This is a genomic window from Bacillus testis, assembly GCF_001243895.1.
GTDB classification, from domain to species: domain Bacteria; phylum Bacillota; class Bacilli; order Bacillales; family DSM-1321; genus Bacillus_AD; species Bacillus_AD testis.
This window is the reverse complement of sequence record NZ_LN851186.1, coordinates 3,570,078-3,627,748: the sequence shown is the minus strand read 5'-3', so window position 1 is coordinate 3,627,748 and position 57,671 is coordinate 3,570,078. Positions and strand designations below refer to the sequence as shown.

General features: G+C 44.0%; 57 protein-coding genes, 2 tRNA genes, 1 other RNA gene and 1 pseudogene (1 of these 61 only partly in view). 47 read left to right on the top strand and 14 right to left on the bottom strand.

Annotated elements, in window-relative coordinates; genetic code table 11:
• A protein-coding gene (gene uvrB / locus BN1765_RS18055; protein ID WP_050616420.1) for an excinuclease ABC subunit UvrB crosses the window boundary here: on the top strand, positions 1-248 show its final stretch. The gene continues 1,729 nt to the left of window position 1, outside the view; the window shows 248 of its 1,977 coding nt (coding positions 1,730-1,977); its start codon lies off the left edge, out of view; the stop codon is at positions 246-248.
• A 7-nt stretch (positions 249-255) separates the two neighbouring features.
• Positions 256-3,123 (top strand): excinuclease ABC subunit UvrA, encoded by a 2,868-nt coding sequence (gene uvrA, locus BN1765_RS18050; protein ID WP_050616419.1) that lies wholly within the window; start codon positions 256-258, stop codon positions 3,121-3,123.
• Positions 3,124-3,246: 123 nt separating this feature from the next.
• On the opposite strand, the gene BN1765_RS18045 is transcribed toward uvrA, so the two are convergent.
• Positions 3,247-3,429 carry a hypothetical protein gene (locus BN1765_RS18045; protein ID WP_050616418.1) on the bottom strand — a complete coding sequence of 61 codons (183 nt, stop codon included), beginning with the start codon at positions 3,427-3,429 and terminating at the stop codon, positions 3,247-3,249.
• Positions 3,430-3,678: 249 nt separating this feature from the next.
• On the opposite strand from BN1765_RS18045, the gene BN1765_RS18040 reads away from it, so the two are divergent.
• From BN1765_RS18040 to BN1765_RS18030, 3 genes are read left to right on the top strand one after another with little or no spacing between them, the layout of a single operon-like run.
• A complete protein-coding gene (locus BN1765_RS18040; RefSeq protein WP_050616417.1) occupies positions 3,679-3,993 on the top strand; it encodes a magnetosome magnetite crystal formation protein family in 315 nt (104 codons plus the stop codon).
• Positions 3,994-4,011: 18 nt separating this feature from the next.
• The gene (locus tag BN1765_RS18035; protein WP_050616416.1) at positions 4,012-5,103 is read left to right on the top strand and encodes a DUF4097 family beta strand repeat-containing protein; all 1,092 of its coding nucleotides are present in this window, start codon (positions 4,012-4,014) and stop codon (positions 5,101-5,103) included.
• Positions 5,104-5,119: 16 nt separating this feature from the next.
• Complete coding sequence (locus BN1765_RS18030; protein ID WP_050616415.1) at positions 5,120-5,311, top strand: PspC domain-containing protein; 192 nt, start codon at positions 5,120-5,122, stop codon at positions 5,309-5,311.
• Between the two features lie 38 nt (positions 5,312-5,349).
• Here the strand turns inward: BN1765_RS18030 and BN1765_RS18025 are convergent, their stop codons facing one another.
• From BN1765_RS18025 to nagA, 4 genes are all read right to left on the bottom strand, one after another.
• Positions 5,350-6,057, bottom strand: a complete 708-nt coding sequence (locus tag BN1765_RS18025) for an N-acetylmuramoyl-L-alanine amidase (protein WP_050616414.1) — start codon at positions 6,055-6,057, stop codon at positions 5,350-5,352.
• Positions 6,058-6,301: 244 nt separating this feature from the next.
• Positions 6,302-7,024, bottom strand: coding sequence for a GntR family transcriptional regulator (locus BN1765_RS18020; protein WP_050616413.1), 723 nt, complete (start codon positions 7,022-7,024; stop codon positions 6,302-6,304).
• A 30-nt stretch (positions 7,025-7,054) separates the two neighbouring features.
• Entirely contained in the window at positions 7,055-7,825 is a 771-nt protein-coding gene (gene nagB / locus BN1765_RS18015; protein WP_082195520.1) for a glucosamine-6-phosphate deaminase, read from the bottom strand.
• Positions 7,826-7,829: 4 nt separating this feature from the next.
• A complete protein-coding gene (gene nagA, locus BN1765_RS18010) occupies positions 7,830-9,011 on the bottom strand; it encodes an N-acetylglucosamine-6-phosphate deacetylase (RefSeq protein WP_050616411.1) in 1,182 nt (393 codons plus the stop codon).
• A 412-nt stretch (positions 9,012-9,423) separates the two neighbouring features.
• On the opposite strand from nagA, the gene hprK reads away from it, so the two are divergent.
• The 4 genes from hprK (at position 9,424) to BN1765_RS17990 (ending at position 12,532) form a co-directional block, all read left to right on the top strand.
• Complete coding sequence (gene hprK, locus BN1765_RS18005; RefSeq protein WP_050616410.1) at positions 9,424-10,353, top strand: HPr(Ser) kinase/phosphatase; 930 nt, start codon at positions 9,424-9,426, stop codon at positions 10,351-10,353.
• 45 nt (positions 10,354-10,398) lie between these two features.
• Positions 10,399-11,211, top strand: coding sequence for a prolipoprotein diacylglyceryl transferase (lgt, locus tag BN1765_RS18000; protein WP_050616409.1), 813 nt, complete (start codon positions 10,399-10,401; stop codon positions 11,209-11,211).
• A 122-nt stretch (positions 11,212-11,333) separates the two neighbouring features.
• On the top strand, positions 11,334-11,987 hold the full coding sequence (ppaX, locus tag BN1765_RS17995) for a pyrophosphatase PpaX (RefSeq protein WP_050616408.1): 654 nt from the start codon (positions 11,334-11,336) through the stop codon (positions 11,985-11,987).
• Positions 11,984-12,532 (top strand): acyltransferase, encoded by a 549-nt coding sequence (locus BN1765_RS17990; protein ID WP_050616407.1) that lies wholly within the window; start codon positions 11,984-11,986, stop codon positions 12,530-12,532. Before ppaX ends, BN1765_RS17990 begins: the two co-directional genes overlap by 4 nt.
• Positions 12,533-12,622: 90 nt before the next feature.
• On the opposite strand, the gene BN1765_RS17985 is transcribed toward BN1765_RS17990, so the two are convergent.
• Complete coding sequence (locus tag BN1765_RS17985) at positions 12,623-12,985, bottom strand: hypothetical protein (protein WP_050616406.1); 363 nt, start codon at positions 12,983-12,985, stop codon at positions 12,623-12,625.
• A gap of 17 nt (positions 12,986-13,002) precedes the next feature.
• Positions 13,003-13,134: pseudogene (locus BN1765_RS20845) on the bottom strand (hypothetical protein); the annotation flags it as partial.
• A gap of 443 nt (positions 13,135-13,577) precedes the next feature.
• On the opposite strand from BN1765_RS20845, the gene BN1765_RS17980 reads away from it, so the two are divergent.
• The 15 genes from BN1765_RS17980 to BN1765_RS17910 all read left to right on the top strand — a co-directional run bounded on the left by BN1765_RS17980 (position 13,578) and on the right by BN1765_RS17910 (position 26,783).
• On the top strand, positions 13,578-14,762 hold the full coding sequence (locus tag BN1765_RS17980) for an ATP phosphoribosyltransferase regulatory subunit (protein ID WP_050616405.1): 1,185 nt from the start codon (positions 13,578-13,580) through the stop codon (positions 14,760-14,762).
• Positions 14,759-15,382: an ATP phosphoribosyltransferase gene (gene hisG / locus BN1765_RS17975; protein WP_050616404.1), complete on the top strand. Its 624-nt coding sequence runs from the start codon at positions 14,759-14,761 to the stop codon at positions 15,380-15,382. Before BN1765_RS17980 ends, hisG begins: the two co-directional genes overlap by 4 nt.
• Positions 15,383-15,399: 17 nt before the next feature.
• Complete coding sequence (gene hisD, locus BN1765_RS17970; RefSeq protein ID WP_050616403.1) at positions 15,400-16,668, top strand: histidinol dehydrogenase; 1,269 nt, start codon at positions 15,400-15,402, stop codon at positions 16,666-16,668.
• A 17-nt stretch (positions 16,669-16,685) separates the two neighbouring features.
• Complete coding sequence (gene hisB / locus BN1765_RS17965; RefSeq protein ID WP_050616402.1) at positions 16,686-17,273, top strand: imidazoleglycerol-phosphate dehydratase HisB; 588 nt, start codon at positions 16,686-16,688, stop codon at positions 17,271-17,273.
• A 1-nt stretch (position 17,274) separates the two neighbouring features.
• On the top strand, positions 17,275-17,910 hold the full coding sequence (gene hisH, locus BN1765_RS17960; protein ID WP_050616401.1) for an imidazole glycerol phosphate synthase subunit HisH: 636 nt from the start codon (positions 17,275-17,277) through the stop codon (positions 17,908-17,910).
• Positions 17,907-18,650, top strand: a complete 744-nt coding sequence (hisA, locus tag BN1765_RS17955) for a 1-(5-phosphoribosyl)-5-[(5-phosphoribosylamino)methylideneamino]imidazole-4-carboxamide isomerase (RefSeq protein WP_050616400.1) — start codon at positions 17,907-17,909, stop codon at positions 18,648-18,650. The genes hisH and hisA overlap by 4 nt, the downstream gene beginning before the upstream one ends.
• Entirely contained in the window at positions 18,647-19,405 is a 759-nt protein-coding gene (gene hisF / locus BN1765_RS17950) for an imidazole glycerol phosphate synthase subunit HisF (RefSeq protein WP_050616399.1), read from the top strand. The genes hisA and hisF overlap by 4 nt, the downstream gene beginning before the upstream one ends.
• Complete coding sequence (gene hisIE / locus BN1765_RS17945; protein WP_050616398.1) at positions 19,402-20,031, top strand: bifunctional phosphoribosyl-AMP cyclohydrolase/phosphoribosyl-ATP diphosphatase HisIE; 630 nt, start codon at positions 19,402-19,404, stop codon at positions 20,029-20,031. The genes hisF and hisIE overlap by 4 nt, the downstream gene beginning before the upstream one ends.
• 184 nt (positions 20,032-20,215) lie before the next feature.
• A complete protein-coding gene (locus BN1765_RS17940) occupies positions 20,216-21,712 on the top strand; it encodes a tetratricopeptide repeat protein (protein ID WP_050616397.1) in 1,497 nt (498 codons plus the stop codon).
• 117 nt (positions 21,713-21,829) lie between these two features.
• Entirely contained in the window at positions 21,830-22,777 is a 948-nt protein-coding gene (gene trxB / locus BN1765_RS17935; RefSeq protein ID WP_050616396.1) for a thioredoxin-disulfide reductase, read from the top strand.
• 311 nt (positions 22,778-23,088) lie between these two features.
• The gene (locus BN1765_RS17930) at positions 23,089-23,547 is read left to right on the top strand and encodes an 8-oxo-dGTP diphosphatase (protein WP_050616395.1); all 459 of its coding nucleotides are present in this window, start codon (positions 23,089-23,091) and stop codon (positions 23,545-23,547) included.
• Between the two features lie 51 nt (positions 23,548-23,598).
• Entirely contained in the window at positions 23,599-24,492 is an 894-nt protein-coding gene (rapZ, locus tag BN1765_RS17925) for an RNase adapter RapZ (protein WP_050616394.1), read from the top strand.
• Positions 24,489-25,475, top strand: coding sequence for a gluconeogenesis factor YvcK family protein (locus tag BN1765_RS17920; RefSeq protein ID WP_050616393.1), 987 nt, complete (start codon positions 24,489-24,491; stop codon positions 25,473-25,475). The genes rapZ and BN1765_RS17920 overlap by 4 nt, the downstream gene beginning before the upstream one ends.
• A 72-nt stretch (positions 25,476-25,547) precedes the next feature.
• Positions 25,548-26,492: a DNA-binding protein WhiA gene (gene whiA, locus BN1765_RS17915; protein ID WP_050616392.1), complete on the top strand. Its 945-nt coding sequence runs from the start codon at positions 25,548-25,550 to the stop codon at positions 26,490-26,492.
• A gap of 30 nt (positions 26,493-26,522) precedes the next feature.
• A complete protein-coding gene (locus BN1765_RS17910; protein ID WP_050616391.1) occupies positions 26,523-26,783 on the top strand; it encodes an HPr family phosphocarrier protein in 261 nt (86 codons plus the stop codon).
• 216 nt (positions 26,784-26,999) lie between these two features.
• Here the strand turns inward: BN1765_RS17910 and clpP are convergent, their stop codons facing one another.
• Positions 27,000-27,593, bottom strand: coding sequence for an ATP-dependent Clp endopeptidase proteolytic subunit ClpP (clpP, locus tag BN1765_RS17905; RefSeq protein WP_050616390.1), 594 nt, complete (start codon positions 27,591-27,593; stop codon positions 27,000-27,002).
• Positions 27,594-27,855: 262 nt separating this feature from the next.
• On the opposite strand from clpP, the gene BN1765_RS17900 reads away from it, so the two are divergent.
• From BN1765_RS17900 to BN1765_RS17850, 11 genes are all read left to right on the top strand, one after another.
• Positions 27,856-27,927 (top strand) — tRNA-Arg (locus tag BN1765_RS17900).
• Between the two features lie 262 nt (positions 27,928-28,189).
• On the top strand, positions 28,190-29,503 hold the full coding sequence (rpoN, locus tag BN1765_RS17895) for an RNA polymerase factor sigma-54 (protein WP_050616389.1): 1,314 nt from the start codon (positions 28,190-28,192) through the stop codon (positions 29,501-29,503).
• Between the two features lie 21 nt (positions 29,504-29,524).
• Positions 29,525-29,770 carry a glutaredoxin family protein gene (locus tag BN1765_RS17890; protein ID WP_050616388.1) on the top strand — a complete coding sequence of 82 codons (246 nt, stop codon included), beginning with the start codon at positions 29,525-29,527 and terminating at the stop codon, positions 29,768-29,770.
• 150 nt (positions 29,771-29,920) lie between these two features.
• Positions 29,921-30,943 (top strand): sugar-binding transcriptional regulator, encoded by a 1,023-nt coding sequence (locus BN1765_RS17885; protein ID WP_050616387.1) that lies wholly within the window; start codon positions 29,921-29,923, stop codon positions 30,941-30,943.
• Between the two features lie 52 nt (positions 30,944-30,995).
• Positions 30,996-32,003, top strand: a complete 1,008-nt coding sequence (gene gap, locus BN1765_RS17880; RefSeq protein WP_050616386.1) for a type I glyceraldehyde-3-phosphate dehydrogenase — start codon at positions 30,996-30,998, stop codon at positions 32,001-32,003.
• Positions 32,004-32,307: 304 nt separating this feature from the next.
• Positions 32,308-33,489: a phosphoglycerate kinase gene (locus BN1765_RS17875; RefSeq protein ID WP_050616385.1), complete on the top strand. Its 1,182-nt coding sequence runs from the start codon at positions 32,308-32,310 to the stop codon at positions 33,487-33,489.
• Between the two features lie 99 nt (positions 33,490-33,588).
• The gene (gene tpiA / locus BN1765_RS17870) at positions 33,589-34,350 is read left to right on the top strand and encodes a triose-phosphate isomerase (protein ID WP_050616384.1); all 762 of its coding nucleotides are present in this window, start codon (positions 33,589-33,591) and stop codon (positions 34,348-34,350) included.
• Positions 34,343-35,878, top strand: a complete 1,536-nt coding sequence (gpmI, locus tag BN1765_RS17865; RefSeq protein ID WP_050616383.1) for a 2,3-bisphosphoglycerate-independent phosphoglycerate mutase — start codon at positions 34,343-34,345, stop codon at positions 35,876-35,878. The genes tpiA and gpmI overlap by 8 nt, the downstream gene beginning before the upstream one ends.
• A gap of 29 nt (positions 35,879-35,907) precedes the next feature.
• Positions 35,908-37,203 (top strand): phosphopyruvate hydratase, encoded by a 1,296-nt coding sequence (eno, locus tag BN1765_RS17860; RefSeq protein ID WP_050616382.1) that lies wholly within the window; start codon positions 35,908-35,910, stop codon positions 37,201-37,203.
• A gap of 160 nt (positions 37,204-37,363) precedes the next feature.
• Entirely contained in the window at positions 37,364-37,798 is a 435-nt protein-coding gene (locus BN1765_RS17855) for a hypothetical protein (protein WP_069203048.1), read from the top strand.
• Between the two features lie 151 nt (positions 37,799-37,949).
• A complete protein-coding gene (locus BN1765_RS17850; protein ID WP_050616380.1) occupies positions 37,950-38,300 on the top strand; it encodes a hypothetical protein in 351 nt (116 codons plus the stop codon).
• Between the two features lie 75 nt (positions 38,301-38,375).
• Here the strand turns inward: BN1765_RS17850 and manA are convergent, their stop codons facing one another.
• The gene (manA, locus tag BN1765_RS17845; RefSeq protein WP_050616379.1) at positions 38,376-39,317 is read right to left on the bottom strand and encodes a mannose-6-phosphate isomerase, class I; all 942 of its coding nucleotides are present in this window, start codon (positions 39,315-39,317) and stop codon (positions 38,376-38,378) included.
• Positions 39,318-39,842: 525 nt separating this feature from the next.
• Here manA and BN1765_RS17840 point away from each other — a divergent pair.
• The gene (locus BN1765_RS17840; RefSeq protein WP_050616378.1) at positions 39,843-40,625 is read left to right on the top strand and encodes an HAD family hydrolase; all 783 of its coding nucleotides are present in this window, start codon (positions 39,843-39,845) and stop codon (positions 40,623-40,625) included.
• Between the two features lie 112 nt (positions 40,626-40,737).
• On the opposite strand, the gene BN1765_RS17835 is transcribed toward BN1765_RS17840, so the two are convergent.
• Together BN1765_RS17835 and BN1765_RS17830 are read right to left on the bottom strand one after the other, a co-directional pair.
• The gene (locus tag BN1765_RS17835) at positions 40,738-41,244 is read right to left on the bottom strand and encodes a DinB family protein (protein WP_050616377.1); all 507 of its coding nucleotides are present in this window, start codon (positions 41,242-41,244) and stop codon (positions 40,738-40,740) included.
• Between the two features lie 534 nt (positions 41,245-41,778).
• Complete coding sequence (locus BN1765_RS17830) at positions 41,779-42,498, bottom strand: YebC/PmpR family DNA-binding transcriptional regulator (RefSeq protein ID WP_050616376.1); 720 nt, start codon at positions 42,496-42,498, stop codon at positions 41,779-41,781.
• 447 nt (positions 42,499-42,945) lie between these two features.
• Here BN1765_RS17830 and BN1765_RS17825 point away from each other — a divergent pair, with 447 nt between their 5' ends.
• A complete protein-coding gene (locus tag BN1765_RS17825) occupies positions 42,946-43,203 on the top strand; it encodes a DUF2164 domain-containing protein (RefSeq protein ID WP_050616375.1) in 258 nt (85 codons plus the stop codon).
• Positions 43,204-43,282: 79 nt separating this feature from the next.
• On the opposite strand, the gene BN1765_RS17820 is transcribed toward BN1765_RS17825, so the two are convergent.
• Positions 43,283-43,828 carry a hypothetical protein gene (locus BN1765_RS17820; RefSeq protein WP_050616374.1) on the bottom strand — a complete coding sequence of 182 codons (546 nt, stop codon included), beginning with the start codon at positions 43,826-43,828 and terminating at the stop codon, positions 43,283-43,285.
• Between the two features lie 196 nt (positions 43,829-44,024).
• Here BN1765_RS17820 and secG point away from each other — a divergent pair, with 196 nt between their 5' ends.
• The 10 genes from secG (at position 44,025) to BN1765_RS17775 (ending at position 55,968) form a co-directional block, all read left to right on the top strand.
• On the top strand, positions 44,025-44,258 hold the full coding sequence (gene secG / locus BN1765_RS17815; RefSeq protein WP_050616373.1) for a preprotein translocase subunit SecG: 234 nt from the start codon (positions 44,025-44,027) through the stop codon (positions 44,256-44,258).
• A gap of 400 nt (positions 44,259-44,658) precedes the next feature.
• Complete coding sequence (locus BN1765_RS17810; protein WP_050616372.1) at positions 44,659-45,618, top strand: c-type cytochrome; 960 nt, start codon at positions 44,659-44,661, stop codon at positions 45,616-45,618.
• A 119-nt stretch (positions 45,619-45,737) separates the two neighbouring features.
• On the top strand, positions 45,738-46,430 hold the full coding sequence (locus tag BN1765_RS17805) for a response regulator transcription factor (protein ID WP_050616371.1): 693 nt from the start codon (positions 45,738-45,740) through the stop codon (positions 46,428-46,430).
• A gap of 118 nt (positions 46,431-46,548) precedes the next feature.
• Complete coding sequence (locus BN1765_RS17800; RefSeq protein WP_050616370.1) at positions 46,549-47,289, top strand: alpha/beta hydrolase; 741 nt, start codon at positions 46,549-46,551, stop codon at positions 47,287-47,289.
• Positions 47,290-47,322: 33 nt separating this feature from the next.
• Positions 47,323-49,713, top strand: coding sequence for a ribonuclease R (gene rnr / locus BN1765_RS17795; RefSeq protein WP_050616369.1), 2,391 nt, complete (start codon positions 47,323-47,325; stop codon positions 49,711-49,713).
• 145 nt (positions 49,714-49,858) lie between these two features.
• Entirely contained in the window at positions 49,859-50,326 is a 468-nt protein-coding gene (gene smpB, locus BN1765_RS17790; RefSeq protein ID WP_050616368.1) for an SsrA-binding protein SmpB, read from the top strand.
• A 195-nt stretch (positions 50,327-50,521) separates the two neighbouring features.
• Positions 50,522-50,883, top strand: a transfer-messenger RNA (tmRNA) gene (gene ssrA, locus BN1765_RS19385).
• 303 nt (positions 50,884-51,186) lie between these two features.
• Positions 51,187-52,152, top strand: a complete 966-nt coding sequence (locus BN1765_RS17785) for a S8 family peptidase (RefSeq protein ID WP_050616367.1) — start codon at positions 51,187-51,189, stop codon at positions 52,150-52,152.
• 517 nt (positions 52,153-52,669) lie between these two features.
• A complete protein-coding gene (locus tag BN1765_RS17780; RefSeq protein ID WP_050616366.1) occupies positions 52,670-53,527 on the top strand; it encodes a C39 family peptidase in 858 nt (285 codons plus the stop codon).
• Between the two features lie 617 nt (positions 53,528-54,144).
• Entirely contained in the window at positions 54,145-55,968 is a 1,824-nt protein-coding gene (locus tag BN1765_RS17775; RefSeq protein ID WP_050616834.1) for an LTA synthase family protein, read from the top strand.
• A gap of 192 nt (positions 55,969-56,160) precedes the next feature.
• On the opposite strand, the gene BN1765_RS17770 is transcribed toward BN1765_RS17775, so the two are convergent.
• Positions 56,161-57,393, bottom strand: coding sequence for a trypsin-like peptidase domain-containing protein (locus BN1765_RS17770; protein WP_050616365.1), 1,233 nt, complete (start codon positions 57,391-57,393; stop codon positions 56,161-56,163).
• Between the two features lie 193 nt (positions 57,394-57,586).
• A tRNA-Lys gene (locus BN1765_RS17765) sits at positions 57,587-57,659 on the bottom strand.
• Positions 57,660-57,671: the final 12 nt, after the last annotated feature.

Genomic DNA, 57,671 nt, shown 5'->3' with positions numbered 1-57,671 from the left:
ATGAGAAACACCATATTAAGCCAATGACCATCCAGAAAGAAATTCGCGATAGCATCAGGGCCACCCATGCTGCAGAAGAACAGGAGAGCTATGATGCTGGACTGAAATTGGATCAATTAGATAAAAAACAACGGGAACAAGTAATTGCGGATATGGAAAAAGAAATGAAAGAAGCGGCAAAAGCCTTGAATTTTGAACGTGCCGCCGAATTGCGCGATCTTATTCTCGAGTTGAAATTGGAAGGGTGACGAACACATGGCGATGGAACGAATTGAAATCAAAGGAGCAAGGGTCAATAATCTGCAAAATATTGATGTAACGATCCCGCGGGATAAGCTGGTTGTCTTGACCGGATTATCCGGTTCGGGGAAATCTTCCCTTGCCTTTGACACCATTTATGCAGAAGGGCAGCGCCGCTATGTTGAGTCGTTATCAGCTTATGCGCGCCAATTCTTAGGCCAAATGGATAAGCCGGATGTGGATGCAATCGAAGGGTTGTCTCCCGCCATTTCCATTGACCAAAAGACGACGAGCCGGAATCCGCGTTCAACAGTAGGGACCGTAACGGAAATCTATGACTATTTGCGTCTGCTGTATGCGCGCGTCGGCCGGCCGACATGCCCGATTCACCATATTGAAATATCTTCGCAGACGATCGAGCAAATGGTCGACCGTATTATGGAATATCCGGAGAGAACAAAGCTGCAAGTATTGGCGCCTGTCATCTCCGGAAGAAAAGGGACGCATGCCAAAGTCTTTGAAGATATCAAAAAGCAAGGCTATGTACGCGTCCGTGTAGACGGGGATATATACGATGTCTCAGATGATATTGAGCTCGAAAAGAACAAAAAGCACGACATCGAGGTCATTATTGACCGTGTTGTACTCAAGGAAGGCGTAGAAGCCCGGCTTTCCGATTCATTGGAAAGTGCGCTTAAACTAGGCGGAGGAAGGGTCATCATTGATGTCATCGGCCAGGAAGAGCTGCTGTTCAGCGAACACCATGCCTGTCCGATCTGCGGTTTTTCGATAGATGAATTGGAGCCGCGCCTGTTTTCTTTTAATAGCCCATTCGGCGCCTGCCCAAGCTGTGACGGCCTGGGATCCAAGATGGAAGTCGATGTTGACCTTGTTATTCCGGATAAGAGCCTGAGCCTAAGGGAAAATGCCATTGCGCCTTGGGAACCGACAAGCTCGCAATACTATCCGACGCTGTTGGAAACCGTAGCGAACCATTACGGCATTGATATGGACACGCCTATAAAGGACCTCTCCCAGGATGAACTCGATAAGATCCTCTATGGATCGGGAAAGGATAAAATCTATTTCCGTTATGAAAATGAATTCGGCCAGGTAAGGGAGAATTACATGCAATTCGAAGGGGTCATCCACAATGTCGAACGCCGCTTCAAAGAAACAAGTTCGGATTATGTGCGAGAGCAGATGGAAAAGTATATGGCTGAACATAAATGCCCGACTTGCAAAGGATACCGCCTAAAGCAAGAAGCGCTTGCCGTACTGATCAATGGTGAGCATATTGGCAAAATTACGGCTCTTTCCATTGAGGATGCATTGGAATGGTTCGGGCATCTTGACCTCACAGAGAAGGAAGAGAAAATAGCTAAGCTGATCTTGCGGGAAATCAAAGAACGGCTAGGATTCCTTTCAAATGTCGGGCTGGAATACCTGACGCTGTCCCGTGCTGCCGGCACATTGTCGGGCGGGGAAGCACAGCGAATCCGCCTTGCCACTCAAATAGGATCGCGGTTAACGGGTGTTCTGTATATCCTCGATGAACCATCAATCGGCCTTCATCAGAGGGATAATGACCGGCTAATCAGCACCCTGCAAAATATGAGGGATATCGGCAACACATTGATTGTGGTCGAGCATGATGAGGATACGATGATGGCTGCGGATTATCTAATAGACGTTGGTCCGGGAGCTGGTATCCACGGAGGCCGGATCATTTCGGAAGGAACACCTGAACAAGTCATGAAGGATCCACATTCGCTTACCGGGCAATATCTGTCAGGCAAGAAGTTCATCCCTCTCCCTGAGGAAAGACGCAAACCGGACGGAAGATATATTGAAGTGCGCGGGGCAAAAGAGAATAACTTGAAGAATGTGAACGTGAAATTTCCATTGGGGACTTTTACAGCAGTCACTGGGGTTTCAGGTTCCGGCAAAAGTACGCTCGTAAATGAAATTCTCCATAAATCCCTTGCCCAAAAATTGAACCGTGCGAAAATCAAGCCGGGTGAACATAAAGAAATTAAAGGCATGGAGCATCTGGATAAAGTCATTGATATCGACCAATCGCCAATCGGCCGCACGCCAAGGTCCAATCCGGCCACTTATACCGGTGTGTTTGATGATATCCGCGATGTATATGCTTCCACCAATGAAGCCAAAGTCCGCGGGTATAAAAAAGGGCGTTTTTCTTTCAATGTCAAAGGCGGACGCTGTGAAGCATGCCGTGGCGACGGGATTATCAAGATCGAAATGCACTTTCTTCCCGATGTATATGTCCCATGCGAAGTCTGCCATGGAAAGAGATATAACCGGGAAACGCTTGAAGTGAAATATAAAGGAAAAAGCATTGCGGATGTATTGGATATGACTGTAGAAGACGCGGTGGTATTCTTTGAAAATATTCCGAAGATCAGCCGCAAGCTGCAGACCATTTATGATGTGGGCCTCGGGTATATCAAATTAGGACAACCCGCCACCACACTTTCCGGAGGGGAAGCGCAGCGTGTGAAGTTGGCTTCGGAACTCCACCGCCGTTCAACCGGCCGATCTTTCTATATATTGGATGAGCCGACAACAGGTCTGCATGTGGATGATATTTCCCGCTTATTGGTTGTCTTGCAGCGTTTGGTGGAAAACGGGGATACAGTCCTTGTTATCGAACATAATCTCGACGTCATTAAAGCGGCAGATTATATTATCGACTTAGGGCCGGAAGGCGGAGCAAAAGGCGGAACCATCATCGCCACTGGAACGCCTGAGGAAATAGTAAAAGTGAAAGAATCCTATACGGGTAAATATCTCAAGCCTATATTGGAACGTGACCGCAAGCGAATGAAGGATGCTGTCCGTGAAAAAACAAACGTATGATTGTATAAAGTGTTGATAGTAGGGGTCTTCATTCCCACACCTCTCATTAGTCTTCGTGCCAGTTCAAAGTGAGGATAACAAACAAAAAGCCGGATCCAAGCTGGATCCGGCTTTTTAACTCTTTTAAAAATCGCCGTTCACCTTATTCAGGCATTCTTTCATCATATCCATAAAGGCAACTCGATGCTCTTGGTCTGTAGAAATAACTCGATTAAGAACTTCTCCTTCAATAATCGTTAAATCACGGCCCAATGCTTTAGTGAACATATCCCGCAACTCAATTCTTGTTTCAACCTGTCCATCCATGTCCAAATCCTCCTTCGTTTCATTCATACTATACTCTAACCAATATGTGCCAAAGTAAAACAACTTCCCCTCAATTGTCGAAAAACTGTTCAGAAAAGCTGTGAAAAAAGGTTAGTGGAGATATTTCTTAGGAAATAATGTAGATAGGAACAACAATTTGTCAGGAAGCAGAGAACTTTGCGCGATGAAACTTTTCATGTATTTATACGTAGGTAGACATATAAGATGTTGGAAAGGAGGATAAACAAAGTGGAGACAAGAAAGATATTGGCAGCCCTCAGCTATTTTAGCGTTTTAGTAGCGCCGGTCATCATTCCTGTCATCATATGGTTGGCCAGTGACGATGGATTTGTCAAAAAACATGCCAAGTCAAGTTTGCTTTCGCATATTATTCCCTTGATTTTTATCCCTTTTCTAATAATGGGCATGTATTGGGACAGTTCCCATCCAGCAGATTTTCCTTGGTTTATCCTGGCGGTGGCGGTTATTGGCGGTCTTGTCAGTCTCGGGCTTTTAATCTGGAATCTGGTGCGAGGGGTTAAGCTGCTTCTATCAGAAAAATAATGGATGGAGGAATTAAACATGAATGAAGAAAAGAAACGGATCCTTAAACTGGTTGAAGAGGGAAAACTAACTTCGGCTGAGGCGCTAACATTGTTGGAATTATTGGACAAAGAGCAAAAACAATCAGAAGACAAGGAAAAAGAGATTATGAATGACGTTTCCACCTTTGTCATTCTCGATGAAGAAGAAAAAGAGCAGCAGCATACACAAAAGAAAGTAGCCTCGGCAAAAGACATGATTTTTGACTTTGTGGATCATCTATTCGCCAAAGTGAAGGATCTGGATATCAATTTTTCTAAAAATGTTGAAGTCTCACATATTTTTCATCAGACCGATGCACATTTCAAGGAATTTAATGTGGAAGTAGCCAATGGAAATGTGGAATTTATGTCTTGGGACCAGCCCGATGTCAAAGTGGAAGTAGAGGCGAAGGTGTATCGCACCGACGACCCTGCTGAAGCTAGAAAGACGCTTCTGGAGGAAATTTCGTTTGATGTAAAAGATTCGAAGATGTATTTTGTCGTTGGCCAAAAATGGATGAAAGTCAATAGCAGGATTTTCCTGCCGAAAGAAACATATGAAAAAGGGCGCATCCGGCTCTTTAATGGTTCAATCACTGGCGAATCCATAGCTGTTGAGAATCTAAAGGCTAAAACAGCCAACGGCAAAATCATTTTGTCCGCGGTAGAAGGAGAAGAAGCGGATCTCGAGACTGCCAACGGAAATATCGAATTGAACGGCAGCCATATTCGAAAAGTCAGCGGCGAAACACTGAACGGAGTCATCAAAAGCTCTGGTCGCTTCGTGTATGCCGGATTTGAAACATTCAACGGTGCGATCAATATTGATGGGTTCAATGAAGAGGCACAGTCCTTGCAAGTCAAATCGACAACCGGTTCCATCCAAGTTACCGTACCTGAAAAGTTGCCTGTAGAAGGAGAAGCCCGCGCTAATCTTGGCAGTTTACATGTTGATCTAAGGGGTATGAATATAGTAAACGAAAAATCAGAAGTCATTCAGAAAAACCTAAAATTCACTAATGATCAACCAGCAGAATTGACTATTTTTGCCGATTCCAAGACAGGAGGCATTTCCATTCTGCATGGATAGGAAGGGATGAAGGATTATGGCGCAAAAGAGGCTGAAGAGATCCCAAGAGAACAAGGTATTTCTAGGAGTACTCGGCGGCCTAGCCGAATATACAGGCATTCAAGCAACCGTTCTACGTATCCTTTTTGTGATTCTTTTATTTCCAAGCGGATTCACAGCGATTCTCATATACTTTTTGGCAGCTTTTCTAATGAAAAACGAAGAATGAATAAAGCAGGCGACCCCATTAACGGAGGTCGCCTGCTTTTATGATTGTTCGAAGATGATATAGGCCGGGTAGCCTTGTTTGGTTAATTTTTGGGCTAAGGCATCAGCGTTTTGCCGATTCCCGTATGCTCCAACCTGTACTTTATAAAGGCCTTTCGCCGCAGCTTTTTTTGGCAGGTTCATCTGTTGGGGACGGCTTAATGAAAAGGTACGGGCTATACCGGATGCAATGGCCTCTCCACATGTTTTTTGAAAAAGCGGGGAGCCGAGCAATTGCCGGTCGCCCTGGTTTGTCATGAATCCGCACTCCACTAACACTGCTGGCATCACCGTTTCGCGGAGCATATGAAAATCAGCTGTCTTGATCCCGCGATCCGGCAATCCAGCAGTAGCAATCAACTGATGGTGGATGTGTTCTGCCAGGGTCTTCGTTGCTGGACTATGCTTCAAGTAAACATAGGTTTCAATGCCGGTGGCCGGGTGCCACGCCTTGCCATTGCCGGCCGCATTCGAATGAATGGAAACCAAGCAATCCCCCTTGGCGGCATTTGCTTGCTTTGTGCGCGTCTGCAGAGGGACGTCCACTTTGTCATTATGCGTGAAAAGGATCTGTGTGTTGGCATACTGGGATAAAGCATCACGGGCATAATTGGCTATTGCGCGGTTGATGATATACTCCTTTAATCCATCGGGGCTCCTTTTTCCCGGCGTATCCATGCCATGCCCTGCATCCAAAATTATTTTCATGGGTTCCCTCCTTACACTTGTCCTACTAGTATATGCCTCTTTTTCCATAAAGGAGCGCGGGTTTTACATAAATCAGTTGAAAGAGCACAAAACCAACTGATATCCTTCAAGCCGCTCGCTTAGTAATGGATATGCAGGGGAATAAGGATATAATTTACTCTGCTTTTATTATCCTATTCCGCTAAAACTCCGGTGTTGGAGAGCGGTTAGAATAGACAAAAACCCCGCTTGGACAAGCGGGGTTTTAACGTTTTAACAGGTTATAAAAGCGGTAGCGGTCTGCCCTGAAGGAAGATTTAACATACTCGAACGGTTCGCCGTTTGTTAAGTAAGTGACCTGCATGATCCGCAGTACGGGGCTGCCTTCTTTAATCTGCAAATATTTCGCTTCATGTTTGCTGGCCGCTATTGCTTCTAGTTCCTGTCTTGCTTCATCGATTTTTAATTGTAATTCTTCTTCCACATAATGATAAATGGAATCTTTCGCTTGCTCTTCATCCAATCCCTTTGTCAGGGAACTCGGCATATAGGCTGTCTCAAGGGCCATAGGAACACCATCGGCCAGGCGGATCCGCTCGATTTTCAGAACGGTGCTGGTCGATGGGATATTCAATTTCCCGGCCACCAACTTGCCTGCGGGCACATGCTCATAGGAAAGAATTTTTGAACTGGGAGTGAAGCCTCTTTCCAGCATATGTTCGGAAAAGCTAGTCAATCCCTGTAAAACCTGGCTGACCTTTTGTTTGCTAACAAATGTGCCTGTTCCTTTTTTTCGGTAAAGGAATCCTTCATTCACAAGATTGGTCAGTGCTTGTCTGACTGTCATCCGGCTGATTTCGTATCGTTCAGCGAATTCCCGTTCGGAAGGAATAGCTTGATCAGGCTTTAAAAGCCCTGTTTCGATTTGTGTCTTGATTAGTTCCTCTAGCTGGTGATAAATAGGTACAGGTGATTTTTTATCAATCATTTGTTTCTGTAGCTCCTTGCATGTGACAGCTTATATTAATTGCAGAGCGTCCTTGTCGGCAATAATCGTCACTTTTTTGTGCAGTCTTAGAGCAGAAGCAGGGAAGTCCTCTGTAATTTCACCATAGACTAGTTTTTTCATAGCTTCCGCTTTTCCGGCGCCGGAAGCGAGCAGGATGATTTCCTTGCTGTCCATGATGCTTTGGATACCCATTGTGATGGCATGCGTAGGTACTTCATCGATTGAATGGAAGTATCTGGAGTTTGCTTCACGTGTGCTTTCTGCCAATTCAATCACGTGGGTCCGGCTATCGAAAGAAGTTCCAGGCTCATTGAACCCGATGTGGCCATTGTGCCCGATTCCAAGAATCTGAAGATCGATGCCGCCGATTTCCTTAATATGCTCTTCATATCGCTTAGCTTCTGCTTCCATATCGGAAACCATTCCATTAGGTACATTCGTGTTTTCTAAGTCGATATCAATGTGATTGAACAGTTTTTCTCTCATGAAAGTAAAATAACTGTTTTTGTCATTTCTGTCCAGCCCCATATATTCATCAAGGTTGACTGTGTTCACTTTTTCATATGAAGTGCCGTTTTCTTTGTGATCCTTGATAAATTCTTTATAAAGGCCTTCCGGTGTACTGCCTGTAGCTAACCCTAGTACGGCATCAGGCTTTTGCTGAACTTTCCCGATCACACGTTTAGCTGCAATCTTGCTCATGTCTTCGTAGTTTTCTGTACGGATGATTTCAAATAGCATAGTGTTCACCCTTTGTTGGTTTATTTTATTTGGTTTCATGTTGTTACTCACCCTTTTTATATGCGATTCGGCCGCGGCAAATAGTCATATCAATATCATTTTCTTTATCTAAAACAACCAGATCGGCATCTTTTCCGGAGGCGATGCTTCCCTTGCTGTCGAACATGCGGATTTGCTTCGCCGGATTTACAGACGCAAGCTTAATGACTTCCTGAAGATCCAATGATGTGAATTTCAACATGTTCTTCACGGAGTCAATCATTTTCAGGATGCTGCCTGCCAATGTTCCGTCATGCAATGTCGCTTTGCCGTCTTCGACAATGACCGGTTGGCCGCCTAATTCGTAATTGCCGTTTTTTAGGCATTTGGCACGCATGGAGTCAGTAATAAGCAAAGCGCCGTCTGTGCCCTTTAGGCGAACGGCCAGGTCGATCATTTCCGGACGGACATGGATGCCATCAGAAATCAGTTCCACTTTTAGTTCGTCAAATAACAGGGCAGCCCCGGCAGTTCCCGGCTCGCGGTGGTGCATGCCTTGCATGCCGTTGAACAGGTGGGTCACTTGAGTAGCGCCTGCTTCAACCGCTTCCTTCACTTGCTCATAATTAGCGCTTGTGTGGCCAATGCTGGCTGTCACATTGTTTTCAGCTAAATATTTGACGAATTCCATGCCATTTGGCATTTCAGGAGCGACCGTTACAAGCTTGATGCTATTGCCTGCTTCTTTTTGCCATTCTTTGAAGACTTCGATGCTTGGTTCAAGGATGTGCTCCTCTGGTTGAGCGCCTTTTTTGCTTGGGTTGATGAATGGGCCTTCCAGATGGACGCCGATTACTTGAGCCTCTGCTCTGCCGTTGTCTTTTTCCTGATAGGCGGCAGCGTTGCGGAGAGCTTGGACAATATTGCCTTTTTCCTGGGTCATGGTAGTGGCAAGAAAGCTTGTTGTGCCTTCTTTGGGCAGGTAGTGTGCCATGGTTTGAAGCGCTTCAGGCGTTCCATCCATCGTATCGGCACCGCCGGCTCCATGGATATGGACATCCACAAATCCGGGAACAATCTTAGTGCCTGCTTCCAATTCAATGACTTCCACATCTTGCAGTTTATGCTCATCAAGTTGGTCTAAGGGGCCAACTTCTGTTATTTTACCATCGGCAGTTAATACATAACCGTTCTGAATGATTTCGTTTTCCAAATATACATCTGCATTTTTTAAAAGGATACTCATGATGAACCTCCTTGGGGTTTCGATCTGTTTGTTTATATTCTATCTCTATCTTAACAGTACATACAACTAGTTGTCTATACCAGTGACTCGGAAAGGGCGAGAAAGTTAATCTCCATTCATCTGACTGGTGCTAGGATTTCCCTTTTCAAGCAAGAGTGAGGGCAATGCAGCTTAAGAGAAGTTCGGGCGATAGGAAGAATCCGATTCTTTCTATTTATAATGAACATTTCCGCCCCGTAAATATTCATTATCCACATCTACACGACCGAGCGTCCCGCTCTTTTTTCTGCAAACCCCCTATTTCTGCCTGTTTTTTTGTTTATACTAAAAGAAGCGCATGAACAGTATTTCAGTTCTTGCATAAAGCGTGATAAACTGAATGCAGCATCCTATATATGAAGGAGGACTTCTTTTGGCTAAGGTTCGTACAAAAGATATTTTAGAAAAATTCAATTTAGAGTTAATAAGTGGAGAAGAAGGAATTAATAGACCAATCTCAACGAGCGATCTTTCTAGACCAGGTATTGAAATGGCTGGTTTCTATGAATATTATCCAGCAGAGAGAATGCAATTACTGGGCAAAACAGAGTTGTCTTTTTTTGAAAAACTAAGCCCTCCAGAGCGGAAAACTCGTATGGACATGCTCTGCACAGATATAACTCCAGCGATTATCGTGACGCGGGACCAGGAAGTGCCTGAAGAATTAATTGAAGCTTCCAACCGGGAGGCTGTCCCTGTTTTACGATCTCCAATGAAGACAACCAGGCTGTTCAGCCGCCTGACAAATTATCTGGAGAGCAAGCTGGCGCCGACGACTGCCGTTCACGGGGTTCTTGTGGACATTTACGGCGTAGGTGTTTTGATCACTGGGAAAAGCGGAGTCGGGAAAAGTGAAACAGCGCTTGAATTGGTCAAACGCGGCCACCGGCTTGTAGCGGACGATTTGGTGGAAATCCGCCAAGAAGACCAAGATACCCTTGTAGGGGGAGCACCGGGATTGATCGAGCATTTATTGGAAATTAGAGGGCTGGGCATCATTAATGTCATGACTTTATTCGGTGCCGGCGCTGTATTGAGCCATAAGAAGATTTCATTGATCATTTCGCTTGAGCTCTGGGAAAAGAATAAACAATATGACCGTTTGGGGCTTGATGATGAAAAGCAGAAGATTATCGATACGGAGATTCCTCGTTTGACGATCCCAGTACGCCCAGGCCGGAATCTGGCTGTTATTATTGAAGTTGCTTCTATGAACTTCCGTTTGAAACGGATGGGATTGAATGCGGCTAAGCAATTTTCCAATAAGCTTTCCGAAGTCATTGTAGAAGGCGACCACTCCTGACGGGAAATGTGAGGAGAAAAAGGGGACAGGAAGAGAGGGAATAGAATGGAAACACAAATACAACCTATTAATCCGATAGCCTTGGATTTAGGGCCGATTGCTATCCATTGGTATGGAGTGATCATCGGCGTTGGTTTATTGCTTGGGCTATGGCTGGCACTTCGCGAATCGGATCGTCGGGGCCTGACGAAAGAAGTCTTTCTCGATATGATCTTGTTTGCTGTGCCGATCTCCATCATCTGCGCACGTATTTATTATGTGATTTTTGAATGGGATTATTATTCTGCCCATCCAGGCGATATCATCAAGATTTGGAATGGCGGCATCGCTATTCATGGCGCACTGATCGGTGCGGTGCTGACCGCAGTCGTTTTTTGCCGTATTCGAAAGATTTCTTTCTGGAAAATGGCCGATATAGCGGCGCCAAGCCTCCTGCTCGGACAAGCAATCGGCAGATGGGGGAATTTCATCAACCAAGAGGCGTTCGGCGGAGAGGTGTCCCGCAAATTCCTGGAAAATTTGATGATTCCCGATTGGATCATCAATCAGATGTATATTGATGGTGCTTATCACCATCCGACATTCTTGTATGAGTCTATATGGAATATCATCGGTGTCATTTTATTGCTATCGCTGCGCAAGGTAAACCTGCGCAGGGGAGAGATGTTCCTAACCTATTTAATTTGGTACAGCATCGGCCGTTACTTTATTGAAGGAATGCGGACGGACAGCCTGATGTTGACCAGCAATTTGCGCATGGCCCAGGTGATTTCGATCACACTGATCCTAGTAGCTGTTTTTACTTGGATTTTCAGAAGAGTGAAAGGATACAGCAATAAGCATTATTTAGACGAATAGGCACGATTGAAAGAAGAGAAAAGGCGGCTTTTCTCTTCTTTGTGCAGAGCGGGAAATTGAATAAGACTGCCAATTTAGCAGTATGGAATCCGAACAAATTGAAAGGACATAGGATGACCTGAATGAATACGAAGATTACGACACTTTTATTTGATTTAGATGGAACACTCATCAATACGAATGAGCTTATTATTGACTCTTTTTTACATACATTGGACAACTACTATCCAGGAAAATATACGCGCGAGGATGTGCTGCCTTTTATCGGTCCTCCGCTGTATGATACATTCCATTCAATCTCCCCTGAAAAAACCGAAGAGATGATTCTCCGTTACCGTTCATATAATCTGGAGCAGCATGATGTGCTGGTCAAAGAATATGATGGTGTCTATGAGGCGGTTAGGGCATTGAAGGATGCCGGCTTTAAGATGGGGATCGTCACCACTAAAGTGCGCAGGGTGGTTGAGAAGGGGATTGAGCTATGCCGCTTGGAGGGAATATTCGATTGCATCGTGACCCTGGATGATGTGCAACATGCTAAGCCGCATCCTGAGCCGATTCTGAAAGCGTTGCAAACGCTCAATTCCAAGCCGGAGGAAACCATTATGATCGGCGATAATCCGCAAGATATAATGGCCGCTAAAAATGCAGGCACCACAAGTGCAGGCGTCGAGTGGACAATCAAAGGCAAGGAGTATCTTCAGGGCTTTTCTCCTGATTATATGCTCCATGATATGAGAGACTTGATTGAGATTCTGAAAGTGAAGCAGCCATGAGGAACACCAAACGTTACCCTGTCGAAGGCGCTAATTCATTGTGGCATGTCTATAAGACTGTTCCGTTTTGGAAAGTGGTGCGGAATTTCATAGTGATCCAATTGGCGCGTTATACGCCTTTCCTTTCTGTGAAAAACTGGCTGTACCGCACATTTCTCGGAATGAAGGTTGGGGACCAGACTTCCTTTGCGCTGATGGTGATGCTTGATGTCATGTTCCCCGAAAAAATATCGGTGGGCACGAATACAGTGATTGGCTACAATACGACAATCCTGGCGCATGAGTATCTGATAAAAGAGTACAGGCTTGGCGAGGTGTACATCGGTAATGAAGTCATGATCGGGGCGAATTCCACCATTCTTCCCGGCATAACCATTGGTGATGGAGCCATTGTGGCAGCGGGCACCGTTGTCCATAAAAATGTGGCTCCAGGTACATTTGTCGGCGGGAATCCTATGAAACTCATTTATACAAAAGAAGAAATGATCGATAGGCAGAAAAATGATCCCCTATATGGAGCAGACAAGCAAAAGGCTGGGCAATAGCATGTCCAGCCTTTTCGTATAAAATTGTCTATTTCCTTGCCCGCAGGACACTATAATCCTTATCAGTTGCCATGCCAGCACGTTTTCCTCTTAACGCCTAGCCGATTTAATCAGAAGAATCACAGCCCCTACAACACTGATGGCCGCTAAAACGGCTGAAATCGAGAAGGCGCCCATGCTATAAATAAAGAGTACGAATGAACACGCTTCTATGATTACGATCACCAAACCCGATAAAAAACCTTTTTGGTCTTGTTTCCGTGCAGAAATGAACAAGTGTATCGTTATCAAATTTGCTAATACGATAATGGAAAAGGCGATTAAATAATCGAGTGAAAAAATGCTTGTTCCTTCCGCTGTATCAAATAGTGAAAACAGCGCTAGAGGAATAGCACCGATATTAATGACGATTAAAGCCAGAATCCAAATCATCCAATACATTGATTTTTTCATAGTATGTCCTCTCCTTTTTAATACGGTTCTATAATAGCACCGAAACTGGATGCTTTAATATAGTTTTCATCTATAAGCGATTGTAATTGCTGCTTATCCTCCACTACAACTACACCGATGATTTCAACGTTTTCCTCGGCCAGGGAAGCATGTCTTTTTTTAGGGCGTGGTTGAGATTTTCAAAGTCTTCTTTGTAAGATCGGCCCTTGCTTACTTCTATGGTTTCAATCTTCATTGCTCCTCCTTTCACATATATAACGAACAGGAATGGGAAAAGTGTACAGGTTTTTATACAAAAAATTAAAAGGGCAGGTCAAAACTTGTAGAGTTTCATTCATCCGCCGCCGGTTATTAGTTGAACCGATCGGATTTTACTCATGCTTGGACTCCCGCTAATACTGGAGTTTTAGCGCTAGTTAAATGGGATAACTTGACTTTAAGAGGCAAGGAGGTGTAAACTACAAATAATTTAAATATTTTAGTATATTAGCGAACTAAAGTATTGGAATATTCAAAAAGCATGTCCTATATCGAAAAGGGCAGGAAATGAGCAAATGAGCGGATTACTATTCTAAATGAAGTTGGTGGGAAAATGTCTGATCGATTTATGTTTGAAAAACCACTGGGTATGAGAGATACCATACCCGTGCTATATGAAGCGAAACAAAAAGTCCGCCAGGCTGTCCTTGCTGAAATGTCGGGCTGGGGCTACCGCATGATTGAAACGCCGGCCCTTGAATATTATGAAACAATCGGCGAAGCATCCGCCATAGAGGACCGGCAATTGTTCAAATTGCTGGACCAACAGGGATACACGTTGGTGCTGCGGCCGGATATGACAACACCGATTGCCAGGGTGGCAGCTTCCAAGCTGCTTGAGAAAACGATGCCGGTCAGACTTGCCTATGATGCCAAGGTTTATCGGGCCCAGCAAAGGGAAGGAGGCAAGCCGGCTGAGTTTGAACAAATCGGCGTAGAATGCATCGGCGATCCTTCCATTGGCGCCGATGCGGAAAGTATCAGTCTTTTAGTTTCTTCACTCCAAAAAATAGGTTTAGTAGATTTTAAGATATCAATCGGCCATATTGGCTTCGTGCAGGATTTTCTGGTAGATGTGCTGGGGACAGAAGCCAGGGCTGAGCAGTGCCGGACCTTCCTGGTCGGAAAAAATTATGTAGGCTTTCGTAAGCATATTGAAGAGCTGGCCTTATCGACGATCGACCGGGAGCGTCTATACAAATTGCTGGCGCTCCGCGGTTCCGGCGATATCCTCAAGGAAGGTTTAACATTGGCTGAAGGGGCAGGAAAGGCCGTGCAGGCAATCGAAGAATTGTCGCAGTTATGGGAACAGCTCCAAGTGCACGGCGTGGATGCATATGTTCAATTTGATTTGGCGCTTGTACCGGCTATGCATTATTACACGGGCCTTCTTTATGAGGTATACGCGGCCGGAGTGGGGATGCCAATCGGCAATGGAGGTAGATACGACCAGCTTCTCAGCCGTTTCGGCAGGAATGCCCCCGCGACAGGATTCGCTCTTCTGGTGGATCGCTTGCTAGAAGCGCAAGGAGATTTATGGGTAGAACAGCCATCCAGCTGTGTCCTTTATAGCAAGGAACGCTTGGCGGAGGCGATCAGGCGCACAGAAGAGCTCAGGGGCGAAGGAATGGCAGTGGTGTTGCAGGATATAAGCAGTGTCAAGGAATTGGATGCTTTTACACGGACATTTCAGGATGTGGAATATTTGGTCGGCAGCAGAAAGGAGAGCTTGCTGTGAACGAAAGGATAACGATTGCTATGCCGAAGGGCCGAATATTTGAGGATGCTGTCCAGCTGCTCAAGAAAGCTGGTTTTCAGCTGCCGGATGAGTTTGATGAAAATCGGAAATTGACGCTGGAAGTGGAAGGAGAAAATCTGTCATTCATTTTAGCGAAACCGATGGATGTTGCTACCTATGTGGAGTATGGTGTGGCTGATCTGGGCATTGCCGGCAAGGATGTCATGATGGAAGAAGAAAGGGATGTATATGAGCTTTTGGATCTACAGATCAGCCCGTGCTATCTGGCGGTTGCTGGTTTGCCAGATACACGGCTGAATGATGTGGCTCCACGGATTGCGAGTAAATATCCCAATGTAGCGTCCGAGTATTTTCGAAAACAGGGCGAACAGGTTGAAATCATTAAATTAAACGGATCGATTGAACTCGGCCCGCTGATTGGATTGGCTGAGCGGATCGTCGATATTGTCAGCTCGGGAAGGACGCTCAAGGAAAATGGATTAGTGGAATATGAGAAAATTGCCGATGTGACGTCCAGGTTGATTGCGAATCCAGCGTCCTACCAGCTGAAGGAAAAACGGATAGCCGAAATTGTGGAACGGCTCGAGCAGGTAATCTGAAAAAGGGGGAAGTGTTGATGAGAATAGAGAGATGGTCAGCGGAGCTTTCGCTAAAGCGGTCTGTGGACGCCGGGACAGAAGAACAGCGGCAAATGGTCAAAACGATCATTGAAGACATCCGAAAAGGCGGGGACAAGGCTCTTGGTACATATACGAAACAATTGGATGGAGTGGAAGTGGATACAGCGGCTGTCAGTAAGAGAGAAATGGAAGAAGCGGTAGCCTCTCTGCCGGCGGAGACGCTGGAAATCCTGCAGGAAGCATGCGTACATATATCCAGTTTCCATGAGAAACAGCGGCGGAATTCCTGGCTCGATGTACAGGATTCAGGAACAATCCTTGGACAGAAGATTACGCCCCTGGATTCCGTCGGCGTCTATGTTCCCGGCGGTACGGCAGCCTATCCGTCATCCGTCTTAATGAATGTGCTGCCCGCAAAGATTGCCGGAGTCAAACGGATTGTCATGGTCAGCCCGCCAGGAAAGGACGGCAAAATTCCTCCAGCTGTCTTAGCAGCTGCATCCATAGCAGGGGTGACGGAGTGTTACCGGGCTGGAGGCGCCCAAGCGGTCGCTGCTTTGGCATATGGCACAGAAACAATTGCCCCGGTCGATAAAATTGTCGGTCCCGGAAACATCTATGTGGCTCTTGCCAAAAGGGAAGTCTTTGGAGATGTGGACATCGATATGATTGCCGGCCCAAGTGAAATTGCAGTGCTCGCAGATGAAACTGCCCGGCCTGATGAGGTGGCAGCCGACCTGCTGTCGCAGGCGGAGCATGATCCAATGGCTTGCGCCGTTCTTGTGACCCACTCAACACAATTGGCGGAAAAAGTGAACGAAGAGGTTGAACGGCAGCTCGCCAAGCTTCCGCGCAAAGAAATTGCTGCCCAATCAATTGAGCAGTACGGCAGAATCATTTTGACAGAGAATGTGGCCGCTTCTGTCGATGCAGTGAATAGGTTTGCACCGGAACATTTGGAAATCATGACAGCGGAGCCGATGGCCTTATTAGGAAAAATACGCCATGCCGGCGCCATTTTTCTTGGAAGGTACAGCTCCGAACCTGTTGGCGATTATTTTGCCGGTCCAAACCATGTATTGCCCACGAATGGCACGGCCCGTTTTTCAAGTCCGTTGAACGTCGATGATTTTCAGAAAAAATCGAGTGTCGTTATGTATAGTGAGGATGATTTCCGGCTAAATTCCGCTAAGATTGCGGCTTTCGCTAGACTTGAGGGATTAGAGGCACATGCACGGGCAATGGAGAGCAGAAAAAAGGATTGATGAAGGGGGAAAATAACATGGAAAGAAATGGGGAAGTAATCCGCAAAACCAATGAAACCGATATCGCATTAAAATTGGGGATAGACGGTGAAGGCCAGGCAAACCTTGATACGGGTGTGCCGTTCCTAAACCATATGCTCGATTTGTTTGCTAAGCACGGGCATTTTAATCTGGATATCCAAGCGGAGGGAGACACGGATATCGATGACCATCATACAACCGAAGACATTGGAATTTGTTTGGGCCAGGCTTTACTGCAAGGGCTCGGCGATAAAAAAGGGATTAAGCGGTATGGCAATGCGTTTGTGCCGATGGATGATGCTCTTGCCCAGGTGGCCATCGATGTAAGCAACCGGCCGCATCTCGAATTGCGCGGTTCTTGGCCATCGCAAAAGGTAGGCACATTTGACACAGAGCTTGTGCATGAATTCCTTTGGAAATTTGCGCTGGAGGCCCGTATAAACCTTCATGTAATCGTCCATTACGGAAACAATACGCATCATATTATTGAAGCGATTTTCAAGGCGCTGGCGCGTGCGTTGGACGAGGCGACGTTGATCGATCCCCGCGTAAAGGGCGTGCCTTCTTCGAAGGGAATGTTGTAAGATGATTGCCATTGTAGACTATGGTATGGGCAATTTGTTCAGTGTCTCCAAAGCACTTGAACGCCTTGGAACGCCTTATTTTATTTCTGATTCTGCCGAGGAGCTCGCCAAAGCGGATGGCCTCATCCTGCCCGGTGTTGGTTCTTTCAAGGATGCTATGCATTTATTGAAGCAAAATGGGCTGCATCTCTTTTTAAGGGAATATGCAGAAAGCGGAGCGCCTATATTGGGCATTTGCCTGGGGATGCAACTTCTCTTTGAAAAAAGTGAAGAAAATGGCATGACGGAAGGGCTTTCCTTGCTAAAAGGCAAGGTAGTGCGTTTTGCTGGGGAAGATCGCCAGGGCAATACGTATAAAGTGCCCCATATGGGCTGGAATGAGCTTGCTTTTTTGCGGCCGTCTCCCCTTATCTCTTCGTGCAAAGAAGGATATGTTTACTTCGTCCATTCTTTTTATGTTCAGTGCGGGAATGAAGAGGATGAATTGGCTACCGCCGATTATTTTGGCAAGGTACCGGCGATTGTTGGCCAAGGCAATATATACGGCATGCAGTTCCATCCGGAAAAAAGCGGCCAGCTCGGCATGGAACTGCTGAAGAATTACATCCGAATGGTGGAAGAAAGGGTGGCGGCATGAATAACTTCACACTCTATCCGGCAATTGATCTGCGCGGCGGCAAATGTGTGCGCCTATTGCAGGGAGATTATAATGAAGAAACGATTTATGGGGATAGCCCGTACGAGATGGCAAAGAGTTTCAGCGAACAAGGTGCCCAATGGATCCATATGGTCGATTTAGACGGAGCAAGGGCGGGGCATCCGGTCAATCACGACCATGTGATTGAGGTTGCCGAGCGTTTGCCTCTATCCGTTCAGGTAGGCGGCGGACTCCGGACAAAAGAGGATGTCGCTCTATACCTTGAAGCAGGGGTTGAGCGCGTTATTTTAGGAAGTGTGGCTGTTACGAACCCGCTTTTTGCTAAGGAGATGCTCGCCCTTTATCCCGGCCGCATTGTTATTGGGATTGACGCCAAAGATGGACGGGCGGCGACCCATGGCTGGCTGCAGACATCCTCTGCGAGCGCGGTTGAATTGGCCCAAGCCATGGTTGAATATGGAGCGGATACTTTTATTTTTACCGATATTGCAACTGATGGCACGCTGACAGGACCGAACGTGCAAGCGACAAGAGAGCTGGCGCAAGCAACAGGAGCATCTGTGATTGCATCTGGAGGCATCAGCAGTCTTGCCGATATAAGTCAGCTTGCCTCCCTGCAGTCAGCGGGCGTGACCGGAAGCATTGTAGGAAAAGCCCTTTATAGCGGACGGTTTTCGATCAGTGAAGCTTTGGCATGTGTAAAGGAGGAGAGCCAATGATCACCAAACGGATTATTCCATGTTTGGATGTGAAGGACGGCCGTGTAGTGAAAGGCGTTCAATTCATTTCTTTGCGCGATGCCGGCGATCCTGTTGAGCTTGCGGCTTTCTACGATGCGGAAGGAGCTGATGAATTGGTGTTTCTTGATATTTCCGCATCCCATGAAGGCCGGTCCACATTGGTCCACATGGTCGAAGAGACAGCTGCCAGTCTGGCTATTCCGTTCACGGTAGGCGGCGGCATCAATAGTTTAGAAGACATGAAAACCATTCTCCGGGCTGGAGCCGATAAAATCTCCGTCAATTCAGCGGCCGTCGCAAGACCGCAACTGATCAAAGAAGGCAGCAATTATTTTGGTTCGCAATGTGTGGTTGTTGCCATTGATGCCCGATATTCTTCTGAAGAAAAAAGATGGAAGGTCTATACCCACGGAGGACGGAAAGAGACAGAGCGGGATGCGGTAGAGTGGGCGAAAGAAGCCGAAGCCTTGGGGGCGGGCGAAATCCTGCTGACAAGTATGGATTGTGACGGAGAAAAGTCAGGATTTGACCTTTCTCTGACAAAGGCGGTATCAGAAGCGGTGCGGATCCCGGTCATTGCATCAGGAGGGGCCGGCCGCGCAGAAGATTTCAAGCATGTGTTCGAGGAGGGCAAAGCAGATGCCGCCCTCGCAGCAAGCATCTTTCATTATAAAGAAACATCCGTAAACCAAGTGAAAAAATATTTGCAGCAGGAAGGAGTGCATGTACGATGAATCCAGCACAATTGAACTATGATGAAAAGGGGCTTATTCCGGCCATTATCCAGGATGCCGATACAAAAGAAGTGCTTACGCTTGCCTATATGAATGAGGAATCCCTCACTAAATCTATTGAAAGCGGTGAAACTTGGCTTTTCAGCCGTTCACGGCAGCAATTATGGCATAAGGGGGAAACGAGCGGCCATACACAGCGCATTGTTTCCATCGTATATGATTGTGACCAGGACGCCTTGGTAGTAAAGGTTAAACCTAGTGGCCCGGCCTGCCATAACGGCACAATCTCTTGCTTCCAATCCACTTTGTTGGATAACGGCAAGGAAAATGGGCAGAAGCAGGATGCCGCTTTTTTATATGAATTAGAGCAAATCATCGCCCGAAGAGAAAAGGAACGGCCTGAAAAATCGTACACGACCTATCTGTTTACAGAGGGTGTCGATAAGATCCTTAAAAAGGTCGGTGAAGAAGCGGCAGAAGTGATTATTGCTGCCAAAAACCGCAGCCATGAAGAATTGAAATGGGAGAGCGCAGATCTGCTCTACCACTTGCTCGTATTGCTAAGAGAACAAGAATTGCCTTTAAGTGACGTGTTGGCCGTCCTTAAGGAAAGAGATAAAGGATAACAATGAAAAGCGGCTTCTTAGAGGCCGCTTTTCATTGTCTCGGGAATACATCTTTCATCGTGCCTCAGCCGTAACTGCCAGCAGAAATGCTTTTCATGCCATTTGTTGTTAAGCCTCCATTGTGTAATTGACCGTAAAAATATGGTATAATAGTATGGTTAATCAACTTTAAATGGAGGATTTCATGAGTAAAGACTCTAATATGCGACAAAAAGCAAAGATTTTGTCCTTTCACCCAACTGGAGAATACTATTTTAATAAAGGTCTAAAAGCCTATCACCAACGTGACTTATATAAATCGAAGAAGTATTTGGAAAGAGGATATGGCTTAGAGCCCCATGAACCGATGATTGCCTGCCAGCTTGCGATCGTCTGTACGGATTTGGGCGAATACAGTGCTTCCAATGCTATCTTAGAAACTATTATAACCAAATTAGATCCATATATGACGGAGTGCTATTATTTTCTTGCCAATAATTATGCGCATCTTGGGATGTTCAAAGAAGCCTACAAAAATGCCAAAGAGTATCTGAGCATTGATATGGAAGGCGATTTTGTGGATGACGCAGAAGACTTGCTTGATTTGATTACATTGGAGGATATTGAAACCGAAGAAAGCCTATTCGAGCAAGATTCGCTGATTAGCGAACAAGAGAGAGCAAGAGAGCTCTTGGAGGCGGGAGAATTCGCCAAAGCGATTGAGGTACTGAATGATACCATTGAAAATCATCCGGACTTTTGGTTTGCCTACAATAATTTGGCACTGGCGCAGTTTTATTTAGGAAAGAAACAGGATGCATTTGCCACTTTATACGGAGTGCTGGAGAAGAATCCAGGAAATCTGCATGCGCTTTGCAATTTAGTGGTCTTCCATTTTTATGAAAGAAATCAACAAGAAGTGGATGGACTGGTTAAGTCTCTCGAGAAAATCCGGCCTATACTGGCGGAACAGCAATATAAGCTCGGTGCTACATTTGCATTGGTCGGCCGTTATGATTTAGCTTATATGTGGCTGAAGCAGTTGCAAAAAAATGGCTTTGACGGCGATGAAACTTTCTACTACTGGCTGTCCACCTGTGCCTATCATCTCGGCAACGAATACAGCGCCAAAAAAGCGTGGAAGAAAGTGCTTGAATTCAATCCGAATAAACAAGGATTGGAGCCATGGGGAGAGCTCGTTACCAATATTGAAGGCTATGAGCACCAACTAGCTGTCGTTCTGAAAAAGCTGCAGAGCGAATATGTTGAGGAGCGCCTGTTTGGTTTATTCCTTTATAAGCATTGCATGCAAACAGATCGCCTGGTGGATCCCAGCGGGCTTGAGCACAAGGATGGCTGGAATGAATTGGAATTAGACTATCTGCAAGCGATCATGGAAGGGAATGTCGAACAGTCCGGCAGTGCTTTCATGGATGCGGCGGCTGAAGAGCTGTATAACCATCACCAGCCGATATCCACAGCGGAGGTTGGCCTGTATATCCTCTGGTTTTCTGTATACCTGGAGGCTTGGCAAATAGGATTCAAATTAATCAATCCGAAAGCCTGGGCAGCTGCTGTCGATTATGTCTGGAATTCAATCCGCAATCATCAGATTACGCAAAAAAATATTGCTGAAAAGTACGGCATTTCGGGCTCCACGCTGCAGAAATATATCAAGAATGTGAACAGCCTGCTTCGTTGAGCAGAAAAATGGACTGAAAATCCCTTGTTATATACGATTAAAGGTAGGAAATACTAAGGATTAAGCGTATAGTAAAGAGAACCTATATATGGAGCACACAGTAGAGGAGTGACAAGCATGTCTGAAGAAAAAATTTATGATGTTGTCATTATCGGCGCAGGCCCTGCAGGAATGACGGCAGCAGTTTATACATCGCGTGCCAATCTTTCAACTTTGATGATCGAAAGAGGAGTTCCGGGCGGCCAAATGGCCAATACCGAAGAGGTCGAAAACTACCCTGGCTATGAAAGCATACTGGGGCCGGAACTATCTACTAAAATGTTCGACCATGCCAAAAAATTCGGTGCTGAATATGCTTACGGTGATGTAAAAGGCATCATCGACCATAAAGAGTATAAAGAAATCGACTGCGGCAGCAAACAATACAAGGCAAGAGCCGTGATCATTACGGCTGGTGCCCAATACAAAAAAATCGGCGTACCCGGTGAAAAAGAGCTTGGCGGCCGCGGCGTTTCCTATTGTGCGGTTTGTGATGGCGCATTCTTCAAGAATAAAGAATTGGTTGTTGTCGGCGGCGGCGATTCAGCTGTTGAAGAAGGCGTATACTTAACCCGTTTCGCTTCTAAAGTGACCATTGTCCACAGAAGAGATCAACTAAGAGCGCAAAAAATTCTTCAAGACCGCGCATTTGCCAACGAAAAAGTTGATTTCATCTGGAACCATACCATTAAGGAAATCCACGAAAAAGACGGCAAGGTCGGCAGTGTAACGCTTGTATCCACAGTGACAGGCGAAGAGCAGGAATTCAAGACGGACGGCGTTTTCATCTATATTGGCATGCAGCCTTTGACTGGGCCGTTTGAATCCCTTGGAATCACGAATGAAAATGGCTATATTGTTACAAATGAAGGCATGGAAACACGTGTGGAAGGTGTATTTGCGGCTGGAGACATCCGTGAAAAGACACTTCGCCAAATCGTTACAGCAACAGGTGATGGAAGCATTGCTGCCCAGAATGCACAGCATTATGTGGAAGAATTAAAAGAAAAATTACAAAAAGCATAAAAGCTTTGGCGAAGTAATTTCCATTTAATTTTACTGTAACAAGTCTGAAATATGATTGGGTTATGATGGATAGGAATTGACCCCCCTTTTTAGAATTATTCGATGGGCACAGGTATATCCTGTGCCTTTTTGTATGGATAGGGAATTTCTGCTGAAATAGCCGCATTCCTTCGCTTCTATCTTCCTGGCATCCTTTCCCGTTCTTCCGAAAAGACAGGAGAAATAGTATAATGGATTGAATACGTTTCCTGAAATTAATTGAAACTTACTATATATAATATTCTGTTCCGCTACACTGCGAGGTGAAGAAAGTGCAACGTGTGACTAATTGTGTATTGAACAAGGATGGTCAAGTCCTTTTACTGCAAAAGCCGAGACGGGGCTGGTGGGTAGCGCCGGGCGGTAAAATGGAACCGGGTGAATCCGTTAAAGATTCATGTGTCCGTGAATTCAGGGAGGAGACTGGCATTTATATCAAAAATCCTACCTTAAAAGGAATCTTTACATTCATTATGAAAGATGGCGATCAGGTCCAATCTGAGTGGATGATGTTTACCTTCACGGCAGATCAATTTGACGGACAATACTTGGAAGAGAGTTCCGAAGGTAAGTTGGCTTGGAAGGATGCAGAAGAAATCAAGGATTTGCCGATGGCAGAAGGAGATTACCATATCCTTGACTATATGGTGCATGGCAACGGGCTTATTTATGGGACATTTACGTATACGCCCGACTTTCAGCTGTTGTCATACCGCCTTGATCCGAATTGATGCTCAAAACAACCACAGTAATGGTTAAAATTGAAATGGGGGCTGTACGAGTTGAGTATAGAACATAACAAGGATGCAAGTTTAGTCATTATTACGGGCATGTCGGGTGCTGGAAAAACGGTTGCAGTCCAAAGTTTTGAAGACCTTGGCTATTTTTGCGTGGATAATCTTCCACCGACCTTGCTGCCTAAGTTTCTGGAATTAATGAAGGAATCCGGCAACAAGATGAATAAAGTAGCATTGGTAATGGACCTGCGAGGCAGGGAGTTCTTTGACCACCTGGCGAAAGCATTGGATGATATGAGCGATTCAAGTGCAGTCAAGCCGCAGATTCTTTTCCTTGAAGCGGATGATTCCGCTCTCGTCCGCAGATATAAAGAAACTCGCCGGACTCATCCTTTGGCGCCTGCTGGCCTGCCGTTGGAAGGGATCAAGCTAGAGCGCAAATTTCTTCAAGACCTAAAGGGGCGCGCGCAAACGATTTACAATACTTCTAAGATGAAACCGAGAGAATTGCGTGAAAAGATTTTAAAGGAATTTTCGTCGAATAATCGTCCGCAATTCTCCGTGAATATTATGTCTTTCGGCTTTAAGCACGGCCTGCCGATCGATGCCGACACGGTCTTTGATGTCCGTTTCCTGCCGAATCCTTATTATATTGAATCGATGCGGCCTAAGACAGGAATGGATGAAGATGTGTCAAGCTATGTGCTGAAATGGAGCGAAACGACAAAGTTCCTTGAAAAAGTAACGGAGCTGCTTTCTTTTATGCTGCCTTATTATAAACGCGAAGGCAAAGCCCAGCTTGTCATCGCCATCGGCTGTACCGGGGGCCAACATCGTTCGGTCGCTATCGCTGAATACTTGGGCAAGTATTTTAAAGATGACTACCATACTGTTGTCACTCATCGGGACGCTAAGAACCAAAAAGGGATAGAGTCATGATTATCACTCAAAAACAACCGAAAATCGTTGTGATCGGCGGCGGAACAGGTTTGCCTGTATTGCTTCGCGGGCTGAAGCAATATCCGGTCGATATTACAGCGATTGTTACCGTGGCTGATGACGGAGGCAGTTCGGGGCGGATCAGGGATGAGCTGCATATCCCGCCTCCTGGAGATGTCAGAAATGTACTGGCTGCAATGTCCGATGTGGAACCTTTGGTTGAGCAAATGTTCCAGCATCGGTTTAGCCAGCACAATGAATTGTCGGGGCACTCCCTGGGAAATTTGATTATTGCGGCTATGACATCGATTACCGGAGATTTTGTCCACGCAATCAGAGAAATGAGCAAGTTCCTGAATGTTAGGGGAAGAGTGCTTCCTGCTGCCAATCAAAGCGTAGTGCTTAATGCCGAAATGGAAGATGGCAGCATAGTGACAGGAGAATCCAATATCCCGAATGCCAAGAAAAAAATTAAGCGGGTCTTCCTGACGCCGAGTGATGTGATGCCATTAGCCGAGACACTTAAAAGCATACGCGAGGCCGACTTAATCGTCATGGGGCCTGGGAGCTTATATACTAGTATCCTTCCGAACTTGCTTGTTCCGGCGCTGGGAGCGGAAGTTTGCAAGGCTAAAGCGAAAAAAGTGTATGTCTGCAACCTGATGACACAGGCTGGGGAAACATCGCATTTCTCTGCCAGCGACCATGTGAAAGCCATTTATGAACATTTAGGCTGTGCATTTATCGATACTATCCTGGTCAATAACGAAGAAGTTCCTCCCCAAATAAAGCTTCGCTACAAGGAAGAGTTGGCCCAGCCGGTCCATTTTGATGTGGCCAAATTGCTTGAGTTGGGGCTCGAGGTGGTCCAAGAACAAATTATGACATTTGAGCATGAATATATCCGCCACGATACCAAAAAAGTAGCCAATATCTTATACCGGCTGCTGGTGGATGAAACCAAGACGGCATTGGAATCGTAGATTATGTAAGAAGCTGATTATGCTATATCATTTCCTTAAACAAGTGAATGGTAATGGACGGGAGGTGAGAATGTGTCATTTGCTTCTGAGACAAAGAAAGAGCTAACCACACTGGATGTAAAGGAATGTTGCACGAAGACAGAACTGTCGGCATTGATTCGCATGAACGGATCGTTGTCTTTCTCCAACCGTAAATTGGTGATCGACGTGCAGACGGAGAATGCTGCCATTGCAAGACGGATCTACACCTTGCTCAAAAAGAACTATGACCTAAATGTCGAATTGCTGGTCCGCAAAAAAATGAAACTCAAAAAAAATAATATCTATATTGTCCGTTTTTCCGAAAGGGCGCAAGAAATTCTGATGGATCTGAAAATCCTTGGAGAGGGATTCACGATCATCCATGATATTTCTCCGGAATTGGTCAAAAAGAAATGCTGCAAAAGATCGTATCTCAGAGGGGCATTCTTGGCAGGGGGATCTGTCAACAATCCGGAAACTTCATCCTACCACCTGGAGATTTTTTCCCAATACAAGGAACATAATGACGCGTTATGCGAGTTGATGAATGCATTCGATCTCAAAGCAAAAACGCTTGAGAGAAAGAAGGGCTTTATTACGTATCTGAAGGAAGCCGAGAAAATATCGGAATTCTTGCGTATTGTAGGCGCGAATAATGCAATTATGCGATTCGAGGACGTCCGGATTCTGCGCGATATGAGAAACTCGGTCAATCGGCTTGTGAACTGTGAAACTGCCAATCTGAACAAGACGATCGGCGCTTCACTCCGCCAGGTTGAAAATATTCAATATATAGAAGAGACGGTAGGGCTTTCTGTTCTTCCGGATAAGCTCCGGGAAATCGCAGAGTTAAGGGTTGCCTATCAGGATGTAACACTAAAGGAATTGGGAGAGATGGTTTCCGGAGGCCAGGTCAGCAAATCAGGCATAAACCATCGGTTGCGTAAGATCGATGAAATCGCCGCCAAGCTGCGTGCCGGGGGTTCCATCCGTTAATGAAAACGGTAAAGGGAGAGAAAAGAGAATATGAGGGAAAAACAAGTGGAGGTCCGTTTGAAATCTGGCTTGCAAGCGCGGCCAGCAGCTTTATTTGTACAGGAAGCAACACAATTTTCAAGCGATGTATTCATTGAAAAAGACGGCCGGAAAGTAAATGCTAAGAGTATTATGGGCTTAATGAGCCTGGCTATAGGCAGCGGCACTGAAATCACATTGAGTGCAAACGGTAATGATGAAGACCGGGCTTTGGAATTCTTAGCGGATTTTGTTGAAAAAGAAAATGGATAAAAGCAATCGGACCCTATTCAGTGGTCCTTTTCTTTTTGTCCAATAACGAACGGGTTGGGCCGTATAAAAAGGGGAATGTTAAGGCAAGGTAAAGTTGAATGTATAACCATCTCTTCCGATTGATCCTCGTTTTCTCGTAGAAAAGCGAATCTGTTAGCGCCGGTTAGAAAAGCATAAAAAAACAGGGCATGTTGGTATGCCCTGTTTGAATGGATCTTATTTTTCAAGCTGATTGCGAGTGATGACTTGGTCGATCAAGCCGTATTCTTTCGCTTTTTCAGCTGGCATGAAGTTATCGCGCTCTGTATCTCTTTCGATTGTTTCAAGGTCTTGGCCGGTACGTTCTGCCAAAATCTTATTCAATTTGTCACGCAAGTAAAGGATGCGGCGTGCGGCAATTTCGATTTCAGTGGCTTGCCCTTGAGCTCCGCCAAGCGGTTGGTGAATCATCACTTCAGAGCTAGGCAACGCGTAGCGTTTACCTTTTTCGCCGGCAGCCAATAAGAATGCTCCCATAGAAGCTGCCATACCGATACAGATTGTAGAAACTTTTGGCTTGATGTACTGCATTGTATCGTAAATAGCCATTCCTGCAGTGATGCTTCCGCCAGGAGAGTTGATATAAATCGTGATGTCCTTTTCAGGGTTTTCTGCTTCTAGGAAAAGCAGCTGTGCTACGATTGAGTTGGCAACATTATCATCGATTTGGCTGCCAAGCATAATGATCCGGTCTTTCAACAGACGTGAATAAATATCATATGCACGTTCGCCGCGATTTGTTTGTTCAATAACTGTAGGTATTAAATTCATCGTATGGTTCCTCCTTGAATAGAGAATAATTGGATAACTCTCAACGTTTTCGTTGTAATTCTATGATACACTTTTTGGTCAATATAGGTCAAACGAATAAGACCAAAGAATGTAAAAACCAGTAAACCCTCGTTATGTAAATGCTTTTACCATCATACCCATATCGTCATTTTTTAAACGAAAAGGGCATTTCCATAAATAATTATTGCAATATGGGGTTATATATCCTATAATAAATAACAGACTGTTATACATACTATCTGCCCTCGTGGTGCAACGGATAGCACGTAAGATTCCGGTTCTTAAAATGGGGGTTCGATTCCCTCCGAGGGCGCTACTTGAAAAGCATCTACGCCAATTTATGGCGCAGATGCTTTTTTTATGCCAATCAATGATGGATTCAGAAGTTTCACTTTATTATTTATTTTTGGAGCTAATAACGATAAAATAGAAAGATAAGGAAGAAATGTAAAGAAGTTTAATTCTAGCCAATGTTGAATATACATTTAAGTAAGCGTTTACAACAATGAGTTCTTTTAAAGCTGCTTTTTAATCAGTTTTTATAAAAGGGGTTATTTCGAACAGGGGGGATCTACATGCATGCCAAAATTGGTTTATTCCAACAGCAGACGCTTAAACTGGCCATGACCCAAGAGCTTAGCCAAGCAATAGCTCTTCTTCAATATTCGTCACAGGAATTGTCTTCGTTTCTGGATGAACGCGCTACTGAAAATCCTCTGATTACCATCGAAAGCAGAGAAGCTGTTTTCGATGGACGAAAAGGTACGAATAAACAAATTGGCACCCAAACCAATAAAGGCAATTGGATCGAGCAGATCGGCTATGTGAATGACACGCTGGAGGATCATTTGCTGTCCCAGCTGCCGCCCGATTATTTTGGATCCAGGGAACGGAAACAATTCCTTCACTTGGTCAACTGCCTTGATGAGAATGGCTATTTGCGGGCTCCTTTGGAAGTCATCGCCGCACAAACCAACAGCTCTATGGAATCGCTACAGGAAATCTTCCATACCCTCCAGTCCCTTGAACCGGCGGGCGTAGGGGCAAGAAATCTCCAAGAGTGCCTTCATTTGCAATTAGTCCGCAAAGATGAACCGCTTGCTCTTGAAATCATTGATCATCACTTCGCCGCTTTCGCTGATAAGAAATGGAAGCCAATCGCCAAGGAGCTTGGTGTCTCGCTATCGGCCATCCAGGAAGTATTCGATTTAGTTCAATCACTTCATCCGCGGCCTGGCGCACTATTTGACCAAGAAAAGCCTGCATATATTGCGCCGGATGTGATTGTAGAAATAAAGGACAGCCAAATATCTGTTAAGATGGCGGATGACCACCTCAGCAGCATTACGTTCAATCAACAGTATTATCAACAAATGTCCAGCATCCATGATCAGCAGGTAAACCGTTTTATGCAGGATAAGTTTCATGAGTTCCAGTGGATTCAAAAAAGTATCCAGCAACGGAAAGAAACGATCCTTAAAGTGATGGGCATTATTGCCGAGAAACAAGTGGAATGCCTAGAGAAGGGTTTTGCCTATTTGAAACCGATGGCTATGAAAGAAGTCGCGGATGAACTGGATGTGCATGAATCAACTGTCAGCCGGGCTGTCAGGGATAAGTATGTACGGGTTCCTTTTGGGACGGTAGAAATGCGCGAATTTTTCACGGCAGGACTGCAATCTTTATCGACGAGCGATGTTTCTTCCAGAGAAGCCAAGAATGCCATTCAATCATTGGTGCAAGAAGAGGATAAGAAGAGGCCGCTCTCCGACCAGGATATTGCCGACCGATTAAGAAGCCAAAACAAAATCATCCTTTCGCGGAGAACGGTTGCCAAATATCGTGAACAGCTAAAAATCCCGTCTTCATCAAAGCGGAAAAGATTTTAAATAAGAAGAAAAGGTGAAAAAATGTCAGAGGAATTATTATTGTATTCGAGAGAAAATTGTCCATTATGTGATAAGGCGAAATCAGAGTTGGATGCAGTGGCAACGGAAACAGGCCTGGCATATACTGTCATAGACATACACAGTAATGATGAATTGCTTGAGATGTATAGCCTGATGATCCCGGTGGTAGTATATAAGGGAGAAACCGTACAATACGGGCAAGTGGACAAAGATAGCGTTCTCAATTATCTGAAAAGTGGAATTTAATTTATCAGACATTGTATAGTTGAAAAAAAAGGTTTCCCTTGTTAAAATACATGTATAGCAAGGGTGAATTTTTTTTGGATAAAGTGGGACAAAAAATGTCTAACCTGGACAAAAAATGTCCACGATAATTCTTAAAAGGGAGAATCCTCCATGGAAACATTATTAGACATCCAAAAAAGAATATTGCCGGACTTGCTGGAAGTTATGCAAAAGAGACATCAAATTCTGCATTACATACAATTCATGCAGCCCGTCGGAAGACGCAATCTCGCGCTAAGCCTGAACATGACCGAACGTGTTCTCCGCAGCGAGGTGGAATTCCTTAAGGCGCAGAATCTTCTCGAAATCCATAGCAGCGGAATGACGCTTTCGGAGGACGGAACCCACATCTTAGAAAAACTGGATAGTGTAATGAGAGAAATATCGGGTATAGACTCTTTAGAGAGAAAATTGCAGAGTCAACTCAATGTAAAAGAAGTAATCGTAGTCAACGGAAACAGTGATAGATCTCCCTGGGTTAAGAACGAGCTTGGAAGAGCCGGTGCAAGATGCATGAAAAAGAAATTAACAGGAGACAATATTATTGCTGTTACCGGAGGAACCACCATGGCTTCTGTTGCAGAGATGTTGAATCCAATGCCTGAAAGCAAAAATCTCTTATTTGTTCCAGCAAGAGGTGGTCTTGGAGAAGATGTCCAAAACCAAGCGAACACAATTGTGGCGAAGATGGCCAATAAAATGGGGTCCTCTTACCGGGTACTATATATACCCGACCAGATCAGCGATGAATCTTACGCCAGCATCATAAAAGAACCGTCAGTCAAGGAAGTGATCACCTTGATCCGGAAAAGCGATGTCGTTATCCACGGCATTGGCGAAGCTGATGCAATGGCTATTAGAAGGAACTCATCGGAAGCCATTCTGAGCAAGATACAAAGTGGCGATGCTTGTGGAGAAGCTTTTGGTTATTACTTTAATGAAGAAGGGCAGATTGTCCATAAAGTACAAACCATGGGACTTCAGTTGGATCACTTGAGCGAAGCAAAGGATGTCATAGCCGTAGCCGGAGGAACCTCGAAGGCAAAGGCGATCTCTGCATATATGAAGATTGCTCCATCAAACACAACATTGATCACTGATGAAGCATCCGCACTACAGTTATTAAAGGGATAACCCTTTTATATAAAAAATTTGCAGTTCCTAATTTAAAGGAGGAAAACTACTCATGACAGTAAAAGTAGGTATTAATGGATTTGGACGTATCGGACGTAACGTGTTCCGTGCAGCTCTAAAAAACCCAAACGTTGAGGTAGTAGCAATCAATGACTTAACAGATGCAAATATGCTTGCGCATCTTTTACAATACGATTCAGTTCACGGAACTCTTGCAGAAAAAGTAACTGTTGACGGCGACAGCATCGTAGTTGACGGCCACAAAGTAAAAGTTATCGCTGAACGCGATCCAGCTCAAATCGGTTGGGGAGAACTAGGCGTAGAAGTAGTAGTTGAATCTACTGGACGTTTCACTAAACGTGCTGACGCTGCTAAACACATCGAAGCAGGCGCTAAGAAAGTAATCATCTCTGCTCCAGCTAAAGACGAAGATATCACAATCGTTATGGGTGTTAACAACGAAGCTTACGATCCAGCTAAACACAACGTAATCTCTAACGCTTCTTGTACTACAAACTGCTTGGCTCCATTCGCTAAAGTTCTTAACGACAAGTTCGGAATCAAACGCGGTATGATGACTACAGTTCACTCTTACACAAATGACCAACAAATCCTTGACTTGCCACACAGCGACTACCGTCGTGCTCGTGCAGCAGCTGAAAGCATCATCCCAACAACTACTGGTGCTGCTAAAGCGGTTGCTCTTGTATTGCCTGAACTTAAAGGTAAATTGAACGGTATGGCTATGCGTGTACCAACTCCAAACGTATCAGTTGTTGACTTAGTTGCTGAGTTGGAAAAAGACGTTACTGCTGAAGAAGTAAACGCTGAGCTTAAAAAAGCTGCTGAAGGCGAATTGAAAGGCATTCTTGCTTACAACGAACTTCCACTAGTATCTCGCGACTACAACGGAGACACTGCTTCTTCTTCTGTAGACGGTCTATCTACAATGGTTATGGAAGGAAACATGGTTAAAGTACTTTCTTGGTACGATAACGAAACTGGTTACTCTAACCGCGTAGTTGACCTAGTTGACTACATCGCTTCAAAAGGACTTTAATTCTTAACACTCCTCTTATAGCGGATTGGACGCATGGGGATCGTGTGTCCAGCGTTTAGACGATAAGATAGAATTGGTAAAGGGGAGAGGGGAAAATGCCCCTCCCCCTTTATTTTTGTCCGGAACGGTCCGAGGAATGATGATCTCTTTTCACAGATTCCCCATATTCCTTTGCCAATCAATATGGGCAATAAATGGAAAGAACATGATTATTTTTAGGGTCGGCGGGAAAATCTACTGGTAACAGTATCTTTTTCCACTTTTTTATGACATTCTTTTATTAGGTAAGGGAGGTTCTTTTTCCATGAACAAAATGAGCATTAAAGACATCGATGTTAAAGGAAAACGCGTATTCTGCCGCGTTGACTTCAACGTACCGATGCAAAATGGACAAATTACAGACGATACGCGTGTACGCGCAGCATTGCCTACAATCCAGTACTTGATGGAACAAGGCGCAAAAGTGATCCTTGCTAGTCACATGGGTCGCCCAAAAGGACAAGTAAACGAAGAACTTCGTTTAACTCCTGTTGCTAAAAAATTAAGCGAGCTTCTTGGAAAAGAAGTAGCTAAAGCAGACGAAGCTTACGGCGACGCTGTAAAAGCTCAAATCGAAAAAATGAACGACGGCGATGTACTATTGCTTGAAAACGTTCGTTTCTATGCTGGAGAAGAAAAGAACGATCCAGAATTGGCTAAAGAATTCGCTTCATTGGCTGATATCTTCGTTAACGATGCTTTCGGTGCTGCTCACCGTGCACATGCATCTACTGAAGGGATTGCTAAATTAATCCCTGCTGTATCTGGTTTCTTGATGCAAAAAGAATTGGATGTATTAGGTAAAGCATTATCTAATCCAGAACGTCCTTTCACTGCCATCATCGGTGGCGCTAAAGTAAAAGACAAGATCGGCGTAATTGAAAACCTTCTTGAAAAAGTAGATAACCTGATCATCGGCGGAGGCTTGGCTTACACATTCATCAAAGCTCAAGGCTACGAAATCGGACAATCTCTACTAGAAGAAGATAAAATCGAACTTGCTAAAACATTCATGGCAAAAGCAAAAGAAAAAGGCGTTAACTTCTTGATGCCTGTTGATGCTGTCATCGCACCAGAATTCGGTGAGAATGTTGAAACAAAAGTAGTCGATATCGATGCCATCCCTGCTGACTGGCAAGCACTTGATATCGGACCTAAAACAGTTGAATTGTATGCAGACGCAATCAAAAAGTCTAAATTGGTTATCTGGAACGGACCAATGGGTGTATTCGAATTCGACAAGTTCGCTGGCGGCACAAAAGGTGTAGCTCAAGCACTTGCTGAATCTGATGCATACAGCGTAATCGGCGGTGGAGACTCAGCTGCAGCGGTTGAAAAATTCCACATGGCTGATAAGATGTCACATATCTCTACTGGCGGCGGCGCTTCACTAGAGTTCATGGAAGGCAAAGAACTTCCAGGCGTAGTGGCACTTAACGATAAGTAATTAAACACATGCCCGGAAAAGAAGCATGCCGTTCAAGGGCCCTGAATGGCATCTGAAAGACCGGAAAGCATGAGTGAAACTAGAGAGGATGGTACTTACATGCGTAAGCCAATTATCGCTGGTAACTGGAAAATGAATAAAACTCTTTCAGAAGCGAAAAGCTTTGTAGAAGAAGTAAAGAACTTAGTACCTTCTAATGAAGCAGTTGATTCTGTAGTATGTTCACCAGCACTATTCTTAGACCAACTTGTGCAAGCTACTAAAGGTACTAACCTTGCAATAGGCGCACAAAATATGCACTTCGAAGAAAACGGAGCTTTCACTGGCGAAATTTCACCGGTTGCTCTTGCTGATCTTGGTGTACAATATGTGATTCTTGGACATTCAGAACGCAGAGAAATGTTCAACGAAACAGATGAGTCAGTGAACAAAAAAACATTGGCTGCATTCAAACATAACTTAACTCCAATCGTTTGCTGCGGTGAAACATTGGAAGAACGCGAAAGCGGTAAAACAAATGAGCTTGTCGGCTCTCAAGTAGAAAAAGCGCTTGTTGGATTGACTCCTGAGCAAGTAAAACAAACAGTGATTGCTTATGAGCCTATCTGGGCAATCGGCACTGGTAAATCGTCTACTGCTCAAGATGCAAATGAAGTATGTGCGCACATTCGTTCAGTTGTTGCATCTCAATTCTCTCAAGACGTTGCTGACGCAATCCGCATCCAATACGGCGGAAGCGTTAAGCCGGAAAATATCAAAGAATACATGGCTCAACCTGATATCGACGGCGCATTAGTCGGCGGAGCAGCACTTGATCCAAAATCTTTCCTTCAATTGTTGGAGGCTGGTAAAAATGACTAAGGCACCTGTTGCATTAATCATCCTTGATGGTTTCGGACTTCGTGATGTGACACAAGGAAACGCTGTTGCACAAGCGAAGAAACCTAATTTCGACCGTTACTGGAACCAATACCCTCATGCTACTTTACGTGCTGACGGTGAATATGTTGGACTTCCAGAAGGCCAAATGGGTAACTCCGAAGTCGGCCACTTGAATATCGGTGCTGGACGCGTCGTATACCAAAGCTTGACTCGTGTGAACGTAGCAATCCGTGAAGGTGAATTCGATAAGAATGAAACATTTATGGCAGCTATGGACCACGTGAAGAAAACAGGCAAAGCCTTGCACTTATTTGGTCTATTATCAGATGGCGGCGTACATAGCCATATCGACCATTTATTCGCACTACTTAAGCTTGCTGCTAAAGAAGGCGTAAAAAATGTGTACGTGCATGCAATCCTTGACGGCCGTGATGTCGGTCCGCAAACTGCGAAGGAATACATTGAGCGTACAGAAGCGTTAATCAAAGAATTGGGTGTCGGCCAAATCGCTACAGTTTCCGGACGTTATTACAGCATGGACCGCGACCAACGCTGGGACCGTGTAGAAAAATCTTACCGCGCAATGGTGTACGGAGAAGGCCCAACCTACTCTACACCGCTTGAAGTCGTGGAAGATTCTTATAACAATGGAATCTTTGACGAATTCGTACTTCCTTCTGTTATCACTAAGGAAGACGGTTCACCGGTTGCAACGATCGAAGACGAAGATGCAGTGATCTTCTACAACTTCCGTCCTGACCGTGCCATCCAAATTTCCAATACATTCACGAACGAAGACTTCCGTTCATTCGACCGTGGAGAAAAAGCGCCGAAGAACCTATTCTTCGTCTGCTTCACTCACTTCTCTGAAACAGTTAAAGGGTATGTTGCATTCAAACCGACTAACCTGGATAACACAATCGGTGAAGTATTATCACAAAACAATCTTAAACAGCTTCGTATTGCTGAAACGGAAAAATATCCTCACGTTACGTTCTTCATGAGCGGTGGACGCGAAGAGAAATTCCCTGGCGAAGAGCGTATCCTGATCAACTCGCCTAAAGTTGCCACTTACGACTTGAAACCGGAAATGAGCGCTTACGAAGTGAAGGATGCATTGATGAAAGAAATCGCAGACGATAAATTCGATGCCATTCTCTTGAACTTTGCTAACCCTGATATGGTTGGACACTCAGGCATGCTTGAGCCAACAATCAAAGCAATCGAAACAGTCGACGAATGCTTAGGCGAAATCGTCGATGCCATTACAGCTAAAGGCGGCTATGCAATCATCACTGCCGACCACGGTAACTCAGATGAAGTAGTGACTCCGGAAGGCAATCCGATGACTGCACATACAACAAACCCAGTACCAGTAATCGTAACGAAGGACGGAATCACACTCCGCACTGACGGTAAACTGGCTGACTTAGCGCCAACAATGCTTGATTTGTTAAACGTAGATAAACCTGCCGAAATGACAGGATCTACTCTAATTAATAAATAATATTTGAACTATAAAGGAGATAATTTAAAATGCCATACATTCAATACGTATATGCACGTGAAGTTCTTGATTCCCGCGGTAACCCAACTGTAGAAGTAGAAGTAATGACTGAGTCTGGTTTCTTCGGACGCGCTCTAGTGCCATCTGGTGCATCAACTGGTGAATACGAAGCAGTTGAATTGCGTGACGGCGACAAATCACGCTACCTTGGAAAAGGTGTTCAAAAAGCAGTAGATAACGTAAACAACATCATTTCTGAAGCTGTAATCGGTATGGACGTTACTGACCAAGTTGGTATCGACCGCACAATGATCGCTTTAGACGGAACTGAAAACAAAGGTAAATTGGGCGCTAACGCTATCCTTGGTGTTTCTATGGCTGTTGCTCATGCTGCTGCTGATTCTGTAGGTCTTCCATTGTACCGTTACCTTGGCGGATTCAACGCTAAACAACTTCCAACTCCAATGATGAACATCATCAACGGTGGATCTCACGCTGACAACAACGTTGACTTCCAAGAATTCATGATCCTTCCTGTTGGAGCTCCAACTTTCAAAGAAGCGATCCGTATGGGTGCTGAAGTATTCCATGCTCTTAAAGCTGTTCTTCACGACAAAGGCCTTAACACAGCTGTAGGTGACGAAGGTGGATTCGCTCCAAACCTTGGTTCAAACCGTGAAGCTCTTGAAGTAATCATCGAAGCAATCAAAAAAGCTGGATACGAGCCTGGTAAAGACGTATTCCTAGGAATGGACGTTGCTTCTTCTGAATTCTACAACAAAGAAACTGGCAAATATGACTTGGCTGGCGAAGGCCGCACTGGTCTAACTTCTGAAGAGCTTGTAAGCTTCTACGAAGAACTTTGCAACGAATTCCCAATCATCTCTATCGAAGATGGTCTTGACGAAAACGACTGGGATGGCCACAAATTGTTGACTGAGCGCATCGGCGACAAAGTTCAACTTGTTGGTGACGACTTGTTCGTAACAAACACTAAAAAGCTTGCTGAAGGTATTGAAAAAGGAATCTCTAACTCAATCCTAATCAAAGTTAACCAAATCGGTACATTGACTGAAACATTCGATGCAATCGAAATGGCTAAACGCGCTGGTTACACTGCAGTTGTATCTCACCGCTCTGGTGAAACAGAAGATGCTACAATCGCTGACATCGCTGTTGCAACTAACGCAGGACAAATCAAAACTGGTTCTATGTCTCGTACAGACCGTATCGCTAAATACAACCAACTTCTTCGCATCGAAGACGAGCTTGGCGATTTAGCAATCTACGATGGTCTTAAATCTTTCTACAACATCAAACGCTAATTAGCTGTTGATGGAGTAGGCGATTTAAAGCCATACAATAAAAACCACCCTTTCATGTGTGAGAAATCCACATGAGAGGGTGGTTTTTTTTCGTATTCTCACCTTTATAGGCAAACAGCCATATGATATCGAATATTGATTAAGTATGTGTGGAGGGATTATGTTGAGACAAACGGATACAGTTCGTCAAATGGTAGATGCATTAGCCAATAGCTTATATGCAGAAGAAATGGTTTGTTCCATGGCATCGCAACTTCGTTATTTTCCGGAAACAGCCCAGTTAAATGGATTAGAGGAAACGCATGGTTCGCTGGTTCCAGCTTCGTACCATCGAGTTACTGCAGTGGGAACAGGGTACAGAATCTTACAGGGAGACAATGCCCCTACTCTCTGGAATGTAATCGAATATTGTATTCGTGAAGCACAGAAGATGGATGCAGCTACTAGAGTTGGGTTGAATAAAATGCTCGCGGCTGCTCCAGAAACGTATCGGGGGTTTGTAAATCAAATAATAGAATTTCAAAAAAATAAGGAGAATTATTTTCAAATGGCTAAGACTGCGTATGAGAGTATAAAAGGGCCGGTAAGATTATAGTCTGCTAAATACCCAACTTTTTGGCACCCCTGACTATATTTATTCAATCCCTATTTTTCAGAAAAGGCATCCTTCTTTCCTCCAAGGCAGGAAGCTTTTTCTTGGCCTAAAAGGTTGATAGAACGGGAACAAAAGAATGGGGTGATTAAGTATGCCGGAAGATGAGAAAATACTAGAAAGCTTTGCAAGTGACGGTGAACTATGGGTGAGAACGAAAAGCGGCTGGAGGCTGGAACACGATTCCGTAGATGACATTGCCTATGCCTTATCGCACCGAAAAGAAAGAGAAGCAGAGGAGAAAGCAAGGAAAGAGGAAGAGAAAAAACGCAAAGCCATAGAGGAACTGGAAGCAGCAAGACGAAAAGAAATACAACAAGCGAACAAGAAGAAAGGTGCAATCAGTAAAGCAAAGCGTGAAGCTAAGAAGAAACACATCAAGGAGGCTAGGGAGAAAGCGCATCAGGAACTGAAACAAAGAATCAAACAAGCAAAGCATAATTAAGCCATTGCGAATAGGCAATGGTTTAATTATGCTTATGAAATTCCTTTTTGATTTTAGCTTAAGCAATTAGGTTATTTATACGTGGGAGACAATTAATTCAATCTCTCCTTTTAGAGTGAAAGGACCAAAATCAGCCGGCAATAAGAAATGGTCTCCTTTCTTTATGTTATATTCCTGGCCATTATGGCAAAGTGTTCCTTCACCTTCAATCATGCTGCAAAGTAAAAATGGATTTGTTTGTTTAAAGGATGCCTGTCCTTTGATTTCCCATTTAGCTACAGAGAAGAATTCATTGTTCACAAAAGTGGTGATGGCTGCATCTTCTATTTGTTTTTTTTCATATGATAAGTGTGCCGGTGTGAAAGGAACGGTGATGACATCCTTCGATTTGTCCAAATGCAATCCTCTTTCATTTCCGGCAGCATCTTTGCGATTATAATCATAGAGGCGGTATGTGGTATCGGAATTTTGCTGTGTTTCTAACACCAATGTCCCCTTGCAAAGTGCATGCACGGTACCGCTTGGTACATAGAAAAAGTCCCCTTTTTTGATTTTGACAACACGAAGCAATCCGTCCCAGTTGCCCTCATCGATCATTTTCACTAATTCTTCTTTCGTTTGAGCATTATGTCCGAAAATCAATTCGGCGCCTTCTTCACAATCGATGATATACCAACACTCTGTTTTCCCCAGTTCGCCATTTTCGTGTTCTTTGGCATAAGCATCATCAGGATGTACCTGTACAGATAGATCATCATTAGCATCCAATATTTTTGTCAATAGCGGAAATGTTTCGCCTTTTAAATGGCCGAATAATTCTCGATGATCTTTCCATAAATCCGCTAATGATAATCCTTTATAAGAACCATTCTTTACAATGCTCGGCCCGTTTGGATGAGCGGAAAAAGCCCAGCATTCACCTGTTCGATTGGATGGAAGTTCATATCCGAATGCGGCTAATTTTGATCCTCCCCAAATTCGTTCTTGAAGTACGGGTTCAAAAAATAATGGTTCCATTGTTTTTTCCACTCCCTGAAGTATATTTTCTATGAATTGTATGATTTATAGACTTATACAAAATGATGGAAGTCTATCTCTAGAAACTATAAACCTGGTGGCCAGACCTCCACGTTGGACGATTTTTCCCGTTCCAAATGGCCCTAAGACTTCTTAAAAAGAATGAAAAGGAGAAGAAGTACAAATGTGGATCAACAACTTTTTCAGTAAAGTGATTGACTAAAACAACTGGTCTGTCGCCGTTTATAAAATCATTCATATCTCTTGCTGTCTTTTATTTCTGAATATGTCTCCTTCAACATGGATTGGTCACTGTCGTATACAATTATATATAAATTCAAATAAGTATATTAATTATTATATATTATATTTATATAAATTTTATAACAATAATTCATTCTATTTTATTTTAAAAATGAACTTACAAGGGGTATGTTTTTGTATAATATTTCCGATATACCTGTATTTTCTGATTTTAGCTGTTTATGATTAGTATATTGATAGAAGCAAGGGAGAGTGAAAAGTATGTTAAAGGCAGTATTGTTTGATTTGGACGATACATTACTGTGGGATCAAAAGAGCGTAAGTGAAGCATTCAAAGCTACATGCAGTTATGCGGCAGCCAAGTATGACATTTCAAGCAGCGCTTTGGAGGAAACTGTAAGAAAAGAAGCAAGGAAGCTATATGCTTCTTATGATACATATGAATTCACTCAAATGATTGGCATAAATCCTTTCGAGGGATTATGGGGGGATTTTGGCGATGGCCATCTGGAATTTCCGAAGATGAAGGAATTAGCGCCTGGCTATCGAAGAGATGCCTGGACGCATGGATTATTGGCATTGGGCATTGAGGATGAAGAACTGGGGAGGGAGTTGGCTGAACGGTTTCCGGCCGAGAGAAAAAAGAACCCGTATCTGTATGAAGAAAGCCTGCGCGTCCTTGAAGCCTTGAAAGGAAAGTATAAGTTGGTGCTGCTGACAAACGGGTCGCCGGAGCTGCAAAAAACCAAATTGTCGATTACGCCGGAGATTGCTCCATATTTCGATGAAATCATTATTTCTGGTGATTTTGGAAAAGGAAAACCGGACTCTTCCATCTTTGAATATGCACTGGAACAAATAGGTGTTGGGAAAGATGAAGCTCTTATGGTCGGCGATAATCTGATGACTGATATTTTGGGCTCCAATCGGGCCGGAATCCGAAATGTATGGGTCAACCGCCATCGCAAAGAACGGACCGAGGTAGAACCAACCTATGAAATCAAGCATCTCGAGGAATTGTATCCTCTTTTGGAAAGAATGTAAAAGGTATACTGAATGTTCGTTCTTGTAACCAGTGCAGAAACGAAAGAAGGCAGTTTAGGCAGAAGAGAAACAAAGATAGCCAAAAGCGATTCCTAAGCAGGGAATCGCTTTTTTAGAAAGATTGCATGCCCATTTCTGAAGATAGGAAAGATTCGACTTGCTGTTTGTGATGGCCGTCATGCCAAATGAACGAACATAGATAGCCATAAAGGGTGTGGGGTTGGCCGCTATATTCATCAATTGCTTCGCCATCCAATGTAAATGTTTCGAAAAAAGCTGGGTCTGGCTTGCGGCGAAGGGAAGCAATTAGTTTTTTTCTGCATTCCATTGTTTGCTTAATCAATTCTTCGGCGGTTATGCCGGAATGGCCATAGTCAGTAGCTATGTCATTCACTTCCTGAATGGATTTGCTGCGGACATCTGCATCCTGTTTCATCTGAGGAAGAATTTCATTGGCCACATATTCATCCCATAGCATGATGTGGGCTACTATTTGGGCGCAGGACCATTTTTCATCTGCAATCGGCTGAAGAAAATGGGCTTGATCCAACGTTTTTACATTTTCCACCCAAAGGATGGATTGGGCAAATTCATCTACGATTTCCTGGGGTTGTTTCATCTAGGCATCTCCTTTTGTTTTGGTTGGTATTATATTCTCTATCGCGGCAATAAATCCCTTTACTGTATAGTATTCTAAAGGAACAGAATTACGAGAAAACTGCGAGTGAGGTGTTATGACAGATGCTATATAAAAAGGTTAGTTACACGGTCGGATGGCTCGTTCATAATGCGTTGGGATCTGGATCGCTTTACGTATAAACAAGTAAAAGAAATTGTAACTAGAAAATATTTCGATTCATTGGCGGATGATTACCGTTACGAGATGCGTCCTTATATTAGCGGTTATCAAGACTCTTCAAATAGTACTCCCGTTTATTGTGGAGCTCTTAGGTGTATTTAAGGGAAGCGGACTAAGAATATTGAATTTAAATGTTCGGAGTTATTTGCTAGGAATATGGAATGGTTTAAAAACGTGCGCAATTTAACAGAAATTGATCATTTAAAATGAGGGAATTTTGTGGATCCGGATTAACCTGAATAAATAAAAGAAGAGCCGTTCCGATATCAGAATGGCTCTTCGTTATTGTGGTGCTTATTCACCTAGATCCACATTGTGGTACACTTGCTGAACATCTTCAAGGTCTTCAAGGGCATCAACCATTTTTTCGAATTGTGCCTGCGCGTCTTCAGGAAGCGTCATTTCATTCTGAGGAAGCATTGTTAATTCAGCTACTGTGAATTCTGTAACGCCAGCGTCTTTGAATGCTTGTTGGACAGCGTGGAATTGGTCTGGCTCCGCGTATACGATGATTGCATCATCTTCTTCAATGATATCGCGGACGTCAAGATCGGCTTCCATCAACAGTTCCAATACTTCATCAGCTGTTTTTCCTTCGATTCCGATAACGGCCGTTGCATCGAACATATAGGCAACAGATCCGCTCACGCCCATGTTCCCGCCATTTTTGCCGAAAGCAGCGCGGACATCGGAAGCTGTGCGGTTTACATTGTTTGTCAATGCGTCAACGATGACCATTGATCCGTTTGGCCCGAAGCCTTCATAGCGAAGTTCATCATAGTTTTCATCTGAACCGCCTTTTGCTTTTTCGATAGCGCGGTCAACGATGGCTTTTGGTACATTATATGTTTTGGCGCGTTCAAGGACGAATTTTAATGACTGATTCAATTCCGGATCAGGTTCACCTTGTTTGGCAGCCACGTAGATTTCACGGCCAAATTTGGCATAAATACGGCTAGTATTAGCATCTTTTGATGCTTTTTTCTCTTTAATATTGTTCCATTTACGGCCCATATTGTTCCACTCGCTTTCAAGAAGAATTCTGTATAAAAGGGATCAGGAAATAGCTCCCGCCCTCTTGGAAAAATAAATATAGGTAGTGCATTTTAGTAAAGTGTATAGTCGGCGGCTTTTATATAGCCCGACTTGTGCATACGCTCTATTATACCTTATTTGCATGGCTGTTTTCGAGTCTTACCGTGAAAAATTCCTACTTGCCAATATGTTGCCGCCTCCTAAGGAATGTAAACGGATGCAACGGAATAATACGTCCATCATTTTAGAAGCACTGTTTCAAATGGTGGGTGGAATTCAAAAATAGGAAAGCTTAATAGAATCGATTCAGTGCCAATGGAATGAATCCAACGATACTTATTTATCGACGCGAAAGGAAGAGTAAAAAGATGCCAGTCTTGATATAATGAGCTTAAATCATGAAAACAAATCAGAGGAGGACAGACCATGCTTGCCATTAAAATTCCGAAAGAGGAAAAAAAAGAGCTGATTGAAAGAATCCAGCATTATTTTTATATGGAAAGAGACGAAGAAATCGGGGATTTGGCTGCTGAACAGTTACTGGATTTCATGATGAAGCAGCTATCGCCTCATATTTATAATCAAGCTATACACGATGCCCAGAAAACAATAGAACAGAAGGTCATTTCGTTGGAGGATGATTTATATGCCCTTGTCCAACCGGTTCCATATAGGGATAGATAAAATAGAAATTCCTGTTCTGTAGGATAAGCTAAACCCCGATACTGCAGTAGCATCGGGGTTGAAATTGGCCAATAGATGGTCAATCACTTCGGCGGTCCCTCTTCATGGCAATTTGGTATTTCTCCATGAATACTCCGATCAGCATACTGGCCAAAAGAAACGGATAGAATTTTTGCATCATATATAATTGGGCATCCTTGGACCAGAAGGCGTGCAGGAAGGAAATGTCCTTCAGCATGGCGGATGCAATGATCATCAAGACATACAGTGTAAACCAAACGACAGACAGGATACTGCTTTCCAGGCGGGCATAGGCCGCTATCAATCCGATTAACAGAGCGAGCAATACTACAGATAGATAATTGGATGGCAGCATGAACGAATTGAATGTAATCGTTTCAGCAAGCATGGAAAAGAGCAACCCAAGAAGCAAACTCGAGAAGGCATATGCGACAAAGATAAGAGTCCGGTTAAAAACAGATTTAGATGCAACTAGTGTGACCGTGGCAATGATGATTATGATTGATTCTATAAAAGCATGTGTGTTCAGCCATAAAGCGATGACGCTAGCGGCTGCGGCTATACAAATAATGATATCTATTTTTTTGATCATATCGCTATACATATCTTCACGTCCTCTCCTACAGACATTATACCCTAACAATCCAATAAAAAATCGATCGCTCACAAAGGTTTTTAAAAGTTACAAAGAAAGTGAATAGTAAGAGTTCAGAAAACAGGCAGAGCCGAAATAGATTGTGAATTTGGAAATGGTATGGTACATTATTTATAATGTTGCATTAATGTAGGAGGTGGACTGCGTGAATACGTTTCTCACAGTTCTTCTAGTAATTGTCAGTATAGCGCTCATAGTGGTTGTTATACTTCAATCTGGTAAGAGTGCGGGGCTTTCCGGAGCAATTTCCGGCGGCGCGGAGCAATTATTCGGTAAACAAAAAGCGCGCGGTATCGATTTGGTTCTTCACAGAATTACAATTGTATTGTCTGTGTTGTTTTTTGCGCTTACGATAGGACTATCTTATTTGAATTTGTAAGATCGGGTCGAAAGCCAGCGGAAGCTGGTTTTTTTATGTTCTTAGGTAGGAGATGCTTTGTTTTTTCCCTATTTGTTTCTTTTGGAGACTATAAAGGGGTTCGTTGTCGGAACAAGAAGTATAGGATGTTGCCCAACCTAGACCGCATTTTCTGGATAAAATCTATGATGGCCAAAAGATAATGCTGCCTGAAATCTTGGCCGGGAAAAAGGAATAAAGATCGAGTAAAGAAGCCTCTGAAATTAGGCTTCTTTTTTAGTGTGAATGAAAGAGCCGGTTGTTATGAAAAATTCATATCTCTATGTCTACTTTGTGAAGGTATCCAGCTCTTAATCATTTCTTAACAAACTCCTTCTATGTTGAATGATATAGACATTGTTTGTAAAAAGGGGTGGGATGTATGAATAAAAATGTCCTGTATTCGATTGTTTCAATAGCCGGCACTATCATTTTGGGCTTTGCTATCATGATTATGTTCATCCACGTGCCTGACGGAGGGCCAAGCAGAAAAACGACTGTTTCATCTGGGGAGAATATGCCTATCAAGACAAAAGCGACGGCCGCCAGTACGGCAGATATCGTGGAGGCGAAGTTTAAGGATTTTATGCCTCCGAGTTTGGACGATGTGCCAGCAGGGGAGAAGGGCGAGCAAATCAAGCATGGCTATAAATATTTGTCAGAAACAGCGACCACGCTAGATGGATATGTGGGAAATTCGCTATCGTGCACCAGTTGCCATGCCAACGGCGGCAATGGTCCTGAATTGGATTTAATCGGCATTACGAAGACTTATCCTGCGTATAATGCCAGAGCAGGAAAAGAAGTCAGCATTGAAGATCGGATAAATGGCTGCTTCCGCCGCAGCATGAATGGAAAGCCATTGTTAAAAGACGGCTCTGAAATGAAGGCGATGGTTGCTTATTTAGATTACATCTCATCAAATGTTCCGACAGGCATCAAAGAAAGACCATGGGCAGCATTGGATAAAATCGATGGAGATATTACGCAAGTGAATACAGACAGAGGAAGGGACATCTACCAAAAAGCCTGCATCACTTGCCATGGCGAAAATGGGGAAGGCAACAATAATGGTCTTGCCGTGTTTGGGGATAACTCCTATAATATCGGCGCCGGAATGGGCAGAATCAGAACAGCTGCTGCATTTATCAAGGACTTTATGCCGAAGGCTGCAACCGGCGGTATCGAACCGGGGACCTTGACGCGTCAGGAAGCGCTTGACGTGGCTGCCTATATTAATGCTCAGGCAAGACCGGATTTCCTGGATAAAATATACGATTGGCCAAAAGGTGATGCGCCGGATGATGCCGCCTACGAAACATTGGCTCAAAAGAAAAAATGAAACCCAAAAGGGATGCTGTCTCGGCATTCCTTTTTCAATTTTTCTAGGATGTTTGAATGTGTCGCCTGTGATATGCTAGTGCTAATCGAATAGCCAGTTTTTTGTAAGGGGGGAGTCTGATGAATGACCATCTACGGGGGAAAAGCATCCTGATTGTCGAGGATGACAGCCAAGTACGCAATCTGATGAAAGTCCATTTGGAAAAGGCCGGATTTGAAGTAATGGAGGCGGAGGATAGCAAGTCAGCCCGCAGGCATTATCTGAAGTATGATCCCTGTTTTGTTATACTTGATCTCATTCTGCCTGATGAAGATGGAAACAGTCTATGCCAGTGGATGCGCTCGGAGCTGAACAGTAATGTGCCGATCATGATTGTGAGCGCAGATAGCTGTGAAGAAAGCCGAATCAAGGGTCTCCGGCAAGGAGCCGATGATTTTTTGCCTAAACCATTCAGTCTCGGCGAGTTAGTGGCCAGGGTGGAAACCATTCTTAGGCGGACTGCGAATAGATGCAGTAAAATCAGTTTTCGCGGACTGACGATCAAGCCGATTAAAAGGGAAGTTCGCTATGAGGACAACATTCTTGATTTGACGCTGTTTGAATATAAATTATTGCTTTATCTGATGCAGCATGCGAACCAAATCCTATCTAGGGAGCAGATTATCAATAAAATGTATGAAAATGGCGAAAAACAAGTAAGCGATCGAACAGTCGATGTACATGTCACTCATTTAAGGAACAAGATTGGCCGGCATAGCGATTATACATTTATTGAAACGGTCCGGGGATTGGGGTATCGTTTCCTCGGCTAATGTGATCATTCCTTTTCCATAGCATAATCAGAGGAAGTTTGTTTAAATAAGAAGATACGTACGAATACTTACTGTTTGCAACTTGAATAACGCACAGGATGAGGGAGAGTAATGGAGAATGAAGATTAAAAAACCTGAGCCGTTCACTTTTGAAGGCGGAAAGAGAGCGGTTTTATTATTGCATGGATTCACGGGCAATTCATCTGATGTACGGATGCTTGGAAGATATCTTCAGGACAGAGGGTATACGAGCCATGCCCCGCATTATAAGGGCCACGGCGTTCCTCCGGAGGAATTGGTTAGCACTGGGCCGAAAGACTGGTGGAAAGATGTCTTGATGGGCTATGATCACTTGAAGCGGATGGGCCATAATGAAATTGCAGTGGCCGGATTATCGCTTGGGGGCGTATTTTCTTTAAAATTAGGTTACACTGTACCTATTAAGGGAATTATACCAATGTGTGCGCCTATGTCTTTCAAAAGTAAGGAGAAGATGTACGAAGGAGTCCTTGCTTACGCCCGCGAGTATAAGAAACGTGAAGGAAAGACGCCTGAACAGATTGAGCAAGAGATGATGAAGTTTGCGCCGATGGATACACTGGAGGCTTTGCAGAATCTAATCGCTTCCGTCCGGGAATCCGTTCCTGAGATCACCGTTCCAACATTCGTGGTACAAGGAGCTAAGGACAATGTGATTAACACAGACAGCGCAAATATCATATATAATGAAGTAAATAGCAATAAAAAAGAAATCAAATGGTATGAAGAATCTGGACATGTTATTACGCTTGATAAAGAAAAAGAACAGCTCCATAGCGATGTGTTTAATTTCCTAGAGCAATTAGACTGGAAGGAATAGCTTTTACCCTTGAATAGGGAGGTTGTTATATTAATGGAAGAGAATATTCGATATTACTATGATCGGTTGCTGCAATTCATGAAAGAAGAATCGTACAAACCGATGACTGTACAAGAATTAGAAAAAGAGTTGGATATTGAAGAATCGGACGATTTCAAAAGCTTCGTCAAAGCACTAGTCAAAATGGAAGAAAAGGGCCAAGTTGTCCGCACAAGAAGCAACCGCTACGGTTTGCCTGAAAAAATGAATTTAGTGCGGGGCAAGTTGATTGCGCATGCAAAAGGCTTTGCTTTCGTTACACCCGAAGAGCCGGGTATGGATGATATTTTTATCCCGCCGCATGAAACAAAGAATGCGATGCATGGGGATCTTGTTTTGGTGCGCATTTCCTCTGAAAGCTCAGGGTCCCGCAGAGAAGGGGCAGTTGAAAAAATCATCGAGCATGGGTTGACCCAATTGGTAGGGACTTATGTGGAAAGCAAACATTTTGGCTTTGTCATTCCTGATGATAAGAAGGTAGTCAACGATATTTTCATTCCAAAGTCTGCAAGAATGGGAGCGGTTGACGGCCATAAAGTGGTTGTTCATTTAACTGCTTATCCAGAGGGACGGGCGAGCGCCGAAGGGGAAGTCATTGAGATCCTCGGCCATAAAAACGATCCGGGTGTCGATATTTTGTCCGTCATCCACAGCCATGGATTGCCATTGGAGTTCCCAGAGGACGTGCTTAAGCAAGCGGAGGCAACGCCTGAAACGATATCCGAGCAGGATTTGGAAAACCGCCGCGATTTACGTGACCAAGTCATTGTCACAATTGATGGTGCAGATGCGAAAGACCTGGATGATGCAGTTACCGTTACTCATTTGGATAACGGCAACTACAAATTGGGCGTTCATATTGCCGATGTCAGCCATTATGTGACAGAAGGCAGCCCAATCGATCGTGAAGCATATGACCGTGGGACAAGTGTCTATTTAGTAGACCGCGTTATCCCGATGATTCCCCATCGCTTATCAAATGGAATCTGTTCATTGAATCCGCGAGTAGACCGCCTGACCCTTTCCTGCGAAATGGAAATCGACCCTTCCGGTAAAGTGGTCAATCACGACATTTTCCAAAGCGTCATTAAAACAACGGAAAGAATGACCTATTCGGATGTGAATAAGATTCTTGTTGATCAGGATGAGGAGCTGCGCGAGCGTTATGAAAAGACAGTTCCCATGTTTGAAGAAATGGAAAAACTTGCTCAAATCCTTCGCGATAAGAGAATGCAGCGTGGGGCCATCGACTTTGATTTTAAGGAATCAAAAGTATTGGTGGACGAAGAAGGACATCCGACAGACGTCGTGCTGCGCGAGCGCTCCGTTGCTGAAAAGCTAATTGAGGAGTTCATGCTTGTTGCCAATGAAACAGTGGCTGAGCATTTCCACTGGATGAACGTACCATTCCTTTACCGGATCCATGAAGATCCAAAAGAAGAAAAGCTTCAACGTTTCTTTGAGTTCATTACAAATTTCGGCTATGTCGTGAAAGGAAAGGCCAATGACGTCCACCCGCGCGCCCTTCAGGAAATCATTGAAGCGGTGGAAGGAAAACCGGAAGAGATGGTCATCTCCACGGTCATGCTGCGTTCTATGCAACAGGCCAAATATGATCCGGCAAGCCTCGGGCATTTTGGATTGTCAACGGATTTCTACACGCATTTTACATCGCCGATCAGACGTTATCCGGACCTGATTGTCCACCGCCTGATCCGGACGTATTTGATCGAAGGAAAAATAGACAATGCAACGAAAGAAAAATGGGCAGCGTTGATGCCGGAAATCGCTGACCATACCTCTAAGCGTGAACGCCGTGCAGTCGATGCAGAACGTGAAACAGACGATCTGAAGAAAACGGAGTTCATGCTGGATAAAGTGGGCGAAGAATACGATGGCATTATTTCTTCTGTCACGAATTTCGGTATGTTCGTTGAATTAGAGAATACAATCGAGGGCCTTGTCCATGTGTCGGCAATGAATGACGATTATTATCGTTTCGATGAACGCCATCTGGCCATGATCGGCGAACGTACAGCCAAGGTATTCCGCATTGGTGACGAAATCCGCGTCAAGGTAACTAACGTCAATAAAGATGAACGGGCCATCGATTTTGAAGTGGCAGGCATGAAGAGCAACCGCCGCCGAGATAACCGTGAACAAAAGGTTTTCAAAGCGGGAAGCAGAGGCCGCAACACATCCCGTTCCAGATCGGGCGACTCTTCTGGCAAAGATGACCGTCCGTATAGCAAGAACAAAAGAAAGAAAAACGGCTCCGGCAAAGCAAATGGAAAGCCGAAAAAAGACGGCAAGGGAAAGAACGGCAAGAAGTTCTTCGAGAATGCCCCTAAAAGCAAGCGGAAGAAAAAGTCCAAACGAGGCTAATAGCAGCGAGAGCCTTCCAAGAAGGCTCTCCTTCCGTTATGATAAGGGAGAGGCGGTACTCCTGTCCTGCAAGGCCCTTAAAGAACGGGCATAAACGGAGTACCAACAAAGAGAGAACTGTTACTGGAGTTTGGAGGAATGCTGTATGGCTAAAGGTATGGGAAAGCAAGTAGCACAGAATAAAAAAGCATATCATGATTATTTTATCGAGGACACATATGAAGCCGGCATCGTTTTGCAAGGGACTGAAATCAAGTCTATACGTAACGCCCGGCTGAATCTAAAGGATTCCCACGCCCGCATCCAAAACGGGGAAGTCTATCTGTACAATATGCACATCTCCCCATATGAGCAGGGAAACCGCTATAACCATGATCCGCTTCGTCCGCGCAAGCTGCTTTTACATAAGCGGGAAATCAGCAAACTGATCGGAGAAACAAAGGAATCAGGATACACACTGGTGCCATTGAAAGTATATTTGAAGAACGGGTTTGCCAAAGTATTGATCGGACTTGGAAAAGGGAAGAAACAATACGACAAGCGCGAAGACCTTAAACGCAAAGAAGCAAAGCGTGATATCGAGCGTGCTTTCCGCGACCGCCAAAAGATGTAAGATGTTTAGGCGGCTGTAATACGGGGTATAGTGCAGTTATAACAGCAAATGGGATGTCGGCTAGTTGGTTCCAGCTCCTGCAAGAACTGACAATTGCAATTCATCCCCTATATGTTATAATGTCTGTACAGAATGATAATTGAATAAGAGCTGCAACAGCTCGCTATTCACTTTCGTTCGTTCCTTTTCTTATACGGGGACGTTACGGATTCGACAGGGGTAGTTTGAGCTTAAGTTGCGAGTCGAGGGGATCGGCCTCGTTAAAACGTCAAAGCCTATAACTGGCAAACAACAAAACAACTTCGCACTAGCTGCTTAATAACAGTCTAATGCGGTTCCTCCCTCCATCGCCCATGTGGTAGGGTAAGGGACTCAACTTTAGTGGGCTACGCCGGATTCCACCGTCTGAGGAAGAAGGAAGAGAACAATCAGACTAGCGATGCGGAAGCCTGTCGATTGGCCGAAGCATTGGCGAAATGCCAATAAATCGACTACACTCGTAGAAGCTTAAGTGGCAATATTTCTGGACGTGGGTTCGACTCCCACCGTCTCCATAGCCCAGTGATATCAAGGGTGTGGAGGTAAGTGGCAACACTTTGGTAACACTAAAGAAAGAGGCGCTAGCCCTTTAAAGGGGCTAGCGCCTTTATTTGTGATTTTTGCTAAAAAGGATGGAACCGGTCTGTTTTCTTACAATAAGTAGCGACTATCATACATTTTTCTCTTTTTTAATGTCGAAACTTGCATGACTAATGTCCTTGAATATAATACGAAAGTACCTATTATAATTAACTGAAAATTGTTAAAATTCAACTAACACCTTGTTTTGGCTAATAAAAACCTGACAGGAGGGAAAGGAAATGAAGAAATCTGTACGTTTATTTCCGCATCAGGTAGAAGAAGTAGTCATGGCAATATCGGAGGTACCAGAAGGGCTAGAACTTATTCAGACGCCCTATTTTTGGGAGAAATCAAAAGGAAAGGGAATGGTTGTCGCTATTTTGGATACAGGTTGTGATTTGGAACATCCCGACCTGAAAGACCGTATTATTGGTGGAAGGAATTTTACAGATGATGACTCAGGCAGGGCTGATTTATTTAAGGACTATAATGGCCACGGTACGCATGTTGCCGGGACGGTCGCAGCCACAGAGAATGGCACTGGTGTCGTCGGGGTAGCGCCGGAAGCAAGCTTGCTTATTGTGAAAGTGCTTGATAAAAATGGTTCCGGCACATACGATTCCGTCATTCAAGGCATCCAATATGCAGTGGAACAAAGGGCGGATATTATTTCAATGAGCCTGGGAGGGCCAGAAGACATGCCTGAACTTCATCAAGCAATCAAAGAAGCGGTGGACCAAGGAATCCTTGTGGTATGTGCAGCTGGAAACGGAGGAGATGGAGATCCAGAGACGGAAGAACTCGACTATCCTGGCTGCTATAACGAGGTTATTTCAGTCGGTGCTGTCGATTTTGACAGACGTTCATCAAGGTTCAGCAACTCCAATAATGAGCTTGACCTTGTCGCACCCGGCGAAAAAATCCGTTCGACTTATTTAAACGGGAAATATGCGACCCTGAGCGGGACTTCCATGGCTACCCCGCATGTTTCCGGTGCTTTGGCACTGTTGAAGCAGTATGCGAATGAAAGCTTTGGCAGACAATTGACTGAAGCAGAGCTATATGCACAGCTTATTAAAAGGACCATTCCCCTGGGCTATTCACCAAGGCTTATAGGGAATGGTCTATTATATTTATCCGTAGACCGTTATCTGGAACAGCTGGCAACAGAAAAAATAGACGGTCTGTATGTAAAGGCTGAATGAGACAAGTTGAACTTTGGCTACACTTTAAAGTAACAGGGGTACAGAAAATAAAAGGCATGCGACGGCGCTGGGTGGTATGTTCCCGTTTTTTCTAGTTTAGAAAAAAGGAGGTGACATATCCATGCAATACCTCCAATCCATTTTAGAGAGTTCCATAATGGTTTTTTTCACGACTCTTGCCTCTGCTATTGCGTATCGCATAGCAAACACCAAGAAAACAAACAAAAGCAAGACCACCCGTAGCCGAAAAAGACGGAAAGGTGGCACTTGATTGGAAAAGCATAAGCCCCTAAGAATAAGAAGCCGGGATAGTCAAGGAGAAGCCGCTCCTTGGCTATTTCTGCTTTTTAATTATATTATCCTTTTATTCCCTATTTTTCAAGCAAATGCATCTTCTGTTGCCAAATCGTAACAATATAGACAAGAAAAGAAACTAAATCATTTTTATTTACAAATAAGAAAGAATATACTATATTTTAATTCTGGTTTTTAACATACAAAAGGGGGATTTTGAAGATTGAAAAAAACGTTCTCAATTTTATTATCATCAGTGTTGCTTGCAGGAACAATTGGAGCGATTGCTTACGATAAAGCCGATGCTAAAACGAAGGCTAAGACGGAGCATAAGGCTAAGGAAGAAAGAGTGATTCCTTATCCAAAGGGGTATAATCTGACAGAAGGGGCAGCGGGATATGCCTTAAAGGGAAATCATAAAAATTCTCCATACTTCTCTACGGTGGATTATTACAATGCCAAATCGACGAAGAGCCGTATGATCCTTGAGAAATTTAAAACGTATCAGCAGACAAAGGAGTATTCTTGCGGACCAGCATCTGCTCTGATGGTACTGAACCATAATAATGTAAAGAAATATGATGAGTTGCAAATCGCTAAGATGATGAAATCTCATGTTGACATAGATGGAGACAATACAGCTGAAAAAGGTGTGGCCAATGAACGCGGGGAATGGGGCACAAGCACCGACCGCATGGTATCCTTCTTTAAGCAAATCGGCTGGAATGTAAAATCTAGCCTTGATACACAGAAAAGTGATGGTACAACTTTTGCTTCGCCGGATGAATTCAAAACATTTGTCCTACACAATTTAAAGCAAAAAACACCGGTTATGGTGGAATGGTCCGACTGGGGAGCACATTGGCAGGTAGTCATCGGCTATGACAATATGGGTACTCCTGATTTCATAGGAGATGACGTGTTGATCCTTGCTGACCCATACGATACTTCTGACCATAAACAGGATGGTTATTACACATTCAATATGGAACGATTCTTCTATATGTGGCATGACGACCGTGTAATGCCTGAATCGCAAAGCAACCAGCAATGGATTGTGGCAACGCCAAAAAATAAATAAATGCAAAAAGTGCCTTATCAGTAAGGCGCTTTTTTTATGGCTGCATCGCTCACATTTCATTTGGCGGACAACTAGTGCGGAATGGGGAAATAATAGAGACCTTTTATTTCTTACCTTTTTAAAAGAAACTTAAGAAATTCTTAAACTTTGTCTGTTAGAATGAAGGCTATCATGGGCGAATGATGCGGGCATGCTCTTATTGTGGCTGTCTTTTCTAATTATTGCTATGTTTGTTTCATCCATTGAGGCTTTCCTGCATTTCTGTTAAAGTGATAGAAGTTAGTGACAATAGAAGAAGAAAGGCATGCACTGAGTAAGAAGATGCCGGGGATCACAGTAAATGAACCGGCACGTGATGGATGATGGATGAATACAAAAATGTTGCCTTGTTTAGCTTATTTTTCTATTTGATTTTTTCATCGCAGCGTATTAATCTCTTATCCTATGGTGTATATAGATAGAAAGATAGCCAACTTGCCGTGGCGATTTCATGGCATCTCATAAAGAAACCACCGATTCAATTTCTGTTGTAGAGGAGGATCATTACAGTGAAAAAGTTCTTATCGAAGGACAAATTTTCAACCGCCAGCATTTCATTGATCGCTTTGGCGATTATCATGCTATGGATTAAAACATATATAACCTATAAAGTAAGCTTTGATATTGATATCGAAAATGGCATGCAGGAATTCATCCTGTTCATTAACCCGTTATGCTTTTTAATGTTCATTTTCGGATTCGGCCTTTTCATGAAGGATAAACGCAGGCCGACTTATATATTCGCGGTAAGTTTGATCGTTTCTGCCATTCTTTACGGAAACGTCGTTTATTACCGGGAATTCACAGACTTCCTGACCATTCCATTATTGAAGCAGACAAGCAATATGGGGGATTTAGGATCAAGTATCCTGACATTAATGTCCCCATGGGATATCCTGTTCTTCGTCGACCTTCTAATCTTGGGATTAGTGATGAAGTTCAAACCGTCATTTGTCGTGAATAAAACCTATTCGAAAGTGAACCGCCGTGTTTATTTTCTGCTGGTTGTGGCAATCGGGTTCTTCAACTTGGGATTGGCGGAAACAGAACGCCCAGAGCTTCTGACGCGTACTTTTGACCGTGAAATGCTTGTAAAGAATATCGGAACATATAACTATCACTTATATGATGCTTATTTAGCGACAAAAACATCCGCACAACGAGCATTGGCGGATGGCAGTGAGCTGGCGGAAATCGAGAATTACTCGAATGCCAATTACAAAGAGCCGAACAAAGAAACATTCGGTATCGCTAAAAACAAAAACGTTATTCTGGTCAGCTTGGAAAGCTTGCAGAATTTTGTGATCAACAATACCCTTTATGGCGAAGAGATTACGCCATTCCTGAATAAATTCATTAAAGAAAGTTATTACTTCGATAACTTCTATCATCAAGTTGGGCAAGGAAAGACATCCGACTCAGAATTCCTTTTGGAAAACTCGCTTTATCCGATCGGACGCGGTTCGGTATTCTTTACCCATTCGCAAAATGAATATACGACCTTCGCTGAAACGTTGCGCGCCAAAGGCTACTCAACAGCAGCTTTGCATGCGAATAATAAAAGTTTTTGGAACCGTGACGTGATGTACAAGGCTCTTGGCTATGATCGTTACTACAATATTGATGATTATGATGTAAATGAACAAAATTCAGTGGGTTGGGGATTAAAGGACAAGGATTTCTTAAAACAATCCATCGCCCATCTGAAGGAATTGGAAGCGAAAGGCTCTCCTTTCTATGCGAAGTTCATTACATTGACAAACCATCATCCATATACACTGGGTGAGGAAGATGCCACAATCGGCAAGTTCGACTCCAATTCGAAGACGTTGAATAATTACTTCCAAACTGTCCGTTACATGGATGAAGCGATTGAACAGTTCATTAATGATTTGAAGACAGAAGGATTATATGATAATTCCATTATCGTTATGTATGGAGACCATTATGGTATTTCTGAAAACCATAACGTAGCAATGGCGAAGTATTTGAATAAAGATAGCATTACTGCTTTCGATTCAGCGCAACTGCAAAAAGTGCCGTTGATTATTCATGTGCCTGGCCAAAAAGGCCAAGTGATCTCCAAAGTGTCCGGCCAAATCGATTTGAAGCCAACGCTCCTAGATCTGCTTGGCATCGATTCTAAAGGAAGCATTCAGCTCGGTTCCGACATCTTCTCAAACGATAAACTGGAATTCACTGTATTCCGTGATGGAAGCTTCATTACCAAGGATTATGTTTATACAAGCGAAACCTTGTACGATAAAGCAACAGGAGAAGTGATCCCTGATAAATCCGTTGCTAAGCCTTATATAGACAAAGCCCAGCAAGAACTGGAATACTCGGATAAAATCATCTATGGCGATTTGCTCCGTTTCATTGAGTCAGGGCAAAAGAAATAAAGGAAACCCCGCAGCTGATTGCCTGCGGGGTTATTTTGATGCCGTTCTAACTTCCATTCAAAAGATGCGTGAAGAAGCGGGCTAGGGAAATCAAGAGGTTGTAACAATCCGATTGGCGATTGGTAGGGGATGAAAATCTTCCTGGCCCTCAAAGTTTCACTCTTCATCTTCAGGAAGGTTGGTTCCATTTGTCTACTCATCTGAAGAAGCTTCATCGTTCGCGTCTTCGGTAACATCTTCGTTGTTGTATGCAGCTGGATCATCCGATTCTTCAGGAAGGGAGTCACTTTCTGCGGGATCCTCATTGTCCTCTTCATCAAAAGTGGGATGATCGGACGGAAGCTGATATGAGTCTTCTTCATCTGTATATTCATCCTCATAGCCAGTTTCGTCACTATATTCACTTTCATAGCTGGACTCATCCCCGTACTCGTCTTCTTCGCCATATTCATCATTGTAGGATCCGCCGTCAAAATAGGAATCGCTTCCGTAAAGATTCTGATAATAATAGTCGCCTGCTTCATTATAGAAAAGATCTAGGATAGCTTGTTCACTCATTGGATTGTTTACCCATGCATTTACAGTATCCATCACTTTGTAAAGAGGAATACTGAAACCAATATTGGATTCAGCCGTCACTTTTGCTGAATTAATGGCGACAACCTTTTCGGTCAGCTCATCCAGTAGAGGGCCTCCGCTGCTTCCAGGGGCAATTGGTGCAGTGATTTGGTATATTTCATCATATGTATGAGGCTCGATGATGAATGAGCGATCAACACCGCTGATATTCCCCAGGGTAGCTGTATTTTCTAAGCCAAGAGGGCTTCCAAGTGCAATGACCTTGTCGCCGAGGCTTTCTTTTTTGGCCACTTCAAGAGTCAAAGGAGTGCGGCCTGCCAATGCTTCTACACGAATGACTGCAATATCGACATCGTTGCTATAGCCAATGACTGTTCCACTATATTCTTCCCCATTGTTAGTGCGAATGGTAGCTTTCGTACTGCCTTCGACTACGTGGGCATTTGTAAGAACGTCACCATTCCGATTGATCAGAAATCCTGAACCTTGGCCAAGTTCATTCACAATAGTAAAGACCTTCGGCAAAGAATCGTTAATGATTTCAGATACTTTTTTAGAAGGCTTCTTTTTAATGGCAGGAGCACTCTGTGCCATTTTTGGGGGAGCTGCTTTCGTTACAATAGCAACTTTCTGTTTTGGATCATGTTTTAATTCGCCGGAATGCTGTAGCGGTTCCTGGCTATAGTAAAGATATACGGTATAGGTAATAATAGATAGGCATATAACGGATAAAAATGTAGCGAAAACAACCAGCGCTTTATTCTTTTTATGTTTCACCTTGTTTCCGCAATGGGGACAGTATTTCGAGCCTTGAGGCGCAGGGTTTCCACATTTTGAACAGTACATAAGACTCACTCCTATAAGGGACTTTTTTACTGTTATAGTTTAATAGACTTTGGTATATTTTACAAATAAAAAAAGAAAAATGTAGAAGAAGGCCTAATATAATCCTTTTTATCGAAGCCACCGCAAACGCCGCCAATAATATTGCCATAATAAAAAAGGGACGCAAAGGTTTTTCCTTTGTGTCCCTTAGTAATGGGTTGTGAGGGGATCGAACCCACGACCCGCTGATTAAGAGTCAGCTGCTCTACCAACTGAGCTAACAACCCGTCATGTGATTA

Excerpts from the sequence above, each read along its gene's own strand:
- BN1765_RS17810 (WP_050616372.1), top strand. The coding sequence starts at position 44,659 with ATGAATAAAAATGTCCTGTATTCGATTGTTTCAATAGCCGGCACTATC.
- BN1765_RS17775 (WP_050616834.1), top strand. The coding sequence starts at position 54,145 with ATGCTATGGATTAAAACATATATAACCTATAAAGTAAGCTTTGATATT.
- BN1765_RS18045 (WP_050616418.1), bottom strand. The coding sequence starts at position 3,429 with ATGGATGGACAGGTTGAAACAAGAATTGAGTTGCGGGATATGTTCACT.
- hisIE (WP_050616398.1), top strand. The coding sequence starts at position 19,402 with ATGAATCCAGCACAATTGAACTATGATGAAAAGGGGCTTATTCCGGCC.
- BN1765_RS17800 (WP_050616370.1), top strand. The coding sequence starts at position 46,549 with ATGAAGATTAAAAAACCTGAGCCGTTCACTTTTGAAGGCGGAAAGAGA.
- BN1765_RS17940 (WP_050616397.1), top strand. The coding sequence starts at position 20,216 with ATGAGTAAAGACTCTAATATGCGACAAAAAGCAAAGATTTTGTCCTTT.
- BN1765_RS17855 (WP_069203048.1), top strand. The coding sequence starts at position 37,364 with ATGTTGAGACAAACGGATACAGTTCGTCAAATGGTAGATGCATTAGCC.
- BN1765_RS17850 (WP_050616380.1), top strand. The coding sequence starts at position 37,950 with ATGCCGGAAGATGAGAAAATACTAGAAAGCTTTGCAAGTGACGGTGAA.
- BN1765_RS17835 (WP_050616377.1), bottom strand. The coding sequence starts at position 41,244 with ATGAAACAACCCCAGGAAATCGTAGATGAATTTGCCCAATCCATCCTT.
- BN1765_RS17825 (WP_050616375.1), top strand. The coding sequence starts at position 42,946 with ATGCTTGCCATTAAAATTCCGAAAGAGGAAAAAAAAGAGCTGATTGAA.
- BN1765_RS17820 (WP_050616374.1), bottom strand. The coding sequence starts at position 43,828 with ATGTATAGCGATATGATCAAAAAAATAGATATCATTATTTGTATAGCC.
- BN1765_RS17990 (WP_050616407.1), top strand. The coding sequence starts at position 11,984 with ATGAGGAACACCAAACGTTACCCTGTCGAAGGCGCTAATTCATTGTGG.
- trxB (WP_050616396.1), top strand. The coding sequence starts at position 21,830 with ATGTCTGAAGAAAAAATTTATGATGTTGTCATTATCGGCGCAGGCCCT.
- gap (WP_050616386.1), top strand. The coding sequence starts at position 30,996 with ATGACAGTAAAAGTAGGTATTAATGGATTTGGACGTATCGGACGTAAC.
- uvrA (WP_050616419.1), top strand. The coding sequence starts at position 256 with ATGGCGATGGAACGAATTGAAATCAAAGGAGCAAGGGTCAATAATCTG.
- BN1765_RS17805 (WP_050616371.1), top strand. The coding sequence starts at position 45,738 with ATGAATGACCATCTACGGGGGAAAAGCATCCTGATTGTCGAGGATGAC.
- rpoN (WP_050616389.1), top strand. The coding sequence starts at position 28,190 with ATGCATGCCAAAATTGGTTTATTCCAACAGCAGACGCTTAAACTGGCC.
- BN1765_RS17980 (WP_050616405.1), top strand. The coding sequence starts at position 13,578 with ATGTCTGATCGATTTATGTTTGAAAAACCACTGGGTATGAGAGATACC.
- BN1765_RS17830 (WP_050616376.1), bottom strand. The coding sequence starts at position 42,498 with ATGGGCCGTAAATGGAACAATATTAAAGAGAAAAAAGCATCAAAAGAT.
- BN1765_RS17920 (WP_050616393.1), top strand. The coding sequence starts at position 24,489 with ATGATTATCACTCAAAAACAACCGAAAATCGTTGTGATCGGCGGCGGA.
- BN1765_RS17785 (WP_050616367.1), top strand. The coding sequence starts at position 51,187 with ATGAAGAAATCTGTACGTTTATTTCCGCATCAGGTAGAAGAAGTAGTC.
- BN1765_RS17885 (WP_050616387.1), top strand. The coding sequence starts at position 29,921 with ATGGAAACATTATTAGACATCCAAAAAAGAATATTGCCGGACTTGCTG.
- ppaX (WP_050616408.1), top strand. The coding sequence starts at position 11,334 with ATGAATACGAAGATTACGACACTTTTATTTGATTTAGATGGAACACTC.
- hisF (WP_050616399.1), top strand. The coding sequence starts at position 18,647 with ATGATCACCAAACGGATTATTCCATGTTTGGATGTGAAGGACGGCCGT.
- tpiA (WP_050616384.1), top strand. The coding sequence starts at position 33,589 with ATGCGTAAGCCAATTATCGCTGGTAACTGGAAAATGAATAAAACTCTT.
- manA (WP_050616379.1), bottom strand. The coding sequence starts at position 39,317 with ATGGAACCATTATTTTTTGAACCCGTACTTCAAGAACGAATTTGGGGA.
- BN1765_RS17985 (WP_050616406.1), bottom strand. The coding sequence starts at position 12,985 with ATGAAAAAATCAATGTATTGGATGATTTGGATTCTGGCTTTAATCGTC.
- clpP (WP_050616390.1), bottom strand. The coding sequence starts at position 27,593 with ATGAATTTAATACCTACAGTTATTGAACAAACAAATCGCGGCGAACGT.
- eno (WP_050616382.1), top strand. The coding sequence starts at position 35,908 with ATGCCATACATTCAATACGTATATGCACGTGAAGTTCTTGATTCCCGC.
- nagA (WP_050616411.1), bottom strand. The coding sequence starts at position 9,011 with ATGAGTATCCTTTTAAAAAATGCAGATGTATATTTGGAAAACGAAATC.
- gpmI (WP_050616383.1), top strand. The coding sequence starts at position 34,343 with ATGACTAAGGCACCTGTTGCATTAATCATCCTTGATGGTTTCGGACTT.
- BN1765_RS17890 (WP_050616388.1), top strand. The coding sequence starts at position 29,525 with ATGTCAGAGGAATTATTATTGTATTCGAGAGAAAATTGTCCATTATGT.
- BN1765_RS18030 (WP_050616415.1), top strand. The coding sequence starts at position 5,120 with ATGGCGCAAAAGAGGCTGAAGAGATCCCAAGAGAACAAGGTATTTCTA.
- rnr (WP_050616369.1), top strand. The coding sequence starts at position 47,323 with ATGGAAGAGAATATTCGATATTACTATGATCGGTTGCTGCAATTCATG.
- lgt (WP_050616409.1), top strand. The coding sequence starts at position 10,399 with ATGGAAACACAAATACAACCTATTAATCCGATAGCCTTGGATTTAGGG.
- hisB (WP_050616402.1), top strand. The coding sequence starts at position 16,686 with ATGGAAAGAAATGGGGAAGTAATCCGCAAAACCAATGAAACCGATATC.
- nagB (WP_082195520.1), bottom strand. The coding sequence starts at position 7,825 with ATGAAACCAAATAAAATAAACCAACAAAGGGTGAACACTATGCTATTT.
- hisH (WP_050616401.1), top strand. The coding sequence starts at position 17,275 with ATGATTGCCATTGTAGACTATGGTATGGGCAATTTGTTCAGTGTCTCC.
- BN1765_RS18025 (WP_050616414.1), bottom strand. The coding sequence starts at position 6,057 with ATGAAAATAATTTTGGATGCAGGGCATGGCATGGATACGCCGGGAAAA.
- BN1765_RS18035 (WP_050616416.1), top strand. The coding sequence starts at position 4,012 with ATGAATGAAGAAAAGAAACGGATCCTTAAACTGGTTGAAGAGGGAAAA.
- BN1765_RS17910 (WP_050616391.1), top strand. The coding sequence starts at position 26,523 with ATGAGGGAAAAACAAGTGGAGGTCCGTTTGAAATCTGGCTTGCAAGCG.
- hisA (WP_050616400.1), top strand. The coding sequence starts at position 17,907 with ATGAATAACTTCACACTCTATCCGGCAATTGATCTGCGCGGCGGCAAA.
- smpB (WP_050616368.1), top strand. The coding sequence starts at position 49,859 with ATGGCTAAAGGTATGGGAAAGCAAGTAGCACAGAATAAAAAAGCATAT.
- BN1765_RS17840 (WP_050616378.1), top strand. The coding sequence starts at position 39,843 with ATGTTAAAGGCAGTATTGTTTGATTTGGACGATACATTACTGTGGGAT.
- hisD (WP_050616403.1), top strand. The coding sequence starts at position 15,400 with ATGAGAATAGAGAGATGGTCAGCGGAGCTTTCGCTAAAGCGGTCTGTG.
- BN1765_RS18020 (WP_050616413.1), bottom strand. The coding sequence starts at position 7,024 with ATGATTGATAAAAAATCACCTGTACCTATTTATCACCAGCTAGAGGAA.
- BN1765_RS17770 (WP_050616365.1), bottom strand. The coding sequence starts at position 57,393 with ATGTACTGTTCAAAATGTGGAAACCCTGCGCCTCAAGGCTCGAAATAC.
- BN1765_RS17875 (WP_050616385.1), top strand. The coding sequence starts at position 32,308 with ATGAACAAAATGAGCATTAAAGACATCGATGTTAAAGGAAAACGCGTA.